At 65.2% G+C, this 54,731-nt stretch carries 54 protein-coding genes and 2 pseudogenes (1 of these 56 only partly in view); 26 read left to right on the top strand and 30 right to left on the bottom strand.

All coding sequences use genetic code 11. The annotated features are described in order from the left end of the window. A protein-coding gene (lysA, locus tag RAM80_RS08240) for a diaminopimelate decarboxylase (RefSeq protein ID WP_416425747.1) crosses the window boundary here: on the bottom strand, positions 1-46 show its beginning. It extends 1,181 nt beyond the left edge of the window; only the first 46 of its 1,227 coding nucleotides appear in the window; the start codon lies at positions 44-46; its stop codon lies beyond the left edge, outside the window. 124 nt (positions 47-170) lie between these two features. Here lysA and RAM80_RS08235 point away from each other — a divergent pair, with 124 nt between their 5' ends. Continuing rightward, on the top strand, positions 171-1,073 hold the full coding sequence (locus RAM80_RS08235) for a LysR family transcriptional regulator (protein WP_416425745.1): 903 nt from the start codon (positions 171-173) through the stop codon (positions 1,071-1,073). A 159-nt stretch (positions 1,074-1,232) separates the two neighbouring features. On the opposite strand, the gene RAM80_RS08230 is transcribed toward RAM80_RS08235, so the two are convergent. Next, on the bottom strand, positions 1,233-1,928 hold the full coding sequence (locus tag RAM80_RS08230) for a GntR family transcriptional regulator (protein ID WP_416425744.1): 696 nt from the start codon (positions 1,926-1,928) through the stop codon (positions 1,233-1,235). Positions 1,929-2,049: 121 nt separating this feature from the next. Further along, complete coding sequence (locus RAM80_RS08225) at positions 2,050-2,871, bottom strand: aldo/keto reductase (RefSeq protein ID WP_416425743.1); 822 nt, start codon at positions 2,869-2,871, stop codon at positions 2,050-2,052. Between the two features lie 74 nt (positions 2,872-2,945). On the opposite strand from RAM80_RS08225, the gene RAM80_RS08220 reads away from it, so the two are divergent. Then, positions 2,946-4,064, top strand: a complete 1,119-nt coding sequence (locus tag RAM80_RS08220; protein ID WP_416425742.1) for a DUF2235 domain-containing protein — start codon at positions 2,946-2,948, stop codon at positions 4,062-4,064. A 90-nt stretch (positions 4,065-4,154) separates the two neighbouring features. Here RAM80_RS08220 and RAM80_RS08215 read toward each other — a convergent pair whose 3' ends face one another. Beyond that, complete coding sequence (locus RAM80_RS08215; protein ID WP_416425741.1) at positions 4,155-5,054, bottom strand: LysR family transcriptional regulator; 900 nt, start codon at positions 5,052-5,054, stop codon at positions 4,155-4,157. Positions 5,055-5,184: 130 nt separating this feature from the next. Here RAM80_RS08215 and RAM80_RS08210 point away from each other — a divergent pair, with 130 nt between their 5' ends. The 3 genes from RAM80_RS08210 to RAM80_RS08200 all read left to right on the top strand — a co-directional run bounded on the left by RAM80_RS08210 (position 5,185) and on the right by RAM80_RS08200 (position 8,144). Next, entirely contained in the window at positions 5,185-5,883 is a 699-nt protein-coding gene (locus RAM80_RS08210; RefSeq protein WP_027978608.1) for a CoA transferase subunit A, read from the top strand. 32 nt (positions 5,884-5,915) lie between these two features. Then, positions 5,916-6,572 carry a CoA transferase subunit B gene (locus tag RAM80_RS08205; protein ID WP_416425740.1) on the top strand — a complete coding sequence of 219 codons (657 nt, stop codon included), beginning with the start codon at positions 5,916-5,918 and terminating at the stop codon, positions 6,570-6,572. Positions 6,573-6,725: 153 nt separating this feature from the next. Further along, on the top strand, positions 6,726-8,144 hold the full coding sequence (locus tag RAM80_RS08200) for a short-chain fatty acid transporter (RefSeq protein WP_416425739.1): 1,419 nt from the start codon (positions 6,726-6,728) through the stop codon (positions 8,142-8,144). 7 nt (positions 8,145-8,151) lie between these two features. Here RAM80_RS08200 and RAM80_RS08195 read toward each other — a convergent pair whose 3' ends face one another. Together RAM80_RS08195 and RAM80_RS08190 are read right to left on the bottom strand one after the other, a co-directional pair. Further along, on the bottom strand, positions 8,152-8,481 hold the full coding sequence (locus tag RAM80_RS08195; RefSeq protein WP_416425738.1) for an antibiotic biosynthesis monooxygenase family protein: 330 nt from the start codon (positions 8,479-8,481) through the stop codon (positions 8,152-8,154). A gap of 2 nt (positions 8,482-8,483) precedes the next feature. Next, complete coding sequence (locus RAM80_RS08190; RefSeq protein WP_416425737.1) at positions 8,484-9,191, bottom strand: CTP synthase; 708 nt, start codon at positions 9,189-9,191, stop codon at positions 8,484-8,486. A 102-nt stretch (positions 9,192-9,293) separates the two neighbouring features. Here RAM80_RS08190 and RAM80_RS08185 point away from each other — a divergent pair, with 102 nt between their 5' ends. Then, positions 9,294-10,154, top strand: coding sequence for a LysR family transcriptional regulator (locus RAM80_RS08185; RefSeq protein WP_416425736.1), 861 nt, complete (start codon positions 9,294-9,296; stop codon positions 10,152-10,154). 147 nt (positions 10,155-10,301) lie between these two features. Here RAM80_RS08185 and RAM80_RS08180 read toward each other — a convergent pair whose 3' ends face one another. Together RAM80_RS08180 and RAM80_RS08175 are read right to left on the bottom strand one after the other, a co-directional pair. Next, positions 10,302-10,931, bottom strand: a complete 630-nt coding sequence (locus tag RAM80_RS08180) for a glutathione S-transferase family protein (protein WP_416425735.1) — start codon at positions 10,929-10,931, stop codon at positions 10,302-10,304. Between the two features lie 60 nt (positions 10,932-10,991). Beyond that, positions 10,992-11,303 carry a hypothetical protein gene (locus RAM80_RS08175; protein WP_416425734.1) on the bottom strand — a complete coding sequence of 104 codons (312 nt, stop codon included), beginning with the start codon at positions 11,301-11,303 and terminating at the stop codon, positions 10,992-10,994. A gap of 262 nt (positions 11,304-11,565) precedes the next feature. Here RAM80_RS08175 and ilvA point away from each other — a divergent pair, with 262 nt between their 5' ends. Beyond that, the gene (ilvA, locus tag RAM80_RS08170; RefSeq protein WP_416425733.1) at positions 11,566-12,576 is read left to right on the top strand and encodes a threonine ammonia-lyase, biosynthetic; all 1,011 of its coding nucleotides are present in this window, start codon (positions 11,566-11,568) and stop codon (positions 12,574-12,576) included. 33 nt (positions 12,577-12,609) lie between these two features. Here the strand turns inward: ilvA and RAM80_RS08165 are convergent, their stop codons facing one another. Beyond that, complete coding sequence (locus RAM80_RS08165; RefSeq protein ID WP_416425732.1) at positions 12,610-13,962, bottom strand: GntP family permease; 1,353 nt, start codon at positions 13,960-13,962, stop codon at positions 12,610-12,612. Between the two features lie 73 nt (positions 13,963-14,035). Further along, on the bottom strand, positions 14,036-14,572 hold the full coding sequence (locus RAM80_RS08160) for a gluconokinase (protein ID WP_416425731.1): 537 nt from the start codon (positions 14,570-14,572) through the stop codon (positions 14,036-14,038). Between the two features lie 207 nt (positions 14,573-14,779). Here RAM80_RS08160 and RAM80_RS08155 point away from each other — a divergent pair, with 207 nt between their 5' ends. The 3 genes and pseudogenes from RAM80_RS08155 to RAM80_RS08145 all read left to right on the top strand — a co-directional run. Then, complete coding sequence (locus RAM80_RS08155) at positions 14,780-15,796, top strand: LacI family DNA-binding transcriptional regulator (RefSeq protein ID WP_416425730.1); 1,017 nt, start codon at positions 14,780-14,782, stop codon at positions 15,794-15,796. Positions 15,797-16,138: 342 nt separating this feature from the next. Next, positions 16,139-16,921, top strand: a pseudogene (locus tag RAM80_RS08150) (PAS domain-containing protein); the annotation flags it as partial. Between the two features lie 174 nt (positions 16,922-17,095). Next, positions 17,096-17,458, top strand: a pseudogene (locus tag RAM80_RS08145) (methyl-accepting chemotaxis protein); the annotation flags it as partial. Between the two features lie 117 nt (positions 17,459-17,575). Here the strand turns inward: RAM80_RS08145 and RAM80_RS08140 are convergent. The 8 genes from RAM80_RS08140 to phnD form a co-directional block, all read right to left on the bottom strand. Then, a complete protein-coding gene (locus RAM80_RS08140) occupies positions 17,576-18,970 on the bottom strand; it encodes an amidase (RefSeq protein WP_416425729.1) in 1,395 nt (464 codons plus the stop codon). Between the two features lie 124 nt (positions 18,971-19,094). After that, complete coding sequence (locus tag RAM80_RS08135; RefSeq protein WP_416425728.1) at positions 19,095-20,489, bottom strand: MFS transporter; 1,395 nt, start codon at positions 20,487-20,489, stop codon at positions 19,095-19,097. A 279-nt stretch (positions 20,490-20,768) separates the two neighbouring features. Then, a complete protein-coding gene (locus tag RAM80_RS08130; RefSeq protein ID WP_416425727.1) occupies positions 20,769-21,152 on the bottom strand; it encodes a hypothetical protein in 384 nt (127 codons plus the stop codon). 82 nt (positions 21,153-21,234) lie between these two features. Then, on the bottom strand, positions 21,235-22,347 hold the full coding sequence (locus RAM80_RS08125) for a phosphonoacetaldehyde reductase (protein WP_416425726.1): 1,113 nt from the start codon (positions 22,345-22,347) through the stop codon (positions 21,235-21,237). 28 nt (positions 22,348-22,375) lie between these two features. Next, positions 22,376-23,164 carry a phosphonate ABC transporter, permease protein PhnE gene (gene phnE / locus RAM80_RS08120; protein ID WP_416425725.1) on the bottom strand — a complete coding sequence of 263 codons (789 nt, stop codon included), beginning with the start codon at positions 23,162-23,164 and terminating at the stop codon, positions 22,376-22,378. Between the two features lies 1 nt (position 23,165). Then, positions 23,166-23,966, bottom strand: coding sequence for a phosphonate ABC transporter, permease protein PhnE (phnE, locus tag RAM80_RS08115; protein WP_416425724.1), 801 nt, complete (start codon positions 23,964-23,966; stop codon positions 23,166-23,168). Further along, positions 23,929-24,729, bottom strand: coding sequence for a phosphonate ABC transporter ATP-binding protein (phnC, locus tag RAM80_RS08110; protein WP_416427433.1), 801 nt, complete (start codon positions 24,727-24,729; stop codon positions 23,929-23,931). Before phnC ends, phnE (RAM80_RS08115) begins: the two co-directional genes overlap by 38 nt. Further along, a complete protein-coding gene (gene phnD, locus RAM80_RS08105) occupies positions 24,729-25,592 on the bottom strand; it encodes a phosphonate ABC transporter substrate-binding protein (protein ID WP_416425723.1) in 864 nt (287 codons plus the stop codon). The genes phnC and phnD overlap by 1 nt, the downstream gene beginning before the upstream one ends. Positions 25,593-25,705: 113 nt before the next feature. On the opposite strand from phnD, the gene RAM80_RS08100 reads away from it, so the two are divergent. The 8 genes from RAM80_RS08100 to RAM80_RS08065 all read left to right on the top strand — a co-directional run bounded on the left by RAM80_RS08100 (position 25,706) and on the right by RAM80_RS08065 (position 34,946). Continuing rightward, positions 25,706-26,569: a LysR substrate-binding domain-containing protein gene (locus RAM80_RS08100; RefSeq protein ID WP_416425722.1), complete on the top strand. Its 864-nt coding sequence runs from the start codon at positions 25,706-25,708 to the stop codon at positions 26,567-26,569. A 198-nt stretch (positions 26,570-26,767) separates the two neighbouring features. Continuing rightward, on the top strand, positions 26,768-27,652 hold the full coding sequence (locus RAM80_RS08095; protein ID WP_416425721.1) for a TauD/TfdA dioxygenase family protein: 885 nt from the start codon (positions 26,768-26,770) through the stop codon (positions 27,650-27,652). Between the two features lie 13 nt (positions 27,653-27,665). Next, on the top strand, positions 27,666-28,544 hold the full coding sequence (locus tag RAM80_RS08090) for an ABC transporter ATP-binding protein (protein ID WP_416425720.1): 879 nt from the start codon (positions 27,666-27,668) through the stop codon (positions 28,542-28,544). A gap of 15 nt (positions 28,545-28,559) precedes the next feature. Next, positions 28,560-29,426, top strand: a complete 867-nt coding sequence (locus RAM80_RS08085; RefSeq protein ID WP_416425719.1) for an ABC transporter permease — start codon at positions 28,560-28,562, stop codon at positions 29,424-29,426. A gap of 36 nt (positions 29,427-29,462) precedes the next feature. Beyond that, a complete protein-coding gene (locus RAM80_RS08080) occupies positions 29,463-30,464 on the top strand; it encodes an ABC transporter substrate-binding protein (protein WP_416425718.1) in 1,002 nt (333 codons plus the stop codon). Between the two features lie 484 nt (positions 30,465-30,948). Further along, the gene (locus tag RAM80_RS08075; RefSeq protein WP_416425717.1) at positions 30,949-32,436 is read left to right on the top strand and encodes an OmpA family protein; all 1,488 of its coding nucleotides are present in this window, start codon (positions 30,949-30,951) and stop codon (positions 32,434-32,436) included. An 18-nt stretch (positions 32,437-32,454) separates the two neighbouring features. Continuing rightward, on the top strand, positions 32,455-34,110 hold the full coding sequence (locus RAM80_RS08070) for a hypothetical protein (RefSeq protein ID WP_416425715.1): 1,656 nt from the start codon (positions 32,455-32,457) through the stop codon (positions 34,108-34,110). After that, on the top strand, positions 34,110-34,946 hold the full coding sequence (locus RAM80_RS08065) for a hypothetical protein (RefSeq protein ID WP_416425713.1): 837 nt from the start codon (positions 34,110-34,112) through the stop codon (positions 34,944-34,946). Before RAM80_RS08070 ends, RAM80_RS08065 begins: the two co-directional genes overlap by 1 nt. Positions 34,947-35,366: 420 nt before the next feature. Here RAM80_RS08065 and RAM80_RS08060 read toward each other — a convergent pair whose 3' ends face one another. From RAM80_RS08060 to RAM80_RS08050, 3 genes are read right to left on the bottom strand one after another with little or no spacing between them, the layout of a single operon-like run. Next, positions 35,367-36,773 carry an efflux transporter outer membrane subunit gene (locus RAM80_RS08060; protein WP_416425712.1) on the bottom strand — a complete coding sequence of 469 codons (1,407 nt, stop codon included), beginning with the start codon at positions 36,771-36,773 and terminating at the stop codon, positions 35,367-35,369. After that, positions 36,757-37,941 (bottom strand): efflux RND transporter periplasmic adaptor subunit, encoded by a 1,185-nt coding sequence (locus RAM80_RS08055; RefSeq protein ID WP_416425711.1) that lies wholly within the window; start codon positions 37,939-37,941, stop codon positions 36,757-36,759. The genes RAM80_RS08060 and RAM80_RS08055 overlap by 17 nt, the downstream gene beginning before the upstream one ends. Further along, positions 37,931-41,152, bottom strand: a complete 3,222-nt coding sequence (locus tag RAM80_RS08050) for an efflux RND transporter permease subunit (protein WP_416425709.1) — start codon at positions 41,150-41,152, stop codon at positions 37,931-37,933. Before RAM80_RS08050 ends, RAM80_RS08055 begins: the two co-directional genes overlap by 11 nt. A gap of 214 nt (positions 41,153-41,366) precedes the next feature. On the opposite strand from RAM80_RS08050, the gene RAM80_RS08045 reads away from it, so the two are divergent. Beyond that, entirely contained in the window at positions 41,367-41,780 is a 414-nt protein-coding gene (locus RAM80_RS08045) for a hypothetical protein (RefSeq protein ID WP_416425707.1), read from the top strand. A 243-nt stretch (positions 41,781-42,023) separates the two neighbouring features. Here RAM80_RS08045 and RAM80_RS08040 read toward each other — a convergent pair whose 3' ends face one another. From RAM80_RS08040 to RAM80_RS08030, 3 genes are read right to left on the bottom strand one after another with little or no spacing between them, the layout of a single operon-like run. Further along, the gene (locus RAM80_RS08040; RefSeq protein ID WP_416425705.1) at positions 42,024-42,686 is read right to left on the bottom strand and encodes a response regulator transcription factor; all 663 of its coding nucleotides are present in this window, start codon (positions 42,684-42,686) and stop codon (positions 42,024-42,026) included. A gap of 5 nt (positions 42,687-42,691) precedes the next feature. Beyond that, positions 42,692-44,083 carry a sensor histidine kinase gene (locus RAM80_RS08035; RefSeq protein ID WP_416425703.1) on the bottom strand — a complete coding sequence of 464 codons (1,392 nt, stop codon included), beginning with the start codon at positions 44,081-44,083 and terminating at the stop codon, positions 42,692-42,694. Next, the gene (locus RAM80_RS08030; RefSeq protein ID WP_027981497.1) at positions 44,061-44,744 is read right to left on the bottom strand and encodes a response regulator transcription factor; all 684 of its coding nucleotides are present in this window, start codon (positions 44,742-44,744) and stop codon (positions 44,061-44,063) included. The genes RAM80_RS08035 and RAM80_RS08030 overlap by 23 nt, the downstream gene beginning before the upstream one ends. 234 nt (positions 44,745-44,978) lie before the next feature. Between RAM80_RS08030 and RAM80_RS08025 the strand changes: the two genes are divergently transcribed. Continuing rightward, on the top strand, positions 44,979-45,464 hold the full coding sequence (locus RAM80_RS08025; protein ID WP_416425701.1) for a hypothetical protein: 486 nt from the start codon (positions 44,979-44,981) through the stop codon (positions 45,462-45,464). 83 nt (positions 45,465-45,547) lie between these two features. Then, on the top strand, positions 45,548-46,513 hold the full coding sequence (locus RAM80_RS08020) for a diguanylate cyclase domain-containing protein (RefSeq protein WP_416425700.1): 966 nt from the start codon (positions 45,548-45,550) through the stop codon (positions 46,511-46,513). Between the two features lie 38 nt (positions 46,514-46,551). Here RAM80_RS08020 and pbpG read toward each other — a convergent pair whose 3' ends face one another. Then, positions 46,552-47,469, bottom strand: coding sequence for a D-alanyl-D-alanine endopeptidase (gene pbpG, locus RAM80_RS08015; protein ID WP_416425699.1), 918 nt, complete (start codon positions 47,467-47,469; stop codon positions 46,552-46,554). A gap of 221 nt (positions 47,470-47,690) precedes the next feature. Here pbpG and RAM80_RS08010 point away from each other — a divergent pair, with 221 nt between their 5' ends. Continuing rightward, on the top strand, positions 47,691-48,251 hold the full coding sequence (locus RAM80_RS08010) for a hypothetical protein (RefSeq protein ID WP_416425698.1): 561 nt from the start codon (positions 47,691-47,693) through the stop codon (positions 48,249-48,251). A gap of 147 nt (positions 48,252-48,398) precedes the next feature. Here RAM80_RS08010 and RAM80_RS08005 read toward each other — a convergent pair whose 3' ends face one another. After that, on the bottom strand, positions 48,399-48,596 hold the full coding sequence (locus tag RAM80_RS08005; RefSeq protein WP_416425696.1) for a hypothetical protein: 198 nt from the start codon (positions 48,594-48,596) through the stop codon (positions 48,399-48,401). Positions 48,597-48,734: 138 nt separating this feature from the next. Further along, on the bottom strand, positions 48,735-49,055 hold the full coding sequence (locus RAM80_RS08000) for a hypothetical protein (protein WP_416425694.1): 321 nt from the start codon (positions 49,053-49,055) through the stop codon (positions 48,735-48,737). Between the two features lie 178 nt (positions 49,056-49,233). Here RAM80_RS08000 and RAM80_RS07995 point away from each other — a divergent pair, with 178 nt between their 5' ends. After that, entirely contained in the window at positions 49,234-50,052 is an 819-nt protein-coding gene (locus RAM80_RS07995; protein WP_416425693.1) for a shikimate 5-dehydrogenase, read from the top strand. Here the strand turns inward: RAM80_RS07995 and RAM80_RS07990 are convergent, their stop codons facing one another. Beyond that, positions 50,053-50,706, bottom strand: coding sequence for a YceH family protein (locus tag RAM80_RS07990; RefSeq protein ID WP_416425691.1), 654 nt, complete (start codon positions 50,704-50,706; stop codon positions 50,053-50,055). Positions 50,707-50,829: 123 nt separating this feature from the next. Here RAM80_RS07990 and RAM80_RS07985 point away from each other — a divergent pair, with 123 nt between their 5' ends. Together RAM80_RS07985 and RAM80_RS07980 are read left to right on the top strand one after the other, a co-directional pair. Beyond that, a complete protein-coding gene (locus tag RAM80_RS07985) occupies positions 50,830-51,339 on the top strand; it encodes a DUF1993 domain-containing protein (protein ID WP_416425690.1) in 510 nt (169 codons plus the stop codon). A 162-nt stretch (positions 51,340-51,501) separates the two neighbouring features. Continuing rightward, positions 51,502-52,662, top strand: coding sequence for an MFS transporter (locus RAM80_RS07980; protein ID WP_416425689.1), 1,161 nt, complete (start codon positions 51,502-51,504; stop codon positions 52,660-52,662). A 2-nt stretch (positions 52,663-52,664) separates the two neighbouring features. Here the strand turns inward: RAM80_RS07980 and nhaR are convergent, their stop codons facing one another. Continuing rightward, the gene (nhaR, locus tag RAM80_RS07975; protein ID WP_416425687.1) at positions 52,665-53,558 is read right to left on the bottom strand and encodes a transcriptional activator NhaR; all 894 of its coding nucleotides are present in this window, start codon (positions 53,556-53,558) and stop codon (positions 52,665-52,667) included. A gap of 113 nt (positions 53,559-53,671) precedes the next feature. Here nhaR and RAM80_RS07970 point away from each other — a divergent pair, with 113 nt between their 5' ends. After that, positions 53,672-54,424, top strand: coding sequence for a TerC family protein (locus RAM80_RS07970; protein WP_416425685.1), 753 nt, complete (start codon positions 53,672-53,674; stop codon positions 54,422-54,424). Between the two features lie 31 nt (positions 54,425-54,455). Here the strand turns inward: RAM80_RS07970 and RAM80_RS07965 are convergent, their stop codons facing one another. Then, positions 54,456-54,647, bottom strand: coding sequence for a hypothetical protein (locus RAM80_RS07965; protein ID WP_416425683.1), 192 nt, complete (start codon positions 54,645-54,647; stop codon positions 54,456-54,458). Positions 54,648-54,731: the final 84 nt, after the last annotated feature.

Here is a 54,731-nt window from a genome sequence, read left to right as displayed (position 1 = left end):
AAGGCGTGGCGTGTTGCTGAACGAGGGGCAGGATGCGATCGAACATGGTGGTGTGGCCGTGAAGGGGAAAGGTGGCCATCATGCGCAATTATCTCTATTCAATAAAATATCTGTTTTTTCTCTGTCCATTCAGTTCTGATATGGCTTGGGTTTGAATTCGAGTCTTTGCAATGGACATATCCCTGCGTCATATCGAAGTGTTCCGCGCGGTGATGAACGCCGGCAGCGTCACCGGCGCCGCGCAGCTGCTGTTCAGCTCCCAGCCCACCGTCAGCCGCGAGCTGGCGCGGCTGGAAAGCCTGCTGGGCATGCCGTTGTTCGTGCGCGAGCGCGGCCGGCTGACGCCCACGGCCCAGGGCCTGATGCTGTTCGAGGAGGTGCAGCGCGCCTACGTCGGGCTGGAGCAGATCGCCAGCGTTGCCGAGTCGATCCGCCGTTTCGACCAGGGCCAGCTGAACATCACCTGCCTGCCGATGTTCGCCCAGGTGCTGCTGCCAGCAGCGTGCCTGGCGTTCAGCCGCCAGTACCCCGGCGTGGCGGTGAGTATCACCGCCCAGGAATCACCGGCGCTGGAAGAGTCGCTCAGCGGCCAGCGCTACGACCTGGGCCTGATCGAAAGCCGCCACCCGCCGCGCGGCACCCGGGGTTTCGAACTGTTTTGCGCGGAAATGGTGGCGGTGCTGCCGGCCGGCCATGGGCTGGCGGCGAAGGCGCGCCTGGAGCTGAGCGATTTCGACGGCCAGGCGTTCATCAACCTGTCCGGGCTGGACCTGTACCGCAAGATGCTCGACGAACAGTTTCGCCGCGCCAACGTGCAGCGCCACGGGGTGATCGAGACCAGCACCGCCGCCTCGGTGTGTGCCATGGTGCGCCAGGGGCTGGGGGTGGCGATCGTCAACCCGCTGACCGCGCTGGACGAGGCGGCCCGCGGCCTGGTGCTGCGGCCGCTGGCGGTGGCGGCGCCGTTCAGCGTCAGCCTGATCCAGCCCCAGTACCGCCCGGCGTCGGTGCTGGTGGAGGCGTTTACCGCGTGCCTGCAAACCGAGGCGGCGCGCCTGGCCGCCCTCCCGTAGCAGCAACTGTCTTGTGGGAGCTGGCTTGCCAGCGAGCTTTTATGGCCCCAACAGCTCGCTGGCAAGCCAGCTCCCACAGGATGTAGCAGCTGCCGCAGGCTGCGTCAGGCGGGCTTTACCGCGGTGCCTGTGACGCGGCCTTGCGGCCGCTGCTACGGTTCAGAGGTCAGCCAGTGCTTCACGTAGGTTCACATCCGGCGCGCTCTGTTCATCCAGGTCCAGCTGGCCTTCCAGGTCGACCAGGTGGTCCAGCGTGGCGCGGATGGCGTTGTCGCTGTTGCCCGACTGCAGGGCATCGAGGATGGCCTGGTGGTCGTCGCAGCGGCAGGAGGAGGTTTCCAGGCGCTGGTACAGCGAGACGATCAGCGAGCTGCGCACGATCAGGTTGCCGAGCATTTCACGCAGCAAACGATTGCCGCACAGGTCGGCCAGCATCAGGTGGAATTCGCTGCGCACGCGCACGGTCTCGCGGCGGTCGCCGCTGGCCGAGGCCTGGTGTTCGGCTTGCATTTGCGCGGCGATGGTGTCGGCGTTGGCGGCCAGGGCGTCGGGGGTGATGGCCTCGACGATGGCGCGCTCGATGGCGCGACGGGCGGCGAACACTTCCCGTGCTTCCTGGGCCGAAGGCTGCGAGACGATGGCGCCGCGGTTGGTCTCGATGGTGACGATGTGCTGCATGGCCAGGCGCTGCAAGGCCACCTGCACGTGGTTGCGGTTGGCCTGCAGGGTCTCGACGATCTGCGCCTCTACCAGCCGCGTGCCGGGGCGCAGGCGTTGCTGGGCGATGGCGCGCGACAGCACGTCGACGATGCGGGTGACTTCCAGCTGTTTGGCGGTGACGGTGACAGAAACCATATTTCCTCGAACGGTGAGCCCATGCAGAGCCTGCGACTGGGTGCAATGGGGGCGCATTATCCGCCAGCGGGCCGGCCTTTGAAAAGCGCGCTGGCCGACCGCCAGCAGGGAAATTTCGCCGTCAAACCATTGCAAGATGCTGCTTGCGCTTGGGGGGCGGGCAGGCCAGATCCAGCTGTTTGAGGTCTTCATCATCCAGTTGGATAGCGGCTGCCGCTGCATTCTGCCGCACATGGTCGGCGTGCACGGCCTTGGGGATGGCAATCACCCCGTCCTCGCGCAGCACCCACGCCAGGCAGGCCTGGGCGGCGGTGATGCCATGTTTGTCGGCGATGGCCTGCAACGCCGCATGGCGCAGCAGCTTGCCGCCCTGGGCGATGGGGCAGTAGGCCATGGTCGGCAGGCTGCGGGCCTGGCTCCAGGGCAGCAGGTCGAATTCGATGCCACGGGCCTCGGGGTTGTACAGCACCTGGTTGGTGGCGCAGCGCTCGTCGTCCAGCTCTTCCAGGTCGTCGACGTCGAAATTGGACACGCCCCAGCGGCCGATCTTGCCCTGTTCGCGCAGGCGTTCGAAGGCTTCCACGGTTTCCGCCAGCGGGTACTGGCCGCGCCAGTGCAGCAGGTACAGGTCGATGTGCTCGGTGCCCAGGCGCTTGAGGCTGCGCTCGCAGGCAGCCGCCACGCCGCTGCGGCTGGCGTTGTGCGGGTACACCTTGCTGACCAGGAACACCTGCTCGCGGCGCCCGGCGATGGCTTGGCCCACGACCTGTTCGGCGCCGCCTTCGCCGTACATTTCAGCCGTGTCGATCAGGCTCATGCCCAGGTCGATGCCCAGTTGCAGGGCAGCGACCTCCTGGCGCCTGGCGCCGGGGTCTTCGCCCATGCGCCAGGTGCCCTGGCCGATGATGGAAACCGAGGTGTCTGCGAGTCGATGATGGCGCATGGCTACTCCCTGAAACATGGATGGCTTATAGTCTGACGACGCTAGGGAAATAACATTCAACACAAGGAAACGGCATGGGTCGACAGCTCGTGGTCTGCCTGGACGGCACCAACAACCGCTTCAGCCTGCAACCTACCAATATACTGCGGATGATCCGCTGCCTGTCCGATGATCCCGCCCGGGTCATGTCCTATTACGACCAGGGCGTGGGTACCTTCGGCCTGCGCGAGACGCTGTTCGAGTGGCAGAAACTGCCCTCGCGGCTGTGCGGCCTGGCGTTCGGCTGGGGGTTGAAGGAGACGGTGGGTGGCGCCTATCGCTTTCTCGCCCGGCATTATCGCGACGGCGACCAGCTCTACCTGTTCGGCTTTTCCCGGGGCGCCTACGCCGTGCGCGCGCTGGCGGCGCTGATCGACGCCGTGGGCCTGGTGCGCGGCCACGAGGCACATCTGTTCGACTATGCCTGGGCCATGTTGCAGGCGCGCAACAGCGACAAGCAGCCGGACTTCAAGCTGCAGGACGCGTTCAAGGCCACCTTTGGCCGGCCGGTGAAGGTGCACCTGCTGGGGTTGTTCGACACGGTCAAGTCCGAGGGCTGGATCTACGACCCACTGGTGCTGCCGTACACCGCCAGCAACGCCATGGTGGAGAACGTCCGTCATGCGCTGTCCATCGACGAGCGCCGTTGTTTCTTCCGCCCCAACCTGTGGCAGAAGCGCCCGGGGCAGGGCACCGACGTGCGCCAGGTGTGGTTCGCCGGGGTACACAGCGACGTGGGCGGTGGCTACGCCGTGGACGAATCGGGCCCGGCGTTGCTGGCCTTGCGCTGGATGCTCGGCGAGGCGCGGGCCCTGGGCCTGGCGCTGGACCCCGACGGCTGCGCCCGCGAGCTGCAACTGCTGGACGCCGGCGGCCCCGGGCAGTTGCACGACTCCATGACCTGGCCATGGCCGCTGGCCGAGTGGTTGCCACGCCGGGCCTGGAGCTACACGCTGCACAAGCACGTGTTCACCATCGGCAGCATGCCGCCGTTCGGCCAGCCGCGGCCGCGCTACATCGCCGAGGGCGCGGTGCTGCACCGCTCAGTCCTGCAGCGCCTGGAAAGCGGCGACTACCACCCCGTCAACCTGCCCCGCCAGTACAGCGTCGCAGAAGACCTGCCCCTGATCCCCCAAACCACCCCCACCCCGTAGCAGCAACAGTCTTGTGGGAGCTGGCTTGCCAGCGAGTTTTTCGGGCTCCAACAGCTCGCTGGCAAGCCAGCTCCCACAAATCGTTCGTCGTCATGGCGTGGGTTGGTGCTGGGCGGAAGTCTCAATCAGCACCTCCTGCAACGCCTGCGCCGCCGCCGACAGCTTGTGATCAGCCAGGCGCATCAGGCCGATGCGCCGCTCGATGCGCGGCTCATCCAGGGCCACGCAACGCGCGCCTAGTTCTTCCATCTGTTCGATGCACAGCGACGGCACCGCGCTCACCCCCAGGCCGCTGGCAACCATGCGGCCGACGGTGCTCAGTTGGTGGCTTTCGAAGGCTACAGACAGCTTGCCATGGGTATCGGCCAGGTCCTGCTCCAGCATCAGGCGCACCGCCGAAGGGCGCTGCAGGGTGACGAAGTCCTCCTGCAACAGCTCGCTCCAGCTGAGCTTGTCTCGCTGGGCCAGGGGCGAATCGGCCGCCACCACCGCGACGAAACGGTCCAGGTAGAACGGCGTGAACACCAGCGAGCTGGTGGACTCGGGCTCGAAGCCGATGCCCAGCTCCACGCGGCGGTGGCGCACCATTTCCAGTACCTGCTCGTTGATCACGTCGTGCACGGCCACGTTCACCCGCGGGTGGCGGTCGCGGAAGGTCTTCAGCGCCGCAGGCAGGCGGTTGCCGGCGAAGGAGGGCATGGCCGCGATCGAGACCTTGCCGGTCTGCAGGGTGAAGTGCTGGCGCAGCAATTCCTCGGCGTTGTCCCAGTCGGCCAGCAGCTGCCGCGCCAGGGGCAGCAGGGTCTCGCCCTCGGGGGTCAGGGATACGCTGCGCGTGGTGCGGATCAACAGCGCACCGCCCAGGTCTTCCTCCAGGCCCTTGATGGTCAGGCTCAGGGCTGGCTGCGACAGGTGCAGGCGCTCGCCGGCCTGGGCGAAGCTCAAGGCCTGGGCTACGGCCAGGAACGCGCGAAGCTGCTTGATGTTCATTGTTTTGTAAACTCAATCAATCCATCAGAAAAACAAAATTAACAAATAACTCCGTTGGCGAGAAGATGGGCCGAACACGCTCCTGGGCTAAGCTGGCGTTAGTCCAATAATTAAAACAAGGCGGATCGATATGGCTGGGCTCGACAAGCGAGTAGCAACCTGGGAAGAGGCCCTCGCCGGCCTCACCGACAACATGACGGTATTGTCCGGCGGCTTCGGCCTGTGCGGCATTCCCGAGAACCTGATTGCGCAGATCAAGCGCATGGGCGTGCGCGGGCTGACCGTGGTGTCCAACAACTGCGGCGTCGATGGCTTTGGCCTGGGCGTGCTGCTGGAAGACCGGCAGATCCGCAAGATGATCGCCTCGTACGTGGGCGAGAACGCCCTGTTCGAACGCCAGCTGCTGGACGGCGAGCTGGAAGTGGAACTCACCCCCCAAGGCACCCTGGCGGAAAAAATGCGCGCCGGCGGTGCTGGCATCCCGGCGTTCTACACCGCCACCGGCTACGGCACCCCCGTGGCGGAAGGCAAAGAAGTGCGCGAGTTCAACGGCCGCAAGTACATTCTTGAAGAGGCCATCACTGGCGACTTCGCCATCGTCAAGGGCTGGAAGGCCGACCACTTCGGCAATGTCATCTACCGCCACACCGCGCAGAACTTCAACCCGCTGGCCGCTGCCGCCGGCAAGATTACCGTGGTCGAGGTCGAGGAAATCGTCGCCCCTGGCGAGCTGCCGCCCAGCCAGATCCACACCCCCGGCATCTACGTCGACCGGGTGATTCTCGGCACCTTCGAAAAACGCATCGAAAAGCGCACCGTCAAGGCCTGAGGCCCGGCCCAGAACAACAAGAGGTTTAGCACATGGCACTGACCCGCGAACAAATGGCCCAGCGTGTGGCCCGCGAACTCAAGGATGGCTACTACGTGAACCTGGGCATCGGCATTCCGACCCTGGTGGCCAACTACGTCCCCGACGACATCGACGTGATGCTGCAATCGGAAAACGGCCTGCTGGGCATGGGCGAGTTTCCGACCGAGGCAACCATCGACGCCGACATGATCAACGCCGGCAAGCAGACCGTCACCGCCCGGGCGGGTGCGTCCATTTTCAACTCGGCGGAATCCTTCGCCATGATTCGTGGCGGCCACGTCGACCTTACCGTGCTGGGCGCCTTCGAGGTGGACGTGCAGGGCAACATCGCTTCGTGGATGATCCCCGGCAAGCTGGTGAAAGGCATGGGCGGCGCCATGGACCTGGTGGCCGGCGCCGACAACATCATCGTCACCATGACCCACGCCTCCAAGGACGGCGAGTCCAAGCTGCTGCCCCAGTGCAGCCTGCCGCTGACCGGCGCGGGCTGCATTCGCAAGGTGCTGACCGACCTTGCGTACCTGGAGATCGAGAACGGCGCGTTCATCCTGCGCGAGCGCGCGCCGGGCATCAGCGTCGAGGAAATTATCGCCAAGACCGCCGGCAAGCTGATCGTGCCGGATGATGTGATCGAGATGACCTTCTAAGCCACACCGCGCTCCCGTAGCCGCTGCCGCAGGCTGCGCTGGCCCTTGAGTTCACTGAAGACATTCAGCGAACTCAAGGGCCAGCGCAGCCTGCGGCAGCGGCTACAGTGCTTTGCAGCATCCAAAAATAAAGACAATAAAAGGTAGTACCCCATGTCCGTAGACATTGAAGAGAGCCGCTACGCGCGGTTTGCCCTGCGTTGCTCCAACTGGGCCGAGCGCTGGTTCCCCGATTCCTGGGTGTTCGCCGCCGTGGCGGTGATCGTCGTGGCGCTGGCGGCCATGGCCATGGGCGCCAAGCCCAACGACACCGCCACCGCCTTTGGCGACGGCTTCTGGAGCCTGATCCCCTTCACCATGCAGATGGCCTTCGTGGTCATCGGCGGCTACGTGGTGGCCAGCTCGCCGCCCGCGGTGAAGCTCATCGACCGCCTGGCGCGCTTGCCGCGCAACGGCCGCTCGGCGGTGGCCTGGGTGGCGCTGATTTCCATGGTCGCCTCGTTGCTCAACTGGGGCCTGTCGCTGGTGTTCGGCGGCTTGCTGGTACGCGCCTTGGCGCGCCGCACCGACCTGAAAATGGACTACCGCGCCGCCGGTGCCGCCGCCTACCTGGGCCTGGGCGCCGTCTGGGCACTGGGCCTGTCGTCGTCGGCTGCGCAATTGCAGGCCAACCCGGCCAGCTTGCCGCCGTCGATCCTCGCCATCACCGGTGTCATTCCCTTCACCCAGACCATCTTCCTCTGGCAGTCCGGGCTGATGCTGGCCGTGCTGGTGCTGGTGTCGCTGGTCATCGCCTACGCCACCGCGCCGGGCCCCAACAGCGCCCGCGACGCCAAGGCCTGCGGCATCGACCCCAGCTTCAACCTGCCGCCCCAGGCCCAACGCAGCCGCCCCGGCGAGTGGCTGGAACACAGCCCGGTGCTGACCTTGCTGCTGGTAGCACTGGCGGCTGGCTGGCTGTACCACGAGTTCTCCACCAAGCCGGCGATCACCGCCATTTCCGGGCTAAACACCTACAACTTCCTGTTCATCATGCTCGGCGCGCTACTGCACTGGCGCCCGCGCAGCTTCCTCGACGCCGTGGCCCGCGCGGTGCCCACCACCACCGGGGTGCTGATCCAGTTCCCGCTGTACGGCTCTATCGCCGCCATTCTCACCACGGTAAAGGGCGGCGAAGGCCAGACCCTGGCCCAGCACATCTCCACCTTCTTCGTGCAGATCGCCTCCCACGACACCTACGCGCTGCTGATGGGCGTGTACTCGGCGGTGCTGGGCTTCTTCATCCCCTCGGGCGGCGGCAAGTGGATCATCGAGGCGCCGTACGTGATGCAGGTGGCCAACGACCTCAAATACCACCTGGGCTGGGCCGTGCAGATCTACAACGCCGCCGAGGCGCTGCCCAACCTCATCAACCCCTTCTACATGCTGCCACTGCTGGGCGTGCTGGGCCTGAAGGCGCGCGACCTGATCGGCTTCAGCTTCGTGCAACTGCTGGTGCACGTGCCGCTGGTGCTGGTGCTGTTGTGGGCGTTGGGGACGACGTTGCAATACGTGCCCCCCGTCATGCCCTGACCGGACGCTAGCCTTCGCGATCAAACGCGTACGCCCGCTGCACATGGGCCACCCGCGTGATGAAGTGCTGGTACCACTGCGCCCGCCCGGTAGCGCGGGCGTCGGTGTGTTCGGCGTGCTGCTTCCACGCAAGGATCGCGGCTTCACTCTGCCAATACGACACGGTGATGCCCAGGCCGTCCTCGCCGCGCGCCGATTCCACGCCGAGGAAGCCTGGCTGGTCGCTGGCGAGCTCGACCATGCGCTGGGCTGCTTCGCCGTAGCCGGCGTCGACGTCGGTGCGGGTGGAGGTGAAGATCACCGCGTAATAGGGCGGTTTCGGGGTGTTGGCGAACATGCTCAGGCGCTCCGGTTGGCGGCGTGCAGCAGGGCGGTCAGCAGCGGCGGCACGCGGCCTTCCAGGGCGGCGCGCTCGGGCTGGAACAGGGTGGCGACGAAGAACGGGTGGCCTTCCAGTTGCACGGCGCGCACATCGCCGGCGGCGTCATGGGCACAAGGGCGCAGGGGGCCTGCGAACAGCGCGTCGGCGAAGGCCGGGTTGAGGCCATAGTTGCAGTGGTAGCCTTCTTCGATGTCCAACTGCTCGTATGCCTGGGCGATCAGGCTGCCGGGCGTCAGGTGCAGGCCACCGCGTTTTTCCACCAGCGAGCAGCTGAGCGGGCTGATGATGGCGCGGGCGGCGTCGGGGAAGCTTTCGCCGTGCTCGGCGTCGGCCCAGCCCAGCACATTGCGGGCGTATTCCAGCAGCGCGTGTTGGAAGCCGGCGCAGGTGCCCAGGAAGGGGATGCGCTGTTCGCGGGCGTGGCGGATGGCGGTGAGTGCGCCTTCCAGCGAGCGGTAGGGGCTGCCGGGCATGCACCAGATGGCGTCGAAGGGCTGGTCGAGGCTGGCGGCGGTGACCTGGTCGGTGGCCAGGCAGCGCGCCTCCACGCTGATGCCCAGGGCGCGGCCCGCCAGTGGCAGGGCGGCCTGGATGGCGCGGTGGGCGGTGATCGAGGCGTCGAAGTCGCCGACCAGGGCGATGTGCAGCGGGCGCGAGCGGGGCATGAGGCTGTTCCTTCAGTGGGTCCTTGCCGGTGCAAGTAGGGCCACTATAAGCTGGCACCCGCGCAATCAATATTGGCATTTCGGCAAAGTATCCGTGCATTCATGCAATATCGCCTCAGTCATCACGACCTTGACCTGATCCTTGCCCTGGTGCGTGGCCGTTCGCTGGCGCGGGCCTCACGCCTGCTGGGCGTGGACGTGTCGACGGTGTTCCGCTCGACCCGCCGGCTGGAGTCGGCGCTGGGCCAGTCGCTGTTCGAAAAAAGCCGCGGCGGCTACCTGCCCACGGCGCTGGCGATGAGCCTGGCGGCCCAGGCCGAGCAGGCGGAACAGGCGCTGCAGGTGGCCCAGGTCAGCGTGGAGCAGGGCGGCGAGGTGGTCAGTGGCACGGTGCGCCTGACTTGCACCGACGCGGTGCTGCAGCACCTGCTGTTGCCGGCCCTGGCGGCCTTCATGCCGCGCTACCCGGCGCTGGCGCTGGAGCTGACCACCAGCAATGACTTCGCCAACTTGAGCCGCCGCGACGCCGACATCGCCCTGCGCCTGACCCAGGCGCCGCCCGAACACCTGGTGGGCAGCCGCCTGGGCACGGTGCAGTACCAGGTGTGTGCCAGCGCCGCCTACCTGGCCGGGCTGGCCACCCGTGACCTGGCGTTGATGAACTGGGTGGCCGCCGATGACTTCATTCCCGACCACCCCGGGGTGGCCTGGCGCCGCGAACACCTGCCCGGGGTGACGCCGCTGTACCGGGCCAGCTCCATGCTGGCGGTGGCGCAGATGGTGCGGGCGGGGATGGGGGTGGCGGTGTTGCCGCAGTTCCTCATCGGTGACCTGACGGTGCTGGGTGCACCGTTGGCGGGGCATGACAGCGCGCTGTGGATGCTGACGCGGCCTGATTGCCGGGCGTTGCGGTCGGTGGTGACGTTGTTTGGTGAACTGCGTTCGGCGATCGTTCTGGGGTGAACCCGGACGCGACCTGCGGCCGCTGCTACGGGGAGCCTTGTAAACTTCCTTCTGTGGGAGTGGGCTCTGCCCACGAAAAAGGTGCCGCGTGGCGACAGGTATTCCGCGGTGTGTTTTTCGCGGGTAGAACCCGCTCCCACATGGCGGTCACGGCATGCCGTTGGCGCCGTACAGCCGGAAGCCTTCGCGCTCCTGCAGGCGCAGGTAATAGGCCTCTACTGCAGGCAATGCGGCATGCGCTATGGGTGTCATCTTCCAGCGGTTCACCGACAGCCCCAGCACTACGTCCGCCAGGCTGAAATGCTCGCCGGTGACAAACGCGCCGGTGCGCGCTAACTGCGCGTCGAGAATGGCCATTACCCGGTTCCACTCGGCCGTGCCGTCAGCCAGTTTTTGCAGGTCTTGGTACGCCGGGTCCTGGCGGACCAGCGCGGTGAACGGGTAGCGCCAGGCCGGGTTCAGCTCCGTGGCCTGCCAGTCCATCCACTGTTCCACCCGCGCCCGCGCGCGGCGCTCCACGGGCAGCAACGGCGCGCCCTGTTTGCCGGCCAGGTAGCGGCAGATGCTGTTGGATTCCCACAGCACGAAGTCGTCCTCCACCAGCACCGGCACCTGGGCGTTGGGGTTCAGCCGCAGGTAGTCGGGCGTGTGGGTAGAGGCATAGCCGTTGCCGTAGTCTTCGCGAATGAAGCCAATACCCAGCTCGTGGCAGGTCCACAGCACCTTGCGTACGTTGATCGAAGTGTCGCGTCCCAGAATGCGAACGGGCATGTCCATGCGAAAGTCCTGTGCGGGCCGAAGGGGAATGCGGAATCTAACCCGCCGGCCCGCCGCAAGTCACGGCTTGCTGGTGGTGCCTGAAGGGCTGTCGGGCTTGGTGTTGCTGTTGCCCATGGAACTGCCCTCGGGGTTGCCGCCTATGGGCTTGATCGGCTGGCTGCCGGCGGGCATGTCGGGGCCGGCCGAGCCGTCAGTGTTGCCGTTCTGCATGCGCGTGCCGGTGCCGCTGGGCACGCCGATTTCCGCTGGCGTAGTGCCAATGGCGCCGTTGGGGTTGGCAGGGTTCACGGGGCCGGTGCTGTCATCGGCGAAGGCGCCGGCGCTGAGCAGGGTGGTCAGGGCCAGGGCGGCCCAGCGTGCAGTAGTCATGAACAGTCTCCTTTTCATGAGCGGTACAGGCTTTGGGCCATTGCCGGATGAACAAGGTGCCCCACTGCCGACGGGCGGTTGACGGCGCCGGGCCAGGCGGCGTATGTTCTGGGCATGAACACCTTCCTGTCGCTGCCAGCCATGAGCATTATTATTACCGCCATTCCTCATCTGGCGGGCTAGCAGCTGCACCCAACCCGCCCTCGTGGCGGGTTTCAAGTGAACGTCACCAGGGCTCCGAGTACTGCACCGGAGACGCCCCATGAGTGACACCGACACCGATACCGCCCAGCTCGCCTACTACGCCCGCAAGACCCTGGAAGCCAAGGTCTACGACCTGGCCATCGTCACCCCGTTGCAGGTGGCGCCGGCGCTGTCCCTGCGCCTGGGCAACCAGGTCCTGCTCAAGCGTGAAGACCTGCAGCCCACCTATTCCTTCAAGATCCGCGGCGCCACCAACAAGCTGGCGCAGCTGAGCCCGGCCGAGCGTGCCGCCGGCGTGGTCACCGCCTCGGCCGGCAACCATGCCCAGGGCGTGGCGTTGGCGGCGCGGGAGCTGGGCATCGCCGCGACCATCGTGATGCCGCAGACCACGCCGCAGCTGAAGATCGATGGCGTGCTGTCGCGCGGTGGCCACGCCGTGCTGCACGGCGCTGCGTTCCCCGAGGCCCTGGCCCATGCGCTGGAACTGGCCAAGGGCGGCATGACCTTCGTCGCGCCCTTCGACGACCCCGACGTGATCGCCGGCCAGGGCACCGTGGCCCTGGAGATCCTGCGCCAGCACCCCGAGGGCCTGGACGCCATTTTCGTGCCGGTGGGCGGTGGCGGGCTGCTGGCCGGCATCGCCGCCTACGTCAAATACCTGCGGCCGCAGATCCGCGTCATCGGCGTCGAGTCAGAGGGTTCGAACTGCTTGCAGGCAGCGCTGGCGGCGGGGGAGCGGGTGGTGCTGGGGCAGGTCGATACCTTTGCCGACGGCGTGGCGGTGGCGCAGGTGGGGGCCCATTGCTACGACATCTGCCGGCGTTGGGTGGACGAGGTGATCACGGTGAGCAATGACGAACTGGGCGCGGCGATCAAGGATATCTATGACGACACGCGTTCCATCACCGAGCCATCGGGGGCGTTGGCGGTGGCGGGCATCAAGCGCTACGTGGCCACGCGCGGGGTGCGCGGGCAGGTGCTGGTGGCGATCGATTCGGGGGCGAACGTGAACTTCGATCGGCTGGGGGACTTTGCCCAGCGGGCGCAGCGTTGCGCTGAAGCCCTGTAGCCGCTGCCCCAGGCAGCGGCTACGGGGTCGGGTTTACACCACCAGCGACAGCAACATGATAAAGATCAGGGCAACCACCGAGAGGATGGTTTCCATCATGCTCCAGGTCTTGAAGGTTTCAGCCACGGTCATGTTGAAGTACTGCTTCACCAGCCAGAAACCGGCGTCGTTGACGTGCGACAGGATCACCGAACCGGCACCGGCGGCCAGCACCAGCAGCTCGCGCGGCACGCCCGGGATCAGGTCCACCACCGGGGCGACGATGCCGGCGCCGGTGATGGTGGCCACGGTGGCGGAACCGGTGGCGATACGAATCACCGCCGCTACCAGCCAGGCCAGCAGGATCGGCGAGACGTGGGCCTGCACGGCCATTTCACCAATCACGTTGCCCACGCCGGTGTCCACCAGCATCTGCTTGAAGCCACCACCGGCGCCCACGATCAGGATGATCGCGGCGGTCGGTGCCAGGCTCTGGTCCAGCAGCTTCATGATCTTGGCGCGGTCGAAGCCACGGGCAAAACCGAAGGTGTAGAAGGCCAGCAGCAGGGCGGCCAGCAGGGCGGTGATCGGGTGGCCGATCAGGTCCATCCACTGCCGGAAGATGTGGTCAGCCGGCACGAACACGTCGGCGAAGGTCTTCAGCAGCATCAGGAACACCGGCAGCAGCACGGTGATCAGGGTCACGCTGAAGCTGGGCAGGTTCTCGTGCTGGGATTCCTTGGCGATCTGGTCCATCAGCTCGGTCGACGGGTTGCCCGGCACGTACTTGGAGATGAAGCTGCCGAACAGCGGGCCGGCGATGATGGCGGTCGGCAGGCCGACGATCAGGCCGTAGAAGATGGTCTTGCCGATGTCAGCCTTGAACACCCCGATGGCCAGCAGCGGGCCCGGGTGCGGCGGCACCAGGCCGTGGACCACGGACAGGCCGGCCAGCAGCGGAATGCCGATTTTCACCAGCGACACGCCGGAACGGCGGGCGACGATGAACACCAGCGGAATCAGCAGCACGAAGCCGATCTCGAAGAACAGCGGGATGCCCACCAGGAACGCCGAGCACATCATGGCCCAGTGCACGTTGCGCTTGCCGAAGGCACGGATCAACGTTTGCGCGATCTGGTCGGCGCCGCCCGAGTCGGCCATCAGCTTGCCGAGCATGGTGCCCAACGCCAGCACGATGCCGACGAAGCCGAGCACGCCGCCGAAGCCGTCCTGGAAGGATTTCATCACCTTGGCCACCGGCATGCCGGAGGTCAGGCCAAGGAAACCGGCGGCGATGGTCAGCGCCACGAACGGGTGAACCTTGAACTTGGTGATCAGCAGCACCAGGCCGATGATCGTGATCAGGGCGTCGAGCAGCAAGTAGGTGTTAGTCGGTAGACCCAGCATCGGGGTATGCCTCTTCTTGTTGTGGTCGGTGCAATTCTAGTTGGGATAGCGCTGTCTTGTGCGGGCTCATGAATCAGGCCGATTGCGACAGCGATGCGTCTTGGTTGTGCAGCCAGGCGTCGACCTTCTCTGCCAGGGTGGCGATGGGCAGCGTCGCGTCCAGGGGCAGGGTCAGCACTTCGCCCTTGGGCGATTCCAGGGTGGCGAACTGGCTGTCGATCAGGCTGGCCGGCATGAAATGGCCCGGGCGGTGGGAAACGCGGTCAGCTGCTTCCTCGCGGGTCAGTTCCAGGAACACGAAGCCCAGGTTGGGCACGGCAGCGCGCAACTTGTCACGGTAGGCCAGCTTGAGCGCCGAACAGGTCAGGATGGCGCGTTCGCCACTGGCCACGCACGCACTCATTTCCTCGCCGAGGCGGGTCAGCCAGCCGGCGCGGTCGTCGTCGTTGAGGGGGATACCAGCGGACATTTTTTCGATATTGGCGGCAGGGTGGAACACGTCACCTTCAATCAGGCGACCTCCGCTACGGTGACAGATAGCATCGCCGACGCTGCTCTTGCCGCAGCCCGCAACACCCATCACCACGATTGCGGAAAGAGGGAAAACCATCGGTATCTCCTGCAGGAACAGCGCGTGCAGGGGATCCTTGTAAGGCTACCCCGGCGGCTACTGCACCCTGATCTTATTGATATGTTTTGAGCAGCCCTTGCTCGGGGAGTTGCACACGATGAAATAATTTCATCATTGCCCTGTGCTAAAGACAGCGCTACCTTAGCCGCCACCCCTATTAATGGCAAGTCGAAAACAATAAGACCCATGACCCGCACCGGCTCTCGTACTACCGGTCGCCCGACGCTTTCCGAAGTCGCACGGCTGTCCGGCGTTTCCCCGATTACCGCTTCCCGCGCGTTGCGGGGGGTGCCCACCGTCGCCCCGGAACTGGCCATCAAGGTCCACGAAGCCGCCCTGCAACTGGGCTACGTGGCCAACCCTGCCGCCCGCGCGCTGGCGTCGGCGCAGAGCCAGTCCATCGTGGTGCTGATTCCGTCGCTGTCCAACCAGCTGTTCATCGACACCCTGGAAGCCATCCACGACGTGATGCGCCCCCGGGGCCTGGAAGTGCTGATCGGTAACTCCCACTACGACATCCATGAAGAAGAAAACCTGATCCGCAACTACCTGGCCTACCAGCCACGGGGCCTGTTGCTGACCGGTTTCGAGCGCACCGAGGCCGCGCGGCGCATGCTCGCCACCAGCGGCGTGCCCTGCGTGCACATGATGGAGCTGGACGCCACGCCCGGCATCACCTCGGTGGGCTTTTCCCAGGAGCAGGCGGGCGCCGTGGCGGCGCGCCACCTGCTCAGCCGTGGGCGCAAGCGCCTGGCCTACGTGGCCGCGCAGCTCGACCCACGGGTGCTGCAGCGCGGCGACGGCTTCCGCCAGACCCTGCAGGCCGCCGGCTGTTTCGACCCGGCGCTGCAACTGATGGCGCCGGCGCCGTCGTCCATCGGCCTGGGCGGCGAGCTGTTCAATGACCTGCTGCGCCGCCACCCGGACGTCGACGGCATCTTCTTCTGCAACGACGACCTGGCCCAGGGCGCCATCCTCGAAGCTTCGCGCCAGGGCCTGAAGATTCCCGAACAGGTGGCCATGGTCGGCTTCAACGACCTGCCAGCCTCGGCGCACCTGGTGCCGCGCCTTACCTCCATCCGCACCCCGCGCGCCGCCATTGGCCGCCAGGCGGCGCACCTGCTGCTGGGGCTGCTGGATGGCAAGCCGATGACCCTGCCTACCCAAGACCTGGGGTTTGAACTGGTGGTGCGCGAAAGCTGACCGCTCGCCCGAACTCCACGCGATCGCGTAGCCGCTGCCGCAGGCTGCGCTGGCCCTGTGCCTCACCGAAGATGTTCAGGGTCCACCACGGCCAGCGCAGCCTGTCGGCAGCGGCTACGGTGCGGTGTGCACCGGGTAATGGCGCTTTGCTTGCAACCCCACACTTGCTGGCTATGCTCAGCAGGTGAACCGGGAGTTGCCTTGTCAGGGAAGAAAGCACAGGGAATGTCGCGCCAGCCTTGCTTCACGCCCCCATTCCATTCGTCGTGCCCCGAAGTGCGTTGCTTCTGCATTTAACCATTGGGTTTTCAAAAGTAACCGGACGCTTGAGGTCTTCGAACCATGTTTGACTCCCACCGCAAGGCCGATGTGGCGGAAATCGCGCGCCTGACCGCCGAACTGGAGCATGCCAACGCGCGCCTGGCTGCCATCAGCCGGTCCATGGCCATGATCGAGTTCACCCCCGAGGGCCTGATCCTCGATGCCAACAGCAACTTCTGCAAGACCATGGGCTACAGCGTCGAAGAGATTCGCGGCAAGCACCACCGGCTGTTCTGCGCCGACGGCTTCCACAAGAGCGAGGAATACCAGCGCATGTGGCAGACCCTCCAGCGCGGCGAGCCCCTGAGTGGCACTTTCGAGCGGCTGGACAAGAGCGGCCGCGAGGTGTGGCTGGAGGCCAGCTACATGCCAGTGCTGGGCCCCAACCGTGAGGTGCGCAGCGTGATCAAGGTGGCGGCCGACATTTCCGACCGCGCGCACCTGGAACATGAAAGCGAAAGCAAGCTCAAGGCCATCGGCCGCTCCATGGCGGTGATCGAATTCAGCCCCGACGGCCGCGTGCTCACCGCCAACGACAATTTCCTCCAGGCCTTGCACTATTCGCTGAGCGAGGTGATCGGCCAGCACCACAGCATGTTCTGCACCCGCACCGAAGCCGAATCGCCGAACTACAAGGCGTTCTGGGCCTCGCTCAACCGTGGCGAGTACCACTCGCACCGCTTCGAACGGGTCGACAAGCACGGCCGCGTGGTCTTCCTCGAAGCCTCGTACAACCCGATCTTCGATCCCCACGGCCGCCTGTATAAAGTGGTGAAGTTCGCCAGCGACATCACCGCGCAGATCAACACCCAGCAATCCGCCGCCGAAGCCGCCCACGCCACGTCGGTGCAGAACGACGCCTGCGCGCAGAAGGGCTCGAGCGTGGTGCGCCAGACGGTGGACGTGATCAAGGAAATCTCCAACGACCTCAACGAGGCGGCGCGCAGCATTGATGCGGTGAACCGCCAGTCGGAGAACATCGGCAAGATCGTGCAGACCATCCGTGGCATTGCCGACCAGACCAACCTGCTGGCGCTCAACGCCGCCATCGAGGCGGCGCGCGCCGGCGAGCATGGCCGCGGCTTTGCGGTGGTGGCCGATGAAGTGCGCAGCCTGGCGGCGCGCACCAGCCAGGCCACGGTGGAGATCGTCGACGTGGTGCGGCAGAACCATGACCTGTCCCTGAGCGCGGTGGCCAGCATGCAGTCGAGCCTGAGCCGCACCGGCCTGGGCGTGGAGCTGGCCAACGAGGCGGGCGAGGTGATCCTGGAAATCCAGGAAGGCTCGCGCCACGTGGTGGACGCGATCAGCCAGATCAACTCCACCCTGCAGCTGCACTGACACCACACATTCCGTAGCCGCTGCCGCAGGCTGCGCTGGCCCTCAATGACGCTGGGGATCTCCAGTGTACTCAGGGGCCAGCGCAGCCTGGCGGCAGCGGCTACGGAGGCAGGGTGTTCAGGCGTGGGGAGGTGTCGGCCAGGCCGGCATCTCGCCGCGCACGCCTTCGTACCACTTGCCCATCTGCAGCAGCCATTCATCGGCGAAGCGTGGCCCTACCAGCTGCAGGCCCACGGGCATGCCGTGCTCGGTAAAGCCGCAGTTGATCGACAGCGCCGGCTGCTCGCCCATGTTCCACGGCAGGGTAAACACGATGTGCTCGAACGGCTGCTGCGGGTCGTTGCCCGGTGACGGCCAGTCGGCGGGGAAGGCCTCGACCTGGTTGGTGGGGCACAGCAGCAGGTCCACCTCGTCGAACACCGCAGCGGCGCGGCGGCGCATCTCGAAGGTCTGGTTGAAGCCCTGCACCGCCTGCACGGCAGTGAAGTCGGCGGCGGGGGCGGCCCACTCGCGTATATAAGGCAGCACCTTTTCGAACTGCGCGCTGCCCATGGCGCTCAGCTCGGCCCATTGCCGTGCGCGCCAGAAACGGTCCATGCCTTCCAGCAACGTACGGTCCATCAGTGGCGCCACGGTTTGCAGGCGTGCGCCGTGGGCCTGGAAGTGCTTGGCGGCGGCCTCCACCAGCGCGCAGGTGCGCGCCGACGGCGTGAAGCCCACGCCAGGGTCAAGCAGCACCCCCACGCGCAGGCCGCGCATCGACGGCGGCGCCAGTTTCCAGTCCAGCGCCTGGGGTGCCAGGCTGGTGGCGTCGCGGCTGTCGGGCAGCGACAGGTAGCGCATCAACAGGGCGCAGTCGTCCAGGCTGCGGGTCATGGGCCCGGCGCAACGGCCGGTGTAGTAAGGGTCGATGGGGATGCGCCCCAGGGTCGGCTTGAACCCCACCAGCCCGCACCAGCCGGCCGGCAGGCGGATCGAGCCGCCGATGTCGGTGCCCACGTGCAACGGGCCATAGCCAGCGGCCGCCGCAGCGGCGGCGCCGGAGCTGGAACCACCGGTGTTGTTGGCCAGGTTCCAGGGGTTGCGGGTGACGCCATGGAAGCTCGACAGCCCGGACGACAGCATGCCGAAATCCGGCACCGTGGTCTTGCCCAGCACGATCGCCCCGGCTTCGCGCAGCCGCGCTGCGGGGGGCGCATCCTGGGCGGCGGGTTGCAGCACGGTGGCGGCGCTGCCCAGGGGAATGGGCTGGCCTTGGGTGGCGATCAATTCCTTGAGGGTCACCGGCACACCGTCCAGCGGCCCGCGCGGCAGCCCCCGGGCCCAGCGCTCGGTGGCGCCGCGGGCCTGTTCCATCACGCCCTGCGGGTCGAAATTCCACAGCGCGTTGATGTGTGGTTCCCAGCGACCGATGTGATCCACCAGATGCTGGTAATACTCCAGCGGCGACAGCGTCTTGCTGGCGAACATGGTCAGCAGCTGCGCTGCCGGCAGATCATGCAGATCGGTCATCACCCTCACTCCCTGAACGTGGTCGTGCAGCAAGCGTAGCAGCAACTGTCTTTGTGGGAGCTGGCTTGCCAGCGAGCTTTTTGGGCCTGAACAGCTCGCTGGCAAGCCAGCTCCCACGGGCGCTTTAGTGAGCGATGTTTTCCAGCGCCAGGTTGCGGGTCCTGGGCCCGAAGCCGCCGATGGTCAGCGTCACGATCAGCATGCTGCTGACAATGAACGCCAGCACCCCCGGCGTGCCGAAATGCTCCAGGAAAAAGCCGATCATCAGGCTGCTGAACACCGTGGACAGGCGGCTGAACGAGTAGCAGAAGCCCACGGCGCGCGCACGAATATGAGTGGGGAACATCTCGCTCTGGTACGAGTGGTAGCTGAAGGTCAGCCAGGCGTTGCAGAAAGTGATCATCACCCCGCAGACGATCAGCCCCACGGCGCTGGTCTGGAACGCGAACAAGGTGCCGAACAGCATGGTACCCAGCGCCGATCCGACGATCTGCCATTTGTTCTCGAAACGGTTGGCGATGCGCACGAACAGCAACGGCCCCAGCGGGTAGGCCAGGGTGATGACGAAGGCATAGCCCAGGCTGTGGGTGACGCTGACGCCCTGGCCCGACAGCAGCGCCGGCAGCCAGTTGCCGAAGCCGAAGAAACCGATGGCCTGGAAGATGTTGAAGACGATCAGCATCAGCGCCCGGCGGCGGTAGGGTGGCTGCCAGATGTCGCGGAAATGGCCCTGGGCTTCCACCGGCACCGCCTCCAGCTGCGGCGTGGGCAACGGCTGGCCGTGGTCGCGCTGGCAGCGCGCCTCGATGGGCGCCAGGATCGCCTCGGCCTCGTCGAAGCGCCCGTGCTGGGCCAGCCAGCGCGGCGACTCGGGCAGGCGCGAGCGCAGCCACCAGATGATCAGCGCGAACAGCGCGCTGGCCAGCACCACCCAGCGCCAGCCCGAAACCCCCAGCGGCGCCTGGGGCACCAGCCACCAGGACATCAGCGCCACGGCTGGCACCGACAGGAACTGCACGAAAAAGGCGAAGGCAAACGCCGAGCTGCGCATGCGCTTGGGCACCAGTTCGGACAGGTAGGCGTCGATGGTCACCAACTCGATGCCCAGGCCGATGCCGACGAAGAAGCGGCAGACGATCAACCCCAGCGCGCTGCTCTGCAGGCCCATGACCACGGTGGCCAGGGTGTACCAGACCAGCGCGAAGGTGAAGATGGCCCGGCGGCCGAAGCGGTCGGCGATGGGGCTGAGCAGGCTGGCGCCGAAGAACAGGCCGAGGAAGGTCGCCGAGGCGAACGCCGCCTGGTCGGACAGGCCGAACACGCCCTGGTTGCCGGCGGCGAAGATGCCGTCGCGGATCAGGCCGGGGCTGATGTAGGCGGTCTGGAACAGGTCGTACAGCTCGAAGAAGCCGCCAATCGATAGCAGCGCCACCAGCTTCCACAACGTCGCCACGGCAGGCAGGCGGTCGATGCGCGCCGAAATCAGCGCGGCGCGGTCGGGGGAGGCGTGGGTGGACATGGGCGTGAATCCAGGCGGGTGGAGCGAGGATGATACTGATTGTTGCGCGGCGATAGATTGCTAAATATGAGTCAATATGGCGAATTTATTGCGATCCCGTAGCAGCTGCCGCAGGCTGCGTCCCCTGCCCACGCATAATTTCAAGATTTGTTGCGTGGCTGGGGGGGACGCAGCCTTCGGCAGCTGCTACCTCCTGTGGGAGCTGGCTTGCCAGCGAGCTGTTGGGGCCATAAAAGCTCGCTGGCAAGCCAGCTCCCACAAGACAGTTGCTGCTACGGGTTAATCGTCGTTGTCGGCCATTTGGTTGAGGTACTTGCCGCGGTCCGGCGTGAAGGTCACCATCATGCCCGTGCGGCTGCAGGTCAGGGTGGTCTCGCGATCGGCCTGCACCTGCAGGTCTTCGCCACGCAGGCCCTGCCACTGGGCCAGGTATTTCAGCGCGCCGTATTTCTCCTTCTTCTTCAGCGCGCGGGCCACGCCGCCTTTCCAGCCCAGCACCGGCAGTTCGCCGGCGCGGCATTGCTCGGCCAGCTCGGGCATCTTCTGCGCGCGCTCACGGCCGATTTCCCAGCAGCGGATCAGTCCTTGATCGGGGCCCTGCCAGGTTTCTTCCCACGTCAACTTGGGGCGCACGGGGACGGTGATTTCACGGGAGACCAGCATTGTCGGGGCTTATCCTTGAGCACGTGGGTGTGTGGATCCAAAATATCCCAAACGATAGTCTCAGTGCCAGCCTGGATATGTATCAAATGTGATGCGAATCACCCAGCAGGGGCTGGCCGGCGAAATTGCGCCCGCGCGCGCCCTGGGCCGAGCGTTGCACCAAGGCGGCCCAGCCGCTGTCGTCCAGGCCGTAGTCGGCCAGCTCGCGGCTCACGCCCAGGCGGTCGAGCAACGCTTCCAGCTGCGTAGCGCCAGCTTCGGCCACCTGGCTGGCGTCGACGCCGAACACCCGTGCCAGGCTCTCGTCGATGTCGGCGCCGTGGCCCACCGCCCAGCGCAGCACCCGTGGCAGGCTGAACGAGCAGGCGATGCCATGGGCCGTGCCCTGTTCCAAGGTGATGGCGTAGGAAATGTTGTGCGCCAGCGCCGTGCGCGTGTTGGAAAACGCCAGGCCGGCCCAGGTCGCGGCCTGCAGCATGCGGCTGCGCAGGTGCAGGTTGTCGAGGTCGTCGGCCAGGCGCGGCAGCACCTCGATGATGGTTTTCGCCGCCGTTTCGGCGTAGTGCAGCGACAGCGGGTTGCGCTGGGTATTCCAGATGCTTTCCAGGGCGTGGGACAAGGCGTCCAGGCCCGTGGCGACGGTCAGCCCGCGCGGCAGGCTGCGGCCCAGTTGCGGGTCGCACAGGGCCACTTCCGGGTACAGCCGCTCATGGGCCAGCGACAGCTTGCGCTGGTTGGCCGGGTCCCACACGGTGGCCCAGCAGGTCACCTCGCTGCCGGTGCCGGCCGTGGTGGGGATGGCGATGATGGGCAGGGCGCTGAAGGATTGCTCGCGGCCTTCCAGGTAGTCGAGGGTGCGGGCGAAGTCGCCTTCGAACGCGGCCAGGCACTTGGCGCTGTCGATCACCGAGCCACCGCCCAGGGCCACCAGCACCGGCGGTTGTTCGGCGGCGCAGCTGGCCGGGTACAGGCGCGCGGCGGCGTCGCGCAGGAAGTCGATGTCGGGGTTCTCGCGCACGTCGTCGATCACCAGCAGCGGCGCGCCGGCCTGCTGCGCCAGGCGCTGGGCCAGGCCGGCGAACAGCGGGTGGGCGTAGGTCAGCAGCACGTAGGGGCGGCCGTTGATGAACTCGGCGGTGCGCTCGAAGGCGTCGATGCCACATTGCAGGTGCACGGGGTTACGGTAGGACCACATCGAAGGGCTCCTTGAAATAGATGAAGGTTCAGGCCAGGCGTTGGCGCGCCCAGCCGGACAGGGCGTCGATGGCGACGATGGTCACCAGCAGGATCAGGATCAGCATTGCCGAGCGCCCGTACTGGAACAGGCGCAGGGCGTCGTACAGCGCCTGGCCGATGCCGCCGGCGCCCACCAGGCCGAGCACCGAGCTCATGCGCACGTTGCGGTCGAAGATGTACAGCACGTAGCCCACGGTCTCGCGGCCAATGGACGGCCAGCCGGCGAAGAACAGCGTCTGGATGCGCCCGGCGCCGGTGGCGCGCACGCCTTCGTAGGCGCCTTCGGGCACGCGTTCCAGGCTTTCGGCGATGAATTTGGCTAGGAAGCCCAGGGTGTGCACCCCCAGCGCCAACGTGCCGGGCAGCGGCCCCAGGCCGATGGCGGCGACGAAGAACAGCGCCAGCACCAGGTCGGGGGTGGCCCGCGACACGCTGAGCGCTTCGCGCACCAGGGTGAAACACAGGCGGTTGGGCGTCAGGTTGCGCGCGGCCAGCGGCGCCAGGATGAACGCGCCCACACAGGCAATGGCCGTGCCCCACAGGGCGGTGGCCAGGGTTTGCAGCAGCAGGAACAGTGAGTGCGGCAGGTCGCTGAAGTCGGGGCGGGTGTAGCGCGAGAAATACTCGGCGATGTCCTGCAGCGCGTAGCCCAGGCCGTCCACCGACAGGTCCAGGTGCATCACGCACAGCCCGGCCACCGCGAACACCGCGGCAATCAGCAGCGGCGCCGGGTTGAACGGGCGCTTGGGCAGGGCAGGCAATAGTGTCGCGTGCATGTCAGATGATCCTCTTGCGCAGGGCAGCGCTGATACGGTCCAGGGTCGATACCACCAGCAGCACGGCCAGCATGATCAGCAGCAGGCGCGGGAAGTCATACAAGCGCATGGACATCACCAGGTCGTAGCCGATGCCGCCAGCGCCGACGATGCCCAGGATGGTGGCGGCGCGGAAGTTGTGGTCGAGGATGTACATCAGCGCGCCCAGCAGGTCCGGCAGCGCTTGGGGCAGGTGGGCGAAGCTGCGCACCTGCAGCCAGCTGGCGTTGTGGGCGACCAGGCCTTCCACGGCCTTGTCGTCCACCACCTCGATGGCCTCGGCGAAGAACTTGGCCATGAAGCCCACGGTCACCACCGCCAGCGCCATCACCCCCGGCAGCGGGCCCAGGCCCAGGGCGGCGACGAACACCAGCGCCCAGATCAGGTCGGGCAGGGCGCGGGTGAACGACAGCAACAGGCGCGCGGCGCGGCCCAGCCACGGCCGAGGCGTGGTGTTGCGCGCGGCGATGATCGCCAGCGGCAGGCTGACGAAGGCGGCGAGCAAGGTCGCCAGGAAGGCGATCTCGAAGGTTTCCAGCAGCTTGATGCCCAGCTGCGGCAGGTAGCTCCACTCCGGCACGGTCACCAGCTTGCCAGCGAACTCGGCGAGGTTGCCCAGCGAGTGCAGCAGCTTGAGCGGGTCCATTTCCACCAGCGGCGCGCTGGCCAGCAGCAACACCAGCAGCATTGCCACCAGGCCGATCAGGCGCCAGGGCGCGCGGCCGTCAGGCGTAGGCCAGCAGAGCCGGGACGGGCTGCGCATGGGCGTCTCCTTCACGTTGATAGATGTGCGCCAGGGCGTTGCGGTCCAGTTGCGCGGGCGGGCCGTCGAAGACGATGCTGCCTGCGTTGACGCCGATCACCCGGTCGGCGAAGCGCTTGGCCAGGTCCACCTGGTGCAGGTTGAGGATTACGGTGATGCCGTCCTCGCGGTTGATGGCGGCGAGCATGGCCATGACTTCCTCGGTGGCCAGCGGGTCCAGGCTGGCCACCGGCTCGTCGGCGAGGATGACCTTGGGCTGCTGCGCCAGGGCGCGGGCGATGCCCACTCGTTGCTGCTGGCCGCCGGACAGTTTGTCGGCGCGCTGCCAGGCACGTTCGGTCAGGCCGACCCGGGCCAGCAGGCGCGTGGCCAGTTCCACGTCGTCGCGGCGGAACAGGTGCAGCAGGCTGCCCAGCCACGAGCGCCGGGCCAGGCGGCCGGTCAGCACGTTGGTCATCACCGACAGCCGGCCCACCAGGTTGAACTGCTGGAACACCATGGCCACGCCGCTGCGCACGTGGCGCAGGTTGCGCGGCACCACCTGCACGCCATCGAACAGAATCTCGCCGCCCTGGATGCTTTCCAGGCCGTTGAGCGAGCGCAGCAGCGTCGACTTGCCGGCGCCGGACGGGCCGAGAATCACCACGAAACTGCCGGCCTCGATGTCCAGGTTGATGTCTTTCAGGGCCTGGTGGCCGTTGTCGTAGTGCTTGCACACGTGGGTCAAGCGGAAGGCCAGCATGGCGCGCTCCTGTGGCTGCATCACTTGAGCAGGGCGTCGCGGCCCAGCCCCAGCGAGGTGATCATGTCGCGGATCGGTTGGTAGTCGGCCGGCTTGGCCTCGGTGTAGCGGATGTACTTGCCGTAGCCGGTCACCTGCATGTCCTTGTGGGCGTTGTAGAAGGCGTCGCGGATCTTTGCCTTCAGCTCCGGGTCAAGGTCGTTGCGGTAGGTCAGCGGCGAGTCGGGGATGTCCATCGAGGTTTCGATGATGCGGTTGCTTTGCGGGGTGATCAGGCCTTTTTCCAGCAAGATCTTGTAGGAAATGTCATTCGCTGCGGCGGCGTCCACCGCGTGGTTTTTCACCGCCAGCTGGGCGGCGTCGTGGGAGCCGGCGTAGGTGAACTTGCCGAAGAATTGCGCGGGGGTCTGGCCGGTGCGCTGCTTGAGGATGTAGCTGGGCACCAGGTTGCCGCTGGTAGACGCAGGCTCGACGAAGGCGACGTTCTTGCCTTTGAGGTCTTCGAGCTTGTGCACCGGCGAGTCGCCCGGCACCACGAAGATGCTCTTGTAGATCGAGCGGCCATCGGGGCTCACGCCCACCGCGAAGGCCTCGGCGCCGGCTTCCTGCTCGGCGAGGATGTACGACAGCGGGCCCAGCCAGGCGATGTCCAGGCGCTTCTTGCGCATGGCTTCGATGACGCCGGCGTAGTCGGTGGCGGTGTACATCTTCACGTGCACGCCCAGCTTCTTCTCCAGGTAGGCGCGCATGGGTTCGAAGTGCTGGATCATCTCCTCGTTGTTCTCGGCCGGAATCAGGCCCATCACCAGGTCGCGGGCCTGGGCCACGCTGGCGGCGCAGGTGAGGCAGGCCACGGCGGCGATTTTCTTCAGCAACGGCTTCATCGGTGCGTCTCTTTCGGTGACTGATGAGCGAATGTTGCAGAGGCGATATGACAATTGATGCATGAATTTGATAGCTATATACGACCTTACCCATAGCTTCAGGGAATGCACTGATGATCTACGCCCAACTGCGCGCCTTCCTGGCGGCGGCGCGAACCGGCAGTTTTACCGAGGGCGCGCGGCTGCTGAAGATCACCCAGCCGTCGATTTCCAAGCAGATTCGCGAGCTGGAGGAGCGCTGCGGCGAACCGCTGTTCGACCGCACCGGCCGTCAGGTGCGCCTCACGCCGCTGGGCGTGCAGGTGATGGCCAGCGCCCGGCGCATGATGGACGCCGAGGTGGACGCGCTGCAGTTGCTCAGCGACGTGCGCGCGCTGGGTTCGGGGCATCTGCGCATTGCCGCCGTGGGGCCCTATCACCTGGTGGAAATCCTCCACGAATTCCACCGGCGCTACCCGCGGGTGCAGGTCAGCGTCGAGTTCGGCCATTCGCAGTACGTGCACGACGCCGTGGAAAACTTCGACGCCGACCTGGGCGTGCTGGCCAGCCAGCAACCGGGCAACGGCCTGGCGCGCCTGCGCTACCGGCAGTGCCCGCTGATGCTGGCGGTGCCGGCGGACCATGTGCTGGCCACGCGCGCCAGCGTGGCGTTGGCCGAGCTTGAGGGCGAGCCGGTGATCCACCGCGAGGCGGGCTCCTCCAGCCGGCAGATCTTCGAGGCGGCGTGCCAGGCCGCGGGCGTGCAGCCGGCCAGCGTGCTGGAAATCGGCAGCCGCGAGGCCATCCGCATTGCCATCGCCAAGGGCATGGGCATCGGTTACGTGTCCCAGGACGAGGTGGTGCCCCATGAGCGCATCGTCATCGTGTCCTTTGCCGAGCAGCAGGGGCTGCTGACCAACGCCACGCTGGTGTGGCGCAAGGAGCGGGGCGCCAACACCATCATCAGCGCGTTCCTGGAGATTGCGCGGGCGATGTAACCGCCGCGGCTTTTGTGGGAGCTGGCTTGCCAGCGAGCTGTTGGCGGGCAAAAACTCGCTGGCAAGCCAGCTCCCACAAAGGCATCCACAATTTCCAGTGATATCGTTATGCATTAACGATATTTAAATTTCGGTTCTTATGCCTATAGAGTTTGGTCATCACCTACTCGTACTCAATAGCCAGAGCCGGAGCCCAGCATGTCCGCCTTATCTTTCGCCCCCCTGCCGTCCCAGACCTTCGAAGTCCGCCCCCTGCAAGGCCTGGTGGGCGCCGAGATCGTTGGCCTGGACCTGAGCCGGCCGCTCAATGACGAAGACTTCGCCCGCGTGCACCGCGCGCACCTGGACTACCACCTGGTGGTGTTCCGCGACCAGCACATCACCCCGCAGCAGCAGATCGACTTCAGCCGCCGCTTCGGCGTGCTGCAGATCCACGTGCTCAAGCAGTTCCTGCTGGCCAACCACCCGGAAATCCTCATCGTCTCCAACATCGTCGAGCACGGCCAGCCCGTCGGCCTGGGCGATGCCGGCAAGTACTGGCACTCGGACCTGTCCTACAAGGAACTGCCTAGCCTGGGCTCGATGCTGTACGCCCAGGAACTGCCCAGCGAGGGCGGCGACACCCTGTTCGCCGACATGCACCGCGCCTGGGACAGCCTGCCGCAACACCTGCAGGACGCGGTGGAAGGCAAGCAGGCGGTGCACTCGTACACCGCCCGCTACAGCGAGGGCAAAAACGCCGCCAACTGGCGCCCGACCCTGACCGCCGAGCAGCTTGCACAGGTGGTGACCGTCAGCCACCCGGTGGTGCGTACCCACCCGGAGAATGGCCGCAAGGCGCTGTTCGTCAGTGAAGGTTTCACCACCCACATCGTCGGCCTGCCCGAAGACGAAAGCCGCGACCTCCTCAACCAGCTGTACGCCCACAGCGTGCGCCCGGAAAACGTCTACCGCCACCAGTGGCAACCCAACGACATGGTGTTCTGGGACAACCGTTCGCTGATCCACCTGGCTGCCGGCACCCCCGAGCACCTGCGCCGCAAGCTGCACCGCACCACTATCCAGGGCGATGCGCCGTTCTGATCCGGGAGTCACCATGAACGCTGTACTGCAAGGCCACACGGCCAGCGATGTGTTACCTGCGCAGGCAGGCCATCAGGCGACCCCTGAAGTCCTGCTGCAAGTGAGCAACGTCAGTCTCGAATACCGCACCCCCGAACGCGTGGTGCGGGCCACCCACCAGGTCAGTTTCGAAGTCGATCGCAGCGATCGCTTCGTGCTGCTCGGCCCGTCGGGCTGCGGCAAGTCGACCCTGCTCAAGGCCGTGGCCGGCTTCATCAAGCCCAGCGAGGGCGAGATCCGCCTGGGCGGCGCCACCGTCACCGAGCCGGGCCCGGACCGCATCGTGGTGTTCCAGGAGTTCGACCAGCTGCCCGCCTGGAAGACCGTGCTGGAAAACGTCATGTTCCCACTGCTGGCCTCGCGCACCCTCAAGCGCAAGGAGGCCGAGGAGCGTGCCCGTCACTACCTGGAAAAGGTCGGCCTCAGCGCCTTCGCCAATGCCTACCCGCACACCCTGTCTGGCGGCATGAAGGCCCGCGTGGCCATCGCCCGCGCCCTGGCCATGCAGCCGAAAATCCTGCTGATGGACGAGCCCTTCGCCGCCCTCGACGCCTTGACCCGGCGCAAGATGCAGGAAGAGCTGCTGGAACTGTGGGACGAGGTGCGCTTCACCCTGCTGTTCGTTACCCATTCCATCGAGGAAGCGCTGGTGGTGGGCAACCGCATCCTGTTGCTGTCGCCGCACCCGGGCCGGGTGCGTGCTGAAATCAACAGCCACGAATACGATCTGCAGAGCCTCGGTGGCGTGGCCTTCCAGGCCAGTGCCCAGCGGATTCACCGGCTGCTGTTCGACGAGGCCCAGGGTCCGGTCGAGCAGGACCTGGGTTTCCACGACATCCGCATCGCCTACTGACACCGGAGCCTTGCCATGAGCCTGCAACCGCCTGTGCGCGCCGAATACGAAATCGAGCTGGAACCCTTCACCCAGGCCGCGCTGACCCGCGACATTTCCCTGGCCCAGCGCATCTGGCAACAGGGCTGGGTGCGCAAAACGGTGATCATGATCGCCCTGGCGCTGATCTGGGAAATTGCCGCGCGCCTCCAGAACAACGACCTGTTGCTGCCCAGCTTCCTGCAGACCGCCCATGCCTTCATTGACGGCATCGCCACCGGCGAGCTGCTGGGCAAGGTGTGGATCTCCCTGACCGTGCTGATCAAGGGCTACCTGATCGGCATCGTCCTGGCGTTCGGCCTGACCACCCTGGCGGTGTCGACCCAGCTGGGCCGTGATCTGCTCAGCACCCTGACTGCCATGTTCAACCCGCTGCCGGCCATCGCGCTGCTGCCGCTGTCGCTGTTGTGGTTTGGCCTGGGCGACAACAGCCTGATCTTCGTGCTGGTGCACTCGGTGCTGTGGGCGCTGGCGCTCAACACCTATTCGGGCTTCCTGGCCGTGTCGGAAACCCAGCGCATGGCTGGCCGCAACTACGGCCTGCGTGGCCTGCGTTTCGTCTGGTACATCCTGATCCCGGCCGCGCTGCCGTCGATCCTGGCAGGCCTGAAGATTGGCTGGGCCTTTGCCTGGCGCACCCTGATCGCCGCCGAGCTGGTGTTCGGCGCCTCGTCGGGCAAGGGCGGCCTGGGCTGGTACATCTTCCAGAACCGCAACGAGCTGTACACCGACAAGGTTTTTGCCGGCCTGGCGGCGGTGATCATCATCGGCCTGCTGGTGGAAAACCTGCTGTTCAACACCTTCGAGCGCCTGACCATCAAGAAATGGGGCATGCAGCGCTGATTCGCCACTCTCTCCACTAAATACGTGAGCATTCAAATGGCCAAGTTATCCCGTCTTTCCATCGCCCTGGGCCTCGTCGGTGCCGTGCTCGGCACCAGCGCCCACGCCGAAGGCAAGATCAGCATCGCCCAGCAGTTCGGCATTGGTTACCTGATTCTCGACGTGGTGCGCGACCAGCACCTGATCGAAAAGCACGGCAAGGCCGAAGGCATTGACATCACCGTGGACTGGAACAGCATCTCCGGCGCCACCGCCATGAACGAAGCGCTACTGGCCGGCGCCCTGGACGTGGTGTCGGCGGGCGTGCCGCCGATGCTGACCATCTGGGACCGCACCAAGGGCCGCCAGAACGTCAAGGCCATCGCCTCGCTGGGCTCGATGCCCAACTACCTGCTGACCAACAACCCCAACATCAAGACCCTCAAGGATTTCACCGACAAGGACCGCATCGCCGTGCCGGCCGCAGGCGTCGGCTTCCAGTCGCGTACCCTGCAGATCGAGACCGCCAAGGTGTTCGGCGACGCCGACTTCAAGCGCTTCGACAACTACTCGGTGAGCATCCCGCACCCCGACGCCACCTCGGCGCTGATCGCCGGCAGCTCGGAAATCACCGCGCACTTCTCCAGCCCGCCGTTCCAGTACCAGGAACTGGAAAACCCGAACGTGCACAAGGTGCTCAGCTCCTACGACGTGCTGGGTGGCCAGGCGACGTTCAACGTGCTGTACACCACGCAGAAATTCCACGACGAAAACCCCAAGACCTACAAGGCGTTCTACGACGCGCTGGCTGAAGCTTCGCAGTACATCAAGGCGAACAAGGCCGAGGCGGCCAAGACCTACATCCGTGTGGAGCAGTCGAAGTTGCCGTTGGCGTTGGTGGAGAAAATCGTCAACGACCCGGAGATCGACTTCACCATCGTGCCGCAGCGTACTGGGGTGTATGCCGACAAGTTGAATGAGCTGGGCGTGTTGAAGAACAAGGCCGGCAGTTGGAAGGACTTCTTCTTTGAAGAGGCGCAGGGTGGGGCGGGTAGCTGATCGCGCCCGTACCCTCGGCAAGCTTCGGCCTCAGCGTTCTGGTGTATGAAAAGCGGTTACTCCGCTGCTTGCGAACATGGCACAATGCCATATAATGCGGGTTTTTCGGGCAAGCACCCAGGACGCTGAGACCGCACATGGACGTCAAGAACCTCGAAGCCGTAACAGGCCGCCCAGGCCTGGCAGCCGCCACCCATGGTGGCCTGGCTCTCCATATTTCCAGGGTGCGAGCGCTCCACGCGTTCGCTGCTCCTTCTCTATTCCCCTCGGCGCCGCAGCGCCATCGTCCGCCTGTGCTCCGCGGCAGCAGTTGCTGCCCCGTGCGTTCGGCTTGAGACGTCCTGTTCAACCCTGACCCCTTTCCAAGCGTTTCGTGGCGCAGGGGCGGGCCGAGGGTCAATGTTTTCCATTCAAGGCAATTGCGCCGAAACAAAGGCTTTCGCCGTTCGTTTAACAGGCGTTATCCATCACAAGGAATTGATACATGCGATTGAAAGCGAAGCGCCTGACCGCCTTGGCCGTGGCGATTGCCACGCTTAGTGGCTGCCAGACCAACAGCACCATGCAGTCGGTGGGTGCCAACCATGGCATGGTCATCCTTTGCGGCGTGGGTGCGGTGGGCGGTGCCATCCTGGGCAACCGGCTGGCCGGCGCTGGCAACAAGACGCAGGGGGCCGTGATTGGCGGCCTGTTGGGCGGGGCGTTGGGTTGCTACGCGGGCAGTGTGTGGGAGTCGAAGATGAAGGCCCTGCAGCAGATTGCCAAGGACGAGCACATGGCGATTTCGGTGCAGCCACTCAACCTGCAAGCACCCGCAGGCGCTGCCAAGAATGCCGATGGTGGGCTGGTGGCACAAGTGCAGGACGAGGGGATGTTCCCGGTCGGTTCCGCACAGTTGACCACGACCGGCCTGCGCCAGGCGCAGAAGCTGGCCACAGCCTTCGCGCAAAAGAGTGGTGAGGGCAAGGATGATGGCCAGCGCCGCTTCCTGATCGTGGGGCACACGGATGCCACCGGCACGGCCAGCCTCAACCAGAGGCTCTCCGAGCAGCGCGCGCGTGCGGTAGGCCAGGTGCTGCAAGGCGCCGGTATCGCGGCAAGCCGCATCTATTACCAGGGCGCGGGCTCTTCCCGGCCGGTTGCCGACAACACGACCGAGGCAGGTCGCAACAGCAACCGTCGGGTCGAAATCAGCGAGATGAGCTCCCAGGACGTGCTGGTCAAGCGGGTCCAGGCTGAATCGGCGAACGCCAAGTACGCGGTCTACAGCGCTGGCCCCGAGAAACGTGCGCCTGCACGCACCAGCACCAAGGCTGCGACGGTGGCGTCCCGGGCACCGGTTGCCAGCCCCCGGCCGGTCGATCAGCCAACCTCCGCCCATGAGGCGCCGGCAAGCGCGGCGCTGGTCAATTTCGGTGGCGTGCCGGCTGCGCAGCAAGCCAGCGTGACAGCGGCCATCCAGCCCAAGTCCGGCGGCTTTACCCTGATCTCTTCGGCCCAGGCCAACGATCTGCCAATTCAAAGCTGTCAGGCCGACGCCCCCCGTGAAACCGGCAGCGTTCTCAGCCTGGCGACTGGCCAGCCGCTGGAAGACCACAAGACCTACGAATACATGGCGGGGTACAACAACCGGGTCTGGGCAGAGGTGGTCAACGGCAACCTGCTGACGATCACGCCGGTGTCCATTCTCAAGGACAACGCCGCGGTCGACCGCCAACCCATCCTGGAAGTGGTGAAGGGCTATGACACCGGCAACCGCACCAGCCTCAAGTCCATTCAAGGCATAGCCAACACCTACGAGGGCGAGACTCAGGTGCTCTACCGGGTATTCGCCAAGGACCCGAACGCCCCCGTGTCGTGCATTGACGTGGTGTTCGAAAAAGGCGCCCCGCAAGCAACCAAGGGCCAAGTGTTCTACCCGCGCGGTGACTCGGCCTATGTAGCAGCGTTCATTCCGCGAAAAGCGTCCTAATTTCAAAGAGAAAAGACCATGCAGGATTTTTCCCCAAGCGCGATGCTTGCCCTGATGCTGGCAAACCGGGCAGCCGCCGCCTCGCTGATTACCTTGTTCGTGGCGATTGTGATCGTTGCCTTGAACTGGGACAAAGTGTGTTATTTCGTGCGCCGCGCCTGGCATGCCACGCCGCTGGTCGGCACGGTGGCCAGGTTGGCTCGCCAGGTACGCCGCGACCATGGCCAGGTTGATGCCAATGGCTGGCGCAGTGGCGAGATCAGCCTGTGCGAGGAGTACTACACCCGCTACGAGTCCGTGGACAAGGACCCTTCGTATTTCGCCAAGTGCGAAGACTACCTGTCCAAGGTCTGCGAGAAAGGCCGCCGCACCAACCCGGTGTGGGTCGTGCCGCTGATGGGCGCGTTGCTGGTGCTTGAGGCCGTCGGTTTTGCCTATGTAATCGGCCCGTTCGTCAACCGCGAGATTTCGGCCAACAACCTGCAATACCTGACGTGGTCGGTGTCGGCGTTCCTCGCGCTGATCTCGGGCTTCTTCGCGCACATCGCCGGTCACCAGTTCCACCATAACTCGCTGATCAAGAAAGCGCGTCACTGGTGGCGTGGCACGCCGAACAACGAGCGCGACAGCCAGATCGGCAAGGACATCGCACAGATCTCCATCGACGCTTCACGCAGTGACGATAATGCCACGGGCTACAACAAGATCCTGGCGCGCATCAAAACCAACGAGACGGTGACCACTCGCCATAACTGGATCGCCATTTTCGCGGGCACCATCGTGATCGTTGCCATCGCGGCCTTCTGGGTGCGTACCGAACAGCTCAATGCCCTGGAAACCGAACTGGTTGCCGGCTACCAGATCAACGAGTCGGCGCCTGCTGCCAGCAGCCCGTTCGATCTGCCGGCGGCTTCGGCACAAGTCGAGAAGCAAAGCCAGGACAAGTCTTTCGGCGACAAACTGGGTGCCGAGCACACGGCGTCGCTGGTGACCTTCGCGGTATTGTCGGTGGTTTACGTGGCCATCCAGTTCATCGCATTGTGGCTGTCGATGGTGTACGGCTTCGCTGGCCTGGCGTCCAAGGATGCCTACGAAATGACCAGCAAGTTCAAGACCGCTGCCGAGATGGTGCGCTGGATGGAGCGTCAGCGCCTGGCGATTCGCGGGCATGCCGATCACAAGCTGCGCATGCTGCAGCACAAGGTGTCCGGCTACGACATGGCATCCAACTCGGGGGAGCAAAGTTCGAGCACTGCCCACACTCGCGACTTCGATGCGTTCCTGAAGATGCGGGTAGCCCAGGCAGACGCGAAACGCCAGGCCGACAAGCACGACGAAGACCAGAAGGCCCTGGAAGCGCACCGTGCCGCCCTGGAGTTCCAGCGCAAGAAAGCCTCCATCGAGGCCGAATATCAGGCACCGGCGGTGGCTGCCCAGCCCCGCGTCGAGACGCCAGCGCCCGCTGCGGCGCCCAGCGTCGCGGCGCCTGTGGCGCAAAACCTGGCCGGGCCCAAGCCGGGTGAGTTTGACGACTTGCGTGAACTGTCCGATGAGGACCTGGACCTGGTCACCGATGAATATGGCCTGACCCTCGAGCAGCTCAAGCGCATCCGCAACACCCAAGTGGTGCTGGCCAAGACCGGGAAGTTTCCGGGCAAGGGAGCGATTGCCTGATGAAAGGCTTGCTGCGATGTGCCATGGTCATGGCCTTGCTCGCTTCGGCCACGGCCATGGCGGCGGAGCGCAATGACCTGCCCAGCTGTTACGGGGCGGCGAAACTGGGTGAATTCAAGCCGGCGCCTTCAGGGCGCCAGTTAGTGGTGATCGTCGACCAGACCATCAAGATGCCGGAGGATATCCAGCGTTCGGTGTGGGAGAAAATCGACCGCTTCGTGCAGCCCGGTGACCAGGTGAAGCTGTACACTTTCTCGGCCTTCGTGCCGGGCGAGTACATGCGCCTGCTCACGGATGTCACCCTGGAAGTGCCTGCGGCCGACAACGTTCGCGCCGACATGAGCATGAGCAAGCTGCGCCAGCTGGACGCCTGCATGGGCCAGCAGAAAGCCGTGTTCGTGCGCGGTGTGGGCGGGTTGCTGGTCAAGGCGCTGCGTGAGGCCAACGACGAAAACCCCAAGAGCGAGATCTTGCACGCCCTGCGTGATGTAGGCGCCGACATGGGCCAGGGCAGCGGCGGTGAACATGTCGTGTTCCTGATCAGCGACATGTTGGAAAACAGTGACTACGCCTCGTTCTACGCCCACAGCGCCATCCAGAACCTCAACGTTGCCCAGGAAATCAAGAAGGCTTCGGACAAGAGCCTGTTTGCCAACCTGAACGGCTCGCGCGTGTACGTGGCCGGGGCAGGACTGGTGACGGACGGCATCAAGCAGAAGTATCGGTCGGGCAAGACCATGGACCTGCTGAACGCGTTCTGGGCCGCGTACTTCGAGAAGTCCAATGCCAGGCTGGTGGCGTTTGGCACGCCAATGTTGAACGTGGATCTGCAGTAGGCGCACCCTGGCGGCGTGCCCGTATCACGCCGATGTTCCTTCGGCGCCTCCAAAACCGAGCGCCGCCCGCGCGGCGCGACCCGGCCTGACGGCCGGTGCTACAGTTGCTGCAATGAGGCTTGCAGCCTTGTTTGCTTGACGCGAAATCGAGTGAAGCTGACATGCCTTCACACGGTACCCAGGCAAGCGCTGTAGCACCGGCCGTCAGGCCGGGTCGCGCCGTGCGGACGGCGCTCGATCTCAAGGGCGCTGCAAAATCATCGCCATGCACCTGTCAGCCCTGACGCGCCCTCCAGCCAACCCCGTAGCCGCTGCCGCAGGCTGCGCTGGCCCTCGTTTACGCTGGAGATCTCCAGTGAGGCATAGGGCCAGCGCAGCCTGGCGGCAGCGGCTACGCGATTGGGTGTGTCAGGACATGTATCAGGACTTGCCTGGCTGCCAACCACCCCCCAACGCAACCATCAACCCCACGCTAGCCTGCAACCTGCGCGTCTGCACATCCTGCAACTTGCGCTGCGCATCCAGCGCCGCGGTCTGCGCCGTGACCACGTCCAGGTAGTTCACCGCACCGGCTTCATAGCTGTTCATGGCCAAGGTCTGCGACTGGGTCGCCGCATCCACTGCCGCCTGCTGGTCGGCCGCTTCCTGCTTCAAATCACGCAGCTGCGAGAGGTTGTCTTCCACCTCGCGCAACGCCTTCAACACACTGCCACGGTAGTGCGCGCTGGCTTCGGCGAACTCGGCCTTGGCCTGGTTTTCGGCGCCGGTCAGGCGGCCACCGGTGAAGATCGGCAGGTTGACCACCGGGCCGATGGCCCAGAAGCGGTTGGTGGCGCTGAGCACGTTGCCCACGCCCATGTCCTGGCCACCGAAGTAGCCGCTCAGGCTGAAGTCGGGGTAGAACGCGGCCTTGGCCACGCCGATGTTGGCGTTGGCGGCAAACACCCGGCGTTCGGCGGCGGCGATGTCAGGGCGACGCTGCAGCAGGGTGCTGGGCAGCTCGGCGGGCACGTCGGGCAGGGCCGGGAATTTGCTGATGGCGGCCAGCTGGAAGGTGGTCGCCGGCTGGCCCACCAGCTCGCCGATGGCGTGCTCGGTGAGGTTGCGCTGGTTGACCACGTCGTCCAGTTGCGCCTGGGCCTGGGCCAGTTCGCTTTGTGCGCGGGTCATGTCCAGTTCGCTGGCGATCTGGCCTTCGTAGCGGTCGCGGGTCAGGTTCAGGGCCTGGGTGTAGTCGTCCAGCGAGGCCTTGAGGATAGCCTGCTGGGCGTCCAGCCCGGCCAGGGTCAGGTACAGGTTGCTGAGCTGGCGCTGCAGGCTCTGGCGCGCCACTTCCAGGTCGTCGGCCGAGGCCTGGGCCTGGGCGTCGCCGGCGGCCACGCGGTTGCGTACCTTGCCCCAGAAGTCCAGGTCCCAGTTCAGGGTGAAGGCCGCGGTGTCGGTGTTGTACACGTTGGGCTGGTCGCTGCCGCGCAGCGGTTTGTTCTCGGACTGGCGCTGGCGCACGCTGGAGCCGGTGGCGCCGATTTCCGGGAACAGGCCGCCGTGCAACTGGCTGGCGTAGGCCTGGGCCGCATCGAAATGCGCCAGGGCCGCGGCCAGGTCAGGGTTGGCGGTGATCAGCTTGCCCTGCAGGTCGTTGAGCTGCGGGTCGTTGTACAGCGTCCACCATTGCTGCGGCACGTGGTCGGCTGGCTTGGCAGCCTGCCACGGGCCGCTGTAATGCAGCGGGATCGGTGCGTCCGGCACCTTGTAGGTTGGCGCCAGCGAGCAGCCCTGGAGCACCAGGGCCATCGCCGCTACCAGGCGGTTAAGCTTTAGGGGCATGGGTGTCTCCTGCGTCGGCCAGTTTCACCGGGTCGTTCTCGCGCAGGGAGTCCGGTGGGTTGTCGATGACCTGGTCGGTCGGGGCCAGGCCCTGGTCGATGAACAGGGTGGCGCCCAGGTCCATACCGATGTGCACGTTGCGCAGGTGCACATGCTTCTGCGCATCGACCACGGCCACCTGGGTACCGGCGGCGCGGAAGATCAGCGCGCTGCCGGGAATGCTCACGCCCTGGCTGCCCGCAGGCACCTTGAGGGTGACCTCGGTGTAGTCACCGGCCAGCAGCTCGCCCTTGGGGTTGTCGGCGACGAACTGGGCCAGCATGGTCCCGGACTTGGCGTCCACGGCGTTGGAGTTGCCCACCAGCTGTGCATCGAACTGCTCGCCCGGGTGCTCCGGCACGGTCAGGCTCACGTGCATGCCGGTGCGCACGGCCGCAGCGTAGTTCTGCGGCACTGGCACGTAGAGGCGCAGGCGATGGGTGTCAGCCACTTCGAAGAGGTCCGGGCCGGTGTCGGCGTCGGCCTTGATCAGCTGGCCGACGTCGGTGTTACGCGCGGTCACGGTGCCGTCGAACGGCGCACGCAGGGTCTTGTAGTTGGACAGGTCGGTGAGGCGCGCGTAGTCGGCGCGGGCCGCCTCGACGTTGGCCTTGGCGGCGTCGGCGTTGGCGACTTTCTCGTCCACTTCCTGTTGCGAGACCGAATGCGTGCTCAGCAGGTGTTGCCAGCGCGCGGCGCTGGTCTGTGCCAGTTTCTCGTCGGCCTGTTGCTGCAGCAGGTGCGCGTGGGCCTGGGCCAGTTGTTGGTCCAGGTCCGGGCTGTCGATTTCGGCCAGCACCTGGCCGGCCTTCACCGGTGTGCCGATGTCGGCTTTCCAGTCCTTCAGGTAGCCGCTGACCCGGGCGTGGATCATCGCCTGGCTCCAGGCTTCCAGGTGCGCCGGCAGCACCAGGGTGTCGCCGGTGGTGTTGTGGATCGGCTGGAACACGCTGACGATCGGCATCGACTGGGCTTCGGTCCAGCTCGCCACATTGTCATCGTGACGGGTCCGGGCGGCCAGGCCGCCGGCCACCAGCACGGCGGCCAAGGTCAGGCCGCCGACGCCGAGCACCATCAGGCGCTTGCGCGAAGGCTTCTTTGCGATGGTCGGTAGGGAATCAGACGACATGGGACGTTTCTCCAACGGGAAGCTTGGCGGTGCGGCGTCCATGCACGAGGCTGAACACCACCGGAACGAAGAGCAGGGTGGCCGTGGTGGCCAGGATCAGGCCGCCGATGACGGCGCGACCCAGTGGGGCGTTTTGTTCCTGGGAGATGGCCAGCGGCAGCATGCCGATGATCATCGCCAGGGCGGTCATGCACACCGGACGGAAGCGGGTGAAACCGGCCTCCATGGCGGCCAGCAGGGCGTCGCCGTGCACCTCCAGGCGTTCTCGACAGAAACTCACCACCAGGATGGAGTTGGCGGTGGCCACACCCATGCACAAGATGGCCCCTGTCAACGCCGGTACCGATAGCGAGGTGCCGGACAGGAACAGCATCCAGACGATGCCTGCCAGGGCAGCCGGCAGCGCGGTGATGATCACGAACGGGTCGAGCCAGGACTGGAAGTTGACCACGATCAGCAGGTAGATCAGCACCACCGCGCCGAGCAGGCCCAGGGACAGGCCGCTGAAGGCTTCATGCAGGGCGTCGATCTGGCCGTGCAGGGTGATGGTGGCGCCCTTCGGACGGTGCGGGGCGGCCAGGTCGATGGCCTTCTGGATGTCGCTGGCGACGCCGCCCAGGTCACGGCCTTGTACGTTGGCGTAGATGTCCAGGGTCGGCTGGATGTTGTAGTGGGTGACCACCGCCGGGGTGTCGACGCGGTGGATGGTGGCCAGGCCGCCGAGAATCTGCGATTGGCCGTTGGCGCCGGTCACCGGCAGGGCTTCAAGCTCCGGCATGCTGTCCAGGCGGTACTGCGGCGTTGCCGCCACGATGGAGTAGCTGATGCCGTTTTTCGGATTCAGCCAGTACAGCGGCGATACCTGCGAGCTGCCGGCCAGCGAGGCGACCATGGAGTTGGTTACGTCGCGTTCGGTGATGCCCAGGCCGTTGGCGCGTTCACGGTTCACGTCCACTTGCAGGGTCGGGTAGCCGTTGGACTGCTGGATGCGCAGGTCGGCGATGCCACGGATGTGCTTCAGCGCGCGCTGCAGTTCCAGGGCGTAGGCATGGTTGGCGTCGTTGTCCGGGCCGGAGATTTTCACGTCCAGCGGCGCCGGGGCACCGAAGTTGAGGATCTCGCTGCTGATGTCAGCCGGCAGGAACGAGAAGGTGCTGCCCGGGAAGCTTTCCGGCAACACTTCACGCAGTTTCTTCACGTAGTCGGCGGTTGGCTTGTGGCCTTCCTTCAGGGTCACGGAAATATCGCCGTCCTGCGGGCCGGTGGTGCCGCTGGCGCTGTAGGCCATGTCGATACCGCTGAGCGGGATACCGATGTTGTCGATCACGGTGTCCAGCTCGTTGGCCGGCACCACTTGACGAATGCGCGCTTCGATACGGTCGAAGGCGGCGGCGCTTTCCTCGATACGGGTACCCACCGGCAGGCTGACGTGCAGCGACATGGCGCCGGCGTCGGTGGCCGGGAAGAAGTCTTCACCCAGGGTCGGCAGCAGCGCGAAGGACGCCAGCACGCAGACCATGAAGCCGATCAGGAAGCGCTTGCGGTTTTCCAGGGCCAGGGTGAGGACACCGTGGTAGCTGTCACGCACGTTGCTGAAGCGCTTCTCGAAGCCTTGCTGGAAGTTCAGCAGGCTTTGCACGAACGCGCCGTGCTTGGGTTTGTGCTGGTCGCCTTCGTGGTGGTTGAGCAGGGCGTTGTCCGGGTGACGGCCTTCGCCGGCCTCGACCACGTGGGGCTTGAGCAGGAACATCGCCAGGGTCGGCACCAGGGTACGCGACAGGATGAACGACGACGCCATGGCGAAGATCACCGCCAGCGCCATCGGGCGGAACAGGTAGCCGGCAATGCCTTGCAGCATGAACATCGGCACGAACACGATGCAGATACACAGCAGGGAGACGAAGGCCGGGCCGACGATCTGCTTGGCGCCGTCGAGGATGGCATCCTTCACCTGCTTGCCTTGCTCAAGGTGCCAGTTGATGTTCTCGATGGTCACCGTGGCATCGTCCACCAGGATACCGACGGCCAGCGCCAGCCCCCCGAGCGTCATCACGTTGAGGGTCTGGCCGCTGACCGCCAGCAGGGCAATCGCCGACAGTACTGCCAGGGGAATCGAGGCGGCAATGATGATGGTCGAGCGCCAGCTGCCCAGGAACAGCAGGATCATGGCGCTGGTCAGCAGGGCGGCGATGATGCCTTCGCGGGCCACGCTGCCCACCGATTCCTTCACGAACACCGAGGCGTCGCCCAGCATCGAGGTTTTCAGCGACGGCGGCAGGGTCTCGTTGATCAACGGGAACATGTCGCGAATGCTTTGCACGATCGACAGGGTCGAGATGTTGCCGTTTTTCAGGGCCGGCATCAGCACCGCGCGACGGCCGTCCACCCGCACGATGTTGGTCTGCGGCGGCGAGCCGTCACGCACGTGGGCCACCTGGCCAACGGTGATCACGGCGCCGTCGACGGTCTTGATCGGCAGGTCGTTGAGCTGCTCGATGGCGTCCGGGCTGTTGTTCAGCAGCACGGTGTATTCATCGCTGCCCAGCTTGGCGGTACCCACCGGCACGATCTGGTTCTGCGCGGCCAGGGCGTTGCTCACGTCCTGCGCCGACAGGCCCTTGGCGGCCAGCGCCTGGGGGTCCAGGTCGAGGGTGATCTGGCGCTGCTTGCCGCCCATGGGGGTCGGCATGGCCAGGCCCGGCACGGCGGAAAGCGGCAGGCGGATGGAGTTCTGCACCAGGTCACGAATACGCGCTTCGGACAGGGTGGGGCTGGAGAACGCCATCTGCAGGATCGGCACCGTGGAGGCGCTGTAGTTGAGGATCAGCGGCGGCGTGATGCCTGGGGGCATCTGCTTGAGCACGGTTTGCGACACCGCGGTCACCTGGGCGTTGGCGGTACGGATGTCCACGCCCGGCTGGAAGAAGATCTTGACGATGCCCATGCCCGGCAGCGATTGCGACTCGATGTGCTCGATGTCGTTCACCGTGGTACTGAGCGAGCGCTCGTAGGTATAGATCACCCGGCCGGCCATGGCGTCCGGCGACAGGCCGGTGTAGGACCAGACCACGGCAATCACGGGGATGCCGATGTCGGGGAATACGTCGGTAGGGGTCCGCATCGCGGACAGGGGCCCGATGATGCAGATGAATATCGCCAACACGATAAACGTGTATGGCTTGAGCAATGCGGTCTTTACCAGCCCTAGCATGCCAGGAACCTCCAAAGGGTTTGCGTATGCTGGCAAGTCTTGCTGGAACCACCTAACACAAGCCTTTCATGAAGGTGAAAGATGTTTTAAGGCGCAACTGAAATTCGTTTCACGGTGATTCATTGGTGTTGAAAGAGGGCGGTCATCACACTTGGCATCGATCGAAAACGACCTGCCAGGGCAGGCCACTTCCAACACATTTGAGGAATACCCCATGAATGCGAAAACGCTAATGCTGGTGCCCATGCTTGGGCTGGTCGGTCTGCTCTCGGCCTGCGCCGGGCCCATGCCTGCGCCTAACCCGAACGACGCCTGGGTGGGTTTGAAAGAAGAAACCCAGAACTCGATGCTGGCCGAACAGGTTGACGGCAAGAACCTGAAAGATGGCCGTTACTTCCAGGTAAAACCGGGCGAGCACAAACTTGAAGTGCTGCTGTACGAAGAAAGCACTGCGCAACAGGACGACCAGACCTGCCGTGCCACTATTGATTACAAGGGCTTCAAGCAGGGCAAGCACTACACCCTGGTGGAGAGCAGCCTGGGTGACACCAACCTGCGCGCCGACTTGAAGAATGACCAGGGCAAGACTGTTGCTTCGACTGACAACTTCGATTGCATGTCGGGCTGAGGCTTGCGCGGTAACCAAAGGCCCTGGCGCTTAGCGTGATGGGCCTTTTTTTGTGTCCAGCCCAGACTGTCTTGTGGGAGCTGGCTTGCCAGCGAGCTTTTATGGCCCCAACAGCTCGCTGGCAAGCCAGCTCCCACAGGATGTAGCAGTCTCTGTAGCAGCGGCCGCAGGCCGCGTCATGGGCGTGCAAAAAAGCCCCGGGCCAGTGGCGCGGGGCTTTTGGGTATTGCCAATCCGTTGATCTCAATCAGTACGCACATGCACCGTTTCGCGCAAGCTGTACCCGAACCCGCGCAAGGTCTGCAGGGCGTTGGGTGCGTCCAGGCGGGCCAGCTTGCGGCGCAGGTTGCAGATGTGTCGCTCGATCAGCGCGCTGCGCGAGTCATGGGCGGCGCCCCACAGCTGTTCCTCGATCAGCTCGCGGCTCACCGCGCCGGGACGCTTTGCGAGGATGGCCAGCAGCCGCTGTTCGCTCACGGTCAACGGCTGCTGGTGGGCGCCGCGGCCCAGCAGCAGGCGCGTGGTGGACAGCCACAGGCCGGCCTCGGCGTCCACCGCGGGGCTGAGGTGGTCGCGTAGCAGGGCGTGCATGCGCGCCTGCAGCTCGATGAACAGCACCGGCTTGGTCAGGCACAACTCGGCGCCGGCGCGCAGGGCCGCCACCCGTGCCGGGCCATCGTCCTCGGCCAGCAGCACCAGCACGCGTGACTTGCGCTTGCGCGTCAGGCAGCGCGCTAGCAGCTCGGGCTGGGCCTGCTGCAGATCCAGCAGGATAAAGCCGTAGTTGCTGTCGGCCAGGGCCCAGTCGGCTTCGTGGGGCTTGGCCTCGACGACGCGCTGGCCGCTGTCAGCAAAGCCGCGCAGCAGCTGTTCGTCTCGGGTATCGGCGATATAGAGCAGATTCATGTGGATCACACTCGCGCTTTGCTTTGACGGCAATGCAGTGCCAGGCTGGCACCGCCCTGTTGGCTGTTGCCCACTTCCAGGGTGAACCCGTGCAGGTTGACGATGGCCGCCACGATCGACAGCCCCAGGCCGAAGCCGGGTTGGGTGTTGTCGTCGTCGCAGCGGTAGAACCGTTGGAACACCGCCTCGCGTTCTTCCTTGGGAATGCCGGGGCCCGAGTCCTGCACTTCAATGCAGGTGCTATCGAGTTCGTTGCGCGCGCGCAGCACCACCACGCCACCGGGCGGGGTGAACTTGATCGAGTTGCTCAGCAGGTTGCCGATGGCTTCGAACAGCAGCGCGCGGTCGCCATTGAGGCTGGGCAGTACCTGGGGCGAATCCAGCTCCAGGCGCAGCTCGCCTTCCTCTGCCAGCGGCAGGTAGAAGTCGTGCAGTTCATGCAGCAGCGGCAGCGGGTCGAACTCCACGAAGCCGGAGCGACGCTGGTGGTCCTCCAGTTCGGAAATGCGCAGCAGGCCGCGGAAACGCGCCATCAGGGTGTCGGTCTCGGCGATCACGCCGTCCAGTTGCAGGGCGTGGTCGGAATCCACCCCGGCCTGCTGCTGGATGCGATACAGCTGGGCGCGCAGCCGGGTCAGCGGCGTGCGCAGGTCGTGGGCGATGTTGTCGCACACGCCCTTGACCTCCATCATCAACCGCTCGATGCGGTCGAGCATGGCGTTGACGATGGCCGCCAGCATGTCCAGCTCGTCGCGGCGGTTGGACAGCGGCAGGCGCTGGGTCAGGTCGCCGGCGACAATGGCGTCGGCGCTGTCCTGGATCGCGCGGATACGCCGTATCGGCCGCCTGCGCAGCAGGTGCCAGCCCGCAGCACCGGGGATGATGGTCAGCGAGATGCCCCACAACAGGGCGTGGAGGATGATGCGCGTCACTGCGAACAACGAACCGTTGTCACGCACCAACACCAGCCAGCGACCGTCCTGGGTGGCCATGGCCACGGCGTCGCAGCCCTGCTGGGGCAGCTTGGGGTCGTCGGAGTCGATGCAGTCATCCAGCTCGTAGATGTTGCCGTCCAGGGCCACGCCCTTGGGAATTTCCCGCAGGTCGCCGCCGACCGGGCGCAATTGTGCGTCGAACAGCCCGTAGGCGTCGTAGGCGCGGTTGTCGAAGGTCTCGCTGGCCGACAGCGCGTCGTCCAGGGCCTGGCCGCTGAAACGCGAGAACAGGTGCTGGCGCTGCATGAGCGAATGGCGCGCCAGGCTGTTGAGGTAGTCCGACACTTCGTAATAGAGCACACCCATGAGGATGCAGCTCCAGGCCACGAAGAGAAAACTGTACAGCGCCAGCAGGCGGCTGCTGGACGAGCGCCAGCCCTTAGAGGGGTTCGGCAATGACATAGCCGGAGCCCCGAACGGTCTTGATCAGCGCAATGGCGCCAGGCGGATCGATCTTCTTGCGCAGGCGGCCGATGTGCACGTCGATCAGGTTGGTGCCCGGGTCGAAGTGGTAGCCCCAGACTTCCTCGAAGATCATCATGCGGGTCAGGATCTGCCCGGCGTTGCGCATCAGGAATTCCAGCAGCTTGTATTCGGTGGGCAGCAGGTTCAGGGCCTGTTCGCCACGGCGCGCTTCACGGGTGATCAGGTCCAGCTCAAGGTCGGCGACCTTCAGCGTGGTGTCGACGTCGGCAACGGTGCTCTTGCGGCGCAGCAGCACTTCGACGCGCGCGGCCATTTCGTCCGAGGCGAAGGGCTTGGTCAGGTAGTCGTCGCCACCGGCACGCAGGCCACGCACGCGCTCGTCCACGTCGGACAGGGCGCTGATCATCAGGATCGGCGTGGACACGCCAATGGTGCGCAAGGTGGTGACAATGGCCAGGCCATCCAGCTCGGGGAGCATGCGGTCCAGGGTGATAACGTCATAGTTGCCGCTGACGGCCTTGACCAGGCCCTCGCGGCCGTTATCGACCCAATCAACTTCAAGGCCGTGGCTGCTCAGTTCGGCCACGATTTCCTTGGCTGTCACGGCATCGTCTTCGATGGTCAAAACGCGTGTCATGGTGTTGTACCTGGGATTTCGGCTATTGAGTGGCCATTGTGCCGATTTTTACCTGTCGCCTTGCTGAAGTTTATTTCATCTAGATGTGTAAGAGCTGGAAGGCTCTAAATCAATGGTTTCAGGGATGCGGTGGTTTGTATCGCGCGGGTATCCCATGTGTTACACGATATTTCTAAAGCTGCGAATGGGCCAGTCGATGACACATGAACCATCTTCCCTTAAAGGAATTTTCCCATGACCACCCTAGGCAATATCACGTCGGGATTGCACATCGCGACCACCACCACTACCGCCAAGTCGACCGCCGCCACCACGGCCAGCACCGACGATAGCACCACCACCAGCGCCGACGGCACTACCACCTCCGGCACTTCCACCACCACTTCCACCACGGCAGCGGGCGGCGCTGGCGGTGCGGGCGGTGGCGGCGGCGGCGGCAGCAGCGACAGCAGCTCCAGCTCCAGTTCCAGCTCCGAGACCGTGACCGAGCTGCAAAAGCAGATCGCCGAGCTGCAGAAAGAGCTGCAAGCCCAGGAGCAGGCGGTGCAGAAAGCCCAGCAGATCCAGGACCAGAGCGCCAAGGCCGCGGCCGTGGCCACTGCCCAGGCCCAGGTCTCGTCGACCACTGCAGAAATTTCGTCGCTGACCTCGGAGCTGTCCCAGGCCCTGGTTGACGAAGGCAGCAGCACCACCGGTTCGACCATCAACACCACCGCATGATGTTTTGGGGCCAGGACTCGTGCAGCCGTACTTATGGGCTAGGCTTAGCAGAATCTGCAAAGCCTGGACTCTGGAGTGTTTCGATGCTGGCCCCAGCCAAACCGGTGAATGAAGCCGAGCGCGTGAGCACCTTGCGCGCGATGAATATCCTCGATACCGCCCCTGAAGAGCGGTTCGACCGCTTGACGCGCCTGGCCCGCAGGCTGTTCGACGTGCCGATCGCGCTGGTCAGCCTGGTGGACGTCAACCGCCAGTGGTTCAAGTCCTGCCAGGGCCTGAGCGCCAGCGAAACGCCGCGTGATATTTCGTTCTGCGGCCACGCCATCCTCGGCGACCAGGTGTTGATGATTCCTGACGCCACCAACGACGAACGGTTCCATGACAACCCGTTGGTGGTCGGCGACCCGCATATCCGTTTCTATGCCGGTTGCCCGCTGCGGGTGGGCAATGGCGCCAAGATCGGCACGCTGTGCCTGATCGACTCGCGGCCGCGCATCCTCGATGCCGAGGAGCGCGAGCTGCTGCGCGATTTGGCGAGCATGGCCGAGCAGGAAATCGAGGCGCTGCAGCTGGCGACCATCGATGACCTGACCCAGGTGTCCAACCGCCGTGGCTTCGAGGCCCTGGCCGAGCACGCGCTAAGCATCTGCAAGCGCATGAACACGCCGGCGTCGCTGCTGTTTTTCGATTTGAACGATTTCAAGAAGATCAACGACACCTGGGGCCACGCCGAGGGCGACCGGGCGCTGGTGGCGTTCGCCGAGACCTTGCGCGAGGTGTTGCGCGAGATGGACCTGGTGGGGCGCCTGGGCGGGGATGAGTTCGTGGCCCTGCTGATGGGCTCCAATGCCCAGGATGGCGACCTGATTGCCGAGCGGCTGAAGGAAGCGCTGGCGCGCAAGAACGCCGAGGCCCAGCGTGGCTACGACATTCGCTACAGCATCGGGCGGATCGAGTACGACCCGGCCAAGCATGATTCGATCAAGCGCTTGCTGGCCGAGGCGGATGCGGCCATGTACGCCCACAAGCAGGCCAGCCGCCGGCATTGACCCTGCACGGCAGGGGCAACGCGGCGTGGCCGGGCAGGTCAGTCGACCTGGCGGCCGTGCTTGTCGGTCTTGTAGCGCAGGGCCACGGCAGGGGCTGCGGTGCCACGGCCGGTCTCGACCCAGTTGCGCAGGCGGGTGGCGTCGGCAAAGGTGGTGAATTTACCGAAGGCATCGAGGATGACCATGGCCACCGGGCGGTTGCCCATGGTGGTCAGCAGCACCAGGCAGTGCCCGGCCTGGTTGGTGAAGCCGGTCTTGGTCAGGCGGATGTCCCAGTTGTTCTTGTTCACCAGGTGGTCGGTGTTATGGAAGCCCAGGCTGTAGCTGGGTTTCTTGAAGAACACGGTCTTCTCGCGGGTGGTGCTCAGTTCGCGCAGGGTAGGGTAGTGCTGGGCGGCGATCAGCAGCTTGCTCAGGTCGCGCGCGGTGGACGTGTTGTTGATGGACAGGCCGGTGGGCTCGGCGTAGTGGGTGTGGCTCATGCCCAGGCTGCGCGCCTTGGCGTTCATGGCGTTGATGAAGGCGCCATAGCCGCCCGGGTAGTGCTCGGCCAGGGTGGTGGCGGCACGGTTTTCCGAGGACATGAGGGCGATCAGCATCATGTCATGACGGGTCAGCTCGCTACCCAGCTTGACGCGCGAGAACACGCCGCGCATCTCCGGGTTGTGGCTGATGTCCACGTCGATCATCTCGTTCATGTCCTGCTTGGCGTCCAGCACCACCATGGCGGTCATGAGCTTGGACACAGAGGCAATCGGCACGACGTTGTCGGCGCGGTTCTCGTAGATCACCTTGTTGGTGTCCAGGTCGATCAGCAGTGCGCTGCCCGAGGCCAGGTGCAACTGTGCGGGATCTCGTTGGGAAACAGGTTTTTCGGCAGCAACAGCGTTCGACGTGACGGCAGCAGTACCTGTCAGAACAAGCAACAGGCTGAGGATAGAAAGGGAGGTTTTCACGTGTAGCGCTCGCTAAAAAGTAGATAAGCCGTTTGTGACGGGTTGTTCTTGAAAAAACGCAGTAGTTTATGAGTATGGCTCAGCAACTGTCGATTGCCTGGCGGGCTTAAACCCCTGTAATAAAAAAATAAAAGTGATATTTCATCTTCGCTCGCCGTCCAAGGGCGGTCCGGCGGATATCTCCTTCCAAAAACGCTAAAAAACGACTCGGGAGTCGCGCAATGCTTAAGGGTTTCTTCAGCAAGGATTACAGGGCACTGCTGCTGTGGAGCAGCGTCATCGCGGTGGTCCTGCTGTTGTGTGCGTTCATTCAAAAGCCGCTGGACGCCCTGGCCTGGGTGCAGGCGGTGGCGGTGGTCATCGCGCTGATGCTGGCCATTGCCGTGCCGGCGTTGCAGCGCAAGCAGGAAGCGGCCGCGCAGCACAAGCAGTGGCGCGAAGGGCAGGTGGGTTATGCCCGGCGCCTGCAGTACCTGGTGCTGGAGTTCCAGGAACTGCTCAACCAGGTGGGCGTGAGCATGGCGCACTGGCGCGCCACCGACCGGCACCGGGTGCAGGCGGTGCTGCAGGATTACCTGCACCGGCTGTTCGAGTCGCACAAGCATGACAACAACGACGACCGCATTGTCATCGCCCATGAGCTGCGCCAGGTGGTGAATGCGCTGATCGACGAACTGGAGAGCGGCCGGTCTGATCGCGCGGTGCTGCAGGGCCTGGAAAAGCGCCTGCAGAAACTGGCCCAGCGGGCGCAGGCGAACGTGCTGATGGCTGAGCGCGGCTGAATCCCCGGCAGGCCGCGTCCTGGCCCGATGGGGTGCCTGGGACGCGGCCTGCGGCCGCTGCTACAGGCGCCCAATTAAAAAGCCCCGCGACGCAGGCGGGGCAAGGGGGTGCGAGAGCAACGCACGGGATAAATTCGGGGTACAGGGTCAGTGGGTCACCGCCGGGGTGGCCGGTTGCTGATCCTTGAGGCTCAAGGACAACGCCTTCGCCTGGTCCAGCGACAACAAGGGGCCGCTGAGCGGTTCGCCGTCCTTGACCACATACCAGCAGGCCAGCAACCCCAGGTCGCGAAGGTTGGCGGGAACGGCGCTGCCGATGACTGACATGATGCTGACGGTGTTCATGGCTGACTCCTGCGAAACATGTGCCCAGCTTAGGGCGATGCAGGAGCGCTGAGAAATCACCGCTTTCAATAGTGATCATTGACTCGACACATCAGCTCACCGCAAGCGCCCCAGGGGCGAATGCGGTGGCGATGCGTGTTACCAGCCCGGACGACCGTAGTAGTAGCGTGGCGGCGGTGGCGGCGCGTAGACAGGCTGCGCGTACACGACCGGCTGCGGCGCGTAGTACACCGGTGGCGGTGGTGGAGCGACGTAGACCGGTGGCGGTGGCGCGGCGTAGACCGGCTGTTGCACCACGACTTCGCGTGGCGCCAGGGCGGAGGTCACCACGGCGCCGACTACAGCACCACCTAGAACGGCACCCAACACACCTGGACCACCGTGGCCGTAGGCCGACGCTTGGCCCGTTACGGCCAGGGCGCCGACCAGCAAGGCAATCTTGGGAAGCTGACGAATCATGACTTGTTCCTCATATTACGATTCCAGTACCCGGGACCGGATGGTTGGTCCAAGGACTGTCGCACTACTATGACAGCGAATTTGTAAGAATCTGCGACGGTGTTTGGTAAATTTTGTGTAAGGTCTGGAACCACAGTGTCCTTACATTTCAGTTACATGCCAGTGATGGAGCCTTGCAATGCCCATGATTCCCACACGCGACACCGTACTTTGCATGTCCCTGGCCGGGCGCCCGGGTACGTTCGGCGTGCGTTTCCACAACCACCTGTATGAACAGCTGGGTCTCGATTATTACTACAAGGCTTGCAGCACCAACGATCTGCCGGCAGCGGTTGGCGGTATCCGCGCCCTGGGGATCCGGGGCTGCGGGGTGTCGATGCCGTTCAAGGAGGCCGTCATCGCGCTGGTCGATGAGCTGGATGCGTCGGCGGCAGCCATTCAGTCGATCAATACCGTGGTCAATGATAACGGTCATTTGAAAGCGTACAACACTGATTACATCGCCATTCGTCAATTGATTGACCGTCATGGCCTGTCGCCCGACACCACGTTGGCCCTGCGCGGCAGCGGCGGCATGGGCAAGGCCGTGGCCTCGGCGTTCCGTGATGCCGGTTTCACCCAGGGCACCCTGGTGGCGCGCAACCCCGAAAGCGGCCCGGCGTTGGCGCGGCAGCTGGGCTACGAATGGCGCCCGGAGCTGGGCGACCTGCGCCCGCAGTTGCTGGTGAACGTGACGCCGATTGGCATGAGCGGCGGCCCGGAGGCCAACGACCTGGCGTTCCCCGCAGAAGCGGTGGAGGCGGCCAGCATCGTCTTCGACGTGGTGGCGCTGCCAGCGTTGACGCCGTTCGTGCAGCTGGGCCAGGCGCTGGGCAAGCAGGTCATCACCGGCCTTGAAGTGATTGCCCTGCAGGCCCTGGAGCAGTTCGTGCTGTACACCGGCGTGCGGCCCACCGACGAGCAGGTGCGCCTGGCCACCGAATACGCCCGCGGCTGATCACTCCAGGCGTGCGAGCCGCTCTTCCAGGGCGGCGATGCGCGCCTCCAGGGCTTCCACGCGTTCCAGCGTGACGCCGCTGTCATGGCTGGCGCGCTCGCTGCCGGCGCTGTGCCGCGTGGCCAGCAGCGCGTCCATGTCCACCGGGCCGCCCAGGGCGTGGGTGTAGCGGTCTTCGCGCTGGCCGGCCTGGCGCGGCAGGTGCAGGGCATAGCCGCGCGCCACCAGGCGTTCGAGCTGGTGCAGCACCTGCTCGTTGTCCTCGAAGTCGTGCATGCGGCTGCTGCGGGTCAGCAGTTCGTTGACCGTCTGCGGACCGCGCAGGAACATCAGGCCCATCAGGATCACCTGCGCCGGCACCAGCTCCAGGGCCTTGTCCAGGCGCTGTTCCCAGCGGTCGGCGCGGCTGCCCATCACCAGTCGGGTCAGGCCCTGGCCTTCCAGCTGGCGCAGGCTGTTGCCGACCTCGCCCTGGGTGAGGTTCATCACCGGCTCGCGGCTGGTTTTCTGGTTGCAGGCCAGCACCAGCGCGTTCAGCGTCAGCGGGTAGGTCTCGGGGTTGGTGGCCTGTTTCTCGATCAGCGCGCCCAGGATGCGGATTTCGCCGGCGCTCAGGGTCAGGTGTTCGGTGGGGGACGCGTTTTCGGCTGACATGGGGCGCTCCGTGGGCATGAAGGTCGGCGGAAACGCCAGTATGCAATAAAACACCGGACGCCGCGCCGGCACAGGTCTATCATTGCCGGCTCACTGCCTTTTCAAACGTTATCAGGAGCTCCCATGAGCATTTCTCTGTACGCTGCCTCCGTTCCCGTCTTCAAGCAACTGCTGCTGGCCCTGGGCGATGTGCTCAAGAAGGCCGAGGACCACGCCGCGGCCCGCAACATCGAGCCGTCGGTGCTGCTGCAGTCGCGCCTGTACCCGGACATGTTCCCGCTGGTGCGCCAGGTGCAGATCGCCGTCGATTTCGCCAAGGGCGTGTCGGCGCGCCTGGCCGGTGTCGAAGTGCCGTCGTTCCCCGACACCGAGCAGAGCTTCGCTGACCTGCAGGCGCTGCTGGCCAAGGTGCTGGGCTTCATCGACGGCCTGGCCGCCGCGCAGATCGACGGCCAGGAAGGCCGCGAGATCGTGCTGCGCCCGGGCACCCCGAAAGAGAAGAAGCTGAACGGCCAGACCTACCTGCTGCACTACGGCCTGCCGCAGTTCTTCTTCCACGTCACCACCGCCTACGACATCCTGCGCCACAACGGCGTGGAAGTGGGCAAGCGCGATTTCATGGGCGCCTACTGATCGCCCAAGGCTTCACCCCCTTGCCGTAGCCGCTGCCGCTAGGCTGCGCTGGCCCCTGAGTACGCCGAAAATATGCAGCGTGTTTCAGGGCCAGCGCAGCCTCCGGCAGCGGCTACGGTGGGCTGCGTCTGTTGTTCTATATTTTGCTTCTCCGAGGTTGCAATGCTGTTCCCCATTTTGCTGTTGTCGGCTGCCGGTTTCACCGTGCTGACCACAGAGTTCGTCATCGTCGGCCTGTTGCCGGCGATCGCCCGCGACCTGCACGTCAGCGTGTCCGAGGCCGGGTTGCTGGTCACCCTGTTCGCCTTTACCGTCGCCGCCCTCGGGCCATTCCTGACTGCGTACTGCGCACGCTTCGAGCGCAAGCGCCTGTTCGTCACCATCCTGCTGCTGTTCGCCGTGGCCAACGTCATTGCCGCCCTGGCGCCGAATATCATCGTGATGGGCATCGCCCGGCTGATCCCGGCCCTCGGGCTGCCGGTGTTCTGGGCCCTGGCCAGCGAAACCGCCGTGGACATCGTCGGCCCCGACCATGCCGGCCGCGCCATCGCCAAGATCGGTTTCGGCATCGTCTGCGCCACCGTGTTCGGCATTCCCGTGGGCACCCTGATCGGTGATGCCCTGGGCTGGCGCGCGGCGTTCTGGATCATTGCCGGCGTGGCCCTGGCCAAGGCGCTGCTGCTCACGGTGTTCCTGCCTGTCAGCGCGCCACGGGGCGAGGAGCGCTCGCTGCGCTCGCAGTTCGCCATCCTGCGCAACCCGCTGATGCAGGGCCATGTGCTGCTGTCCATCGTGGTGTTCTGCGGCATGTTCACCGCCTACACCTACCTGGCCGATATCCTCGAGCGCCTGGCCGGTTTCAACGGCGCGGTGGTGGGCTGGTGCCTGATGGCGTTCGGCGCGGTGGGCCTGATCGGCAACTCCCTGGGCGGCCGCCTGGTGGACCGCCACCCGCTGATTGCCTCGATGCTGTTCTCGGCCTTCATGATAGGTGGCCTGGTGGCCGTGGTGCCGACCATTCATTCCACCTTCGGCCTGGCCGTGGCCCTGGCCATCTGGGGCGTGACCCAGGCGGCGCTGTTCCTGGTCAGCCAGGTGCGGCTGATCAAGGCCGCGCCGCAGGCGCCGGCGTTCGCGGCATCGCTGAACATTGCCGGTGCCAACCTGGGCATTGGCCTGGGCGCCATTGTCGGTGGCCGGGTGATCGACACCCTGGGCCTGGGCAGCGTCGGTTTCGCCGCCGCCGGCTTCATGCTGCTGTCCATTGCCCTAGCGTGGCTGATGATGAGCTCGCGCCTGGCTGCACCGGCCCCTGCCGCCTGACCTCAGCCGAACAGCTCCCGGCGCGCGCCCTCGGTGATGGCGACGATGCCGGGATGGCTGACCTTGCGCTCCACCGAAATCGCATAGAACGACTCGCGCACCGCCTCGGTCTGGCCCACCAGGGTCACCCGGTGCTGCGCCTGGATTTCCTCGGCGATCACGCTGGGGCCGATGAACAGGCCGCTGCCGGATTGGCCGAAGGCCTGCATCAGGGCGCTGTCGTCGAATTCGCCGACGATGCGCGGCTGGATCAACTGTTCGCCGAACCAGCGCAGCAGGCGGCTGCGCACCATGGTCTCCTGGCCGGGAATCAACAACGGCGCGCCTTCCAGGCTGGCCGGGAAGCCAGGGCCATACTCTGCCGCCAGGGCTGGGGTGGCGAAGAAACTGATGCCCGACTCCCCCAGCTTCTGGCTGTAGCCCTTGATGTCCAGGTGCGCAGGCATGGGGCTGTCGGAGATCACCAGGTCCAGGCGCTGCACGGCCAGGTCGGCCAGCAGGCGCTCCAGCTTGTCCTCGCGGCAGGTGATGTGCACGGCCTCGGGCAGGTGCATGCTCGGTGCAATCAACCGATACACAATCGACTTGGGTACCACGTCGGCCACGCCCACGCGCAGGGGCAGCACCTGCTGGCCGGCCTGGCCGCGCAGCAGGGTCTGCAATTCGTTGCCTAGCTGGAACATTTGTTCGGCGTAGGGCAGGGCTTGGCGCCCGGCGTCGGTCAGTTCGAGCTGGCGGCCCACGCGCTGGAACAATTCGATGCCGAAGGTCTGTTCCAGCAGGGTGATCTGGCCGCTGATGGTCTGCGGCGTCAGGTTCAACTGCTCGGCCGCGCGGGTGATGCTGCCGGTCTTGGCCACGGTCCAGAAATAGTGCAGTTGGCGGTAATTGAGCATGACAGTGCCGATTCGGAAAAACCGAAGTATAGCGGGGAAAAAAACGAATTTTTCTGAGGTGTCAAAGTTTCTAGACTGCGCGCTATCCACTCAATCGTATGAGCAGCGCCCCCATGGACTATCTTCTGCAACTCGCTTCCAGCCCCACCGCCTGGATTGCCCTGGCCACCCTGGTGGTGATGGAAATCGTGCTGGGCATCGACAACCTGATCTTCATCTCGATTCTTACCAACAAGCTGCCCAAGCAGTTCCAGGCGCGGGCGCGGCGGATAGGTATCGGCATGGCGCTGGTGCTGCGCCTGGGCCTGCTGAGCACCGTGGCGTATATCGTGCAGTTGACGGAGCCGGTAATTGACCTGTTCGGCCAGGCGTTCTCGTGGAAGGACATCATCCTGATCGCCGGTGGCCTGTTCCTGCTGTGGAAGGCGACGCGCGAGATTCACCACAGCGTCGACCCCCGCGCCCAGCAGGAGGCCAGCGTGGGTGGCAAGGTGGCCATGGGCTTCGTGGGGGCGATCTGCCAGATCCTGATGCTGGACCTGGTGTTCTCCATCGACAGTATCATTACCGCCGTGGGCATGACCGAGCACTTGCCGATCATGATCATCGCGGTGATCAGCGCCGTGCTGGTGATGCTGCTGGCCGCCGAGCCCCTGGCGCGGTTCATCAACGACAATCCGACGGTGGTGATGCTGGCCTTGGGCTTCCTGATCATGATCGGCATGACGCTGATCGCCGAAGGCTTCGGCGCCCATGTGCCCAAGGGCTACGTGTACACCGCCATGACGTTCTCGGCGCTGATCGAAGGCTTGAACATGCTGGGCCGCCGCGCCCGGCAGAAACGTGAAGCCACGGCAATGTCGTAAAGGGCGGCGTAGCAGCTGCCGCCAGGCTGCGTCAGCCGTTGCGCGGTGCCAATGACGCGGCCTCGCGGCGGATGGCCGCCTCGCTGCTGCCAAGGGGCAGTGCAGGCTTGGTTGGGGCAGGGTGCTGGTGGCGGCGCGCAATGCGCATCACACCCCATAGCATGGCGGCGGCCACCAGGATCCAGGCGCCGATCATCATGACAATGGCCATGGTCAGGCTCATGGGTGCCTCCTTGTGTGTTCGGGGTACTACAGGTGACAGTCTAGTCGGTGGCGTGTTTCAGACTATTGACCAAAGGTCGCAGCC

The organism is Pseudomonas sp. App30, assembly GCF_047947025.1.
Classification (GTDB): Bacteria; Pseudomonadota; Gammaproteobacteria; order Pseudomonadales; family Pseudomonadaceae; genus Aquipseudomonas.
This window is presented reverse-complemented; position numbering and strand designations above follow the sequence as displayed.

Excerpts from the sequence above, each read along its gene's own strand:
- RAM80_RS08235 (WP_416425745.1), top strand. The coding sequence starts at position 171 with ATGGACATATCCCTGCGTCATATCGAAGTGTTCCGCGCGGTGATGAAC.
- RAM80_RS08230 (WP_416425744.1), bottom strand. The coding sequence starts at position 1,928 with ATGGTTTCTGTCACCGTCACCGCCAAACAGCTGGAAGTCACCCGCATC.
- RAM80_RS08225 (WP_416425743.1), bottom strand. The coding sequence starts at position 2,871 with ATGCGCCATCATCGACTCGCAGACACCTCGGTTTCCATCATCGGCCAG.
- RAM80_RS08220 (WP_416425742.1), top strand. The coding sequence starts at position 2,946 with ATGGGTCGACAGCTCGTGGTCTGCCTGGACGGCACCAACAACCGCTTC.
- RAM80_RS08215 (WP_416425741.1), bottom strand. The coding sequence starts at position 5,054 with ATGAACATCAAGCAGCTTCGCGCGTTCCTGGCCGTAGCCCAGGCCTTG.
- RAM80_RS08210 (WP_027978608.1), top strand. The coding sequence starts at position 5,185 with ATGGCTGGGCTCGACAAGCGAGTAGCAACCTGGGAAGAGGCCCTCGCC.
- RAM80_RS08205 (WP_416425740.1), top strand. The coding sequence starts at position 5,916 with ATGGCACTGACCCGCGAACAAATGGCCCAGCGTGTGGCCCGCGAACTC.
- RAM80_RS08200 (WP_416425739.1), top strand. The coding sequence starts at position 6,726 with ATGTCCGTAGACATTGAAGAGAGCCGCTACGCGCGGTTTGCCCTGCGT.
- RAM80_RS08195 (WP_416425738.1), bottom strand. The coding sequence starts at position 8,481 with ATGTTCGCCAACACCCCGAAACCGCCCTATTACGCGGTGATCTTCACC.
- RAM80_RS08190 (WP_416425737.1), bottom strand. The coding sequence starts at position 9,191 with ATGCCCCGCTCGCGCCCGCTGCACATCGCCCTGGTCGGCGACTTCGAC.
- RAM80_RS08185 (WP_416425736.1), top strand. The coding sequence starts at position 9,294 with ATGCAATATCGCCTCAGTCATCACGACCTTGACCTGATCCTTGCCCTG.
- RAM80_RS08180 (WP_416425735.1), bottom strand. The coding sequence starts at position 10,931 with ATGGACATGCCCGTTCGCATTCTGGGACGCGACACTTCGATCAACGTA.
- RAM80_RS08175 (WP_416425734.1), bottom strand. The coding sequence starts at position 11,303 with ATGACTACTGCACGCTGGGCCGCCCTGGCCCTGACCACCCTGCTCAGC.
- ilvA (WP_416425733.1), top strand. The coding sequence starts at position 11,566 with ATGAGTGACACCGACACCGATACCGCCCAGCTCGCCTACTACGCCCGC.
- RAM80_RS08165 (WP_416425732.1), bottom strand. The coding sequence starts at position 13,962 with ATGCTGGGTCTACCGACTAACACCTACTTGCTGCTCGACGCCCTGATC.
- RAM80_RS08160 (WP_416425731.1), bottom strand. The coding sequence starts at position 14,572 with ATGGTTTTCCCTCTTTCCGCAATCGTGGTGATGGGTGTTGCGGGCTGC.
- RAM80_RS08155 (WP_416425730.1), top strand. The coding sequence starts at position 14,780 with ATGACCCGCACCGGCTCTCGTACTACCGGTCGCCCGACGCTTTCCGAA.
- RAM80_RS08140 (WP_416425729.1), bottom strand. The coding sequence starts at position 18,970 with ATGACCGATCTGCATGATCTGCCGGCAGCGCAGCTGCTGACCATGTTC.
- RAM80_RS08135 (WP_416425728.1), bottom strand. The coding sequence starts at position 20,489 with ATGTCCACCCACGCCTCCCCCGACCGCGCCGCGCTGATTTCGGCGCGC.
- RAM80_RS08130 (WP_416425727.1), bottom strand. The coding sequence starts at position 21,152 with ATGCTGGTCTCCCGTGAAATCACCGTCCCCGTGCGCCCCAAGTTGACG.
- RAM80_RS08125 (WP_416425726.1), bottom strand. The coding sequence starts at position 22,347 with ATGTGGTCCTACCGTAACCCCGTGCACCTGCAATGTGGCATCGACGCC.
- phnE (WP_416425725.1), bottom strand. The coding sequence starts at position 23,164 with ATGCACGCGACACTATTGCCTGCCCTGCCCAAGCGCCCGTTCAACCCG.
- phnE (WP_416425724.1), bottom strand. The coding sequence starts at position 23,966 with ATGCGCAGCCCGTCCCGGCTCTGCTGGCCTACGCCTGACGGCCGCGCG.
- phnC (WP_416427433.1), bottom strand. The coding sequence starts at position 24,729 with ATGCAGCCACAGGAGCGCGCCATGCTGGCCTTCCGCTTGACCCACGTG.
- phnD (WP_416425723.1), bottom strand. The coding sequence starts at position 25,592 with ATGAAGCCGTTGCTGAAGAAAATCGCCGCCGTGGCCTGCCTCACCTGC.
- RAM80_RS08100 (WP_416425722.1), top strand. The coding sequence starts at position 25,706 with ATGATCTACGCCCAACTGCGCGCCTTCCTGGCGGCGGCGCGAACCGGC.
- RAM80_RS08095 (WP_416425721.1), top strand. The coding sequence starts at position 26,768 with ATGTCCGCCTTATCTTTCGCCCCCCTGCCGTCCCAGACCTTCGAAGTC.
- RAM80_RS08090 (WP_416425720.1), top strand. The coding sequence starts at position 27,666 with ATGAACGCTGTACTGCAAGGCCACACGGCCAGCGATGTGTTACCTGCG.
- RAM80_RS08085 (WP_416425719.1), top strand. The coding sequence starts at position 28,560 with ATGAGCCTGCAACCGCCTGTGCGCGCCGAATACGAAATCGAGCTGGAA.
- RAM80_RS08080 (WP_416425718.1), top strand. The coding sequence starts at position 29,463 with ATGGCCAAGTTATCCCGTCTTTCCATCGCCCTGGGCCTCGTCGGTGCC.
- RAM80_RS08075 (WP_416425717.1), top strand. The coding sequence starts at position 30,949 with ATGCGATTGAAAGCGAAGCGCCTGACCGCCTTGGCCGTGGCGATTGCC.
- RAM80_RS08070 (WP_416425715.1), top strand. The coding sequence starts at position 32,455 with ATGCAGGATTTTTCCCCAAGCGCGATGCTTGCCCTGATGCTGGCAAAC.
- RAM80_RS08065 (WP_416425713.1), top strand. The coding sequence starts at position 34,110 with ATGAAAGGCTTGCTGCGATGTGCCATGGTCATGGCCTTGCTCGCTTCG.
- RAM80_RS08060 (WP_416425712.1), bottom strand. The coding sequence starts at position 36,773 with ATGCCCCTAAAGCTTAACCGCCTGGTAGCGGCGATGGCCCTGGTGCTC.
- RAM80_RS08055 (WP_416425711.1), bottom strand. The coding sequence starts at position 37,941 with ATGTCGTCTGATTCCCTACCGACCATCGCAAAGAAGCCTTCGCGCAAG.
- RAM80_RS08050 (WP_416425709.1), bottom strand. The coding sequence starts at position 41,152 with ATGCTAGGGCTGGTAAAGACCGCATTGCTCAAGCCATACACGTTTATC.
- RAM80_RS08045 (WP_416425707.1), top strand. The coding sequence starts at position 41,367 with ATGAATGCGAAAACGCTAATGCTGGTGCCCATGCTTGGGCTGGTCGGT.
- RAM80_RS08040 (WP_416425705.1), bottom strand. The coding sequence starts at position 42,686 with ATGAATCTGCTCTATATCGCCGATACCCGAGACGAACAGCTGCTGCGC.
- RAM80_RS08035 (WP_416425703.1), bottom strand. The coding sequence starts at position 44,083 with ATGTCATTGCCGAACCCCTCTAAGGGCTGGCGCTCGTCCAGCAGCCGC.
- RAM80_RS08030 (WP_027981497.1), bottom strand. The coding sequence starts at position 44,744 with ATGACACGCGTTTTGACCATCGAAGACGATGCCGTGACAGCCAAGGAA.
- RAM80_RS08025 (WP_416425701.1), top strand. The coding sequence starts at position 44,979 with ATGACCACCCTAGGCAATATCACGTCGGGATTGCACATCGCGACCACC.
- RAM80_RS08020 (WP_416425700.1), top strand. The coding sequence starts at position 45,548 with ATGCTGGCCCCAGCCAAACCGGTGAATGAAGCCGAGCGCGTGAGCACC.
- RAM80_RS08010 (WP_416425698.1), top strand. The coding sequence starts at position 47,691 with ATGCTTAAGGGTTTCTTCAGCAAGGATTACAGGGCACTGCTGCTGTGG.
- RAM80_RS08005 (WP_416425696.1), bottom strand. The coding sequence starts at position 48,596 with ATGAACACCGTCAGCATCATGTCAGTCATCGGCAGCGCCGTTCCCGCC.
- RAM80_RS08000 (WP_416425694.1), bottom strand. The coding sequence starts at position 49,055 with ATGATTCGTCAGCTTCCCAAGATTGCCTTGCTGGTCGGCGCCCTGGCC.
- RAM80_RS07995 (WP_416425693.1), top strand. The coding sequence starts at position 49,234 with ATGCCCATGATTCCCACACGCGACACCGTACTTTGCATGTCCCTGGCC.
- RAM80_RS07990 (WP_416425691.1), bottom strand. The coding sequence starts at position 50,706 with ATGTCAGCCGAAAACGCGTCCCCCACCGAACACCTGACCCTGAGCGCC.
- RAM80_RS07985 (WP_416425690.1), top strand. The coding sequence starts at position 50,830 with ATGAGCATTTCTCTGTACGCTGCCTCCGTTCCCGTCTTCAAGCAACTG.
- RAM80_RS07980 (WP_416425689.1), top strand. The coding sequence starts at position 51,502 with ATGCTGTTCCCCATTTTGCTGTTGTCGGCTGCCGGTTTCACCGTGCTG.
- nhaR (WP_416425687.1), bottom strand. The coding sequence starts at position 53,558 with ATGCTCAATTACCGCCAACTGCACTATTTCTGGACCGTGGCCAAGACC.
- RAM80_RS07970 (WP_416425685.1), top strand. The coding sequence starts at position 53,672 with ATGGACTATCTTCTGCAACTCGCTTCCAGCCCCACCGCCTGGATTGCC.
- RAM80_RS07965 (WP_416425683.1), bottom strand. The coding sequence starts at position 54,647 with ATGAGCCTGACCATGGCCATTGTCATGATGATCGGCGCCTGGATCCTG.